We start from the raw sequence: 51,003 nt of genomic DNA, 5'->3' as shown, positions 1-51,003 counted from the left end.
AGGTTATTATAGCAAAACAACGCCATGGTCCGACAGGAATCGTCCCCCTTGCCTTTCAATCCGACTTTACATGCTTTAGTGATCTGGAAAAATAGGAGCAGAAAAATGCGTTAAAGAGAGCTTTAAAGACCCTTTGAAAGGCATTTGAAGACCCTTTGAGAACACCTTTAAAACTCTTTGAGAAAAAATAAATTGGTACAAAACCTAGTGTCAAAATATACAAAACCCGCTGGCAAGCTACAGCTACACTGCTGACAAACTAAACACACAATAAAAAAGTAATGGTAGCGGAGGAGGGATTTGAACCCCCGACACAAGGATTATGATTCCTCTGCTCTAACCTACTGAGCTACTCCGCCAAAATAAGCAATCATAATTGTCAATAATTATATCTTTTGCGGATATAAGGGGTAGAATAGTAAGATGTCAAGCATCGTTTTTAAGCTTTTCTCTTGTCATTCTATATTATCCTCGATATGTAAAAGTGTAATTTTATATGATAAAGTAAGGTAAGGCATGAAAATGGTGCCACGTGTAGCGGTTTTAGGATGCGGTCATTGGGGTGAAAATCATATACGGACACTCCACTCTCTCGGAGCTTTAGCAGCAGTTTCTGATATTGATAATGATCGTGCTGCTAGTTTTGCAACACTGTATGGTGTAGAGGTTGTTACACCAGATGATCTTTTTACTCATCGAGATATTGATGCGTTGGTATTAGCGTTGCCGCCACAATTGCATACGCAAAATGTGCTCCGTGCTGTTAAAAATGGTAAAGATGTTTTGGTGGAAAAACCAATAGCCTTGAATGTTTCTGATGCTAAACGCCAAGTTCAGGAGGCTGAGGCCTATGAGCGAGTTTTTATGGTGGGCCATATTTTACGTTTTCATCCGGCTTTTGAAAAAATGTGTGAATTGGTGAAAAACGGAGATGTGGGAGATGTGCGATATATTTATTCTCATAGATTAGGCTTTGGAAAATTTCACACACACAGTGATGCTTTATGGGATCTTGCCCCTCATGATCTCTCAATGATTTTGGCGTTGACAGGATGCGAACCTTCCGAAATTCGCGGTGAGGGGGCTGCTGTCGTTGATCAGATTTCTGATTTTTCTCATATTCATATGATTTTTCCAAATGGTGTGCGTAGTCATCTTTTTACTTCACGCTTAAGCTCTTATCGTGAGAGGCGTTTAATTGTTGTTGGAACAAAGGCTATACTCGTTTTTGATGATATGGAACCGTGGAGTCGTAAATTGGCAATGCACCATTTTGCTGTTTGGAAAGAAAATCAAGAGTGGGCTTTTAGCATGGATGAGCTGAATTATATTGATGTTTGTGAAGACTTGCCGCTTACTTGCGAATTACGGCATTTCCTTCATTGTATTGAAACGCGTCAATCACCTCGTACAAATGGTGATGATGCTATTGCTGTTTTACGGATTTTAACAGCTGCTGATGTCAATTATGATAGATAAAAGAGATAGGTAGCGCTTTTGCATTTTTGTGATGATCAATGGAGTTAATATGCAATTCATCGACCTTGGGGCGCAGCGTGCGCGTATTGAAGATAAAATTAATTCTGCAATTGCGCATGTAGTCGCTAGTGGTAAGTATATTTTGGGGCCAAAAGTAACAGAATTTGAAGAGAAATTGGCAGAATATCTTGGCGTTAAACATGTGATTGCATGTGCTAATGGAACAGATGCTTTGAAGATGCCTCTTATGGCTAAAAATATTGGTCTAGGGGATGCTGTTTTTTGTCCTAGTTTTACATTTTCAGCAACGGCTGAAGTGGTTGCTTTGGTGGGGGCTGAACCTGTTTTTGTCGATGTTTTACCTGATACATTCAATATTGATGTTGAAAAACTTTCTCACGCTATCGAAATGATAAAAAAAGAAGGACGTCTAAAGCCAAAGGCTATTATTGCTGTTGATTTATTTGGGCTTTCTGCTGACTATGTGCAAATTGCTCAAGTGGCTGCCAAGGAAAATCTTTTTGTAATTGAAGATGCTGCTCAATCTATGGGGGGGAGAAGCGGTAATACTATGTGTGGTGCTTTTGGTGATGTGGCTGCTACAAGTTTTTATCCTGCAAAACCATTAGGATGTTATGGCGATGGAGGCGCTATGATGACCAATGATGATTATTTTGCAAAACTTTTACGCTCTATTTTGTTTCATGGTAAAGGTGAAACGCAATATGACAATGTACGTATTGGTATGAATTCGCGCCTAGATAGCATTCAGGCTGCAATTTTACTAGAAAAGTTTGTGATCTTTGAAGATGAAATGGAAAAGCGTGTAGAAATTGCTCAACGCTATTCCAATGGCTTAAGAGATATTGTTACAGTTCCAGAAATAGGAGAAAATATTCGTTCTGCTTATGCACAATATACGATTAAGGTAAAAGAACGGGATAAATTAAAAGATTTTTTACAAAAAAATTCTATCCCTACAATGATTTATTATAAAACTCCTTTACATCAACAGCCAGCTTATAAACACTTCCCTTATGTAAAAGATTCCCTTTCTGTTTCAGAGTCTTTGGGAGAGTGTGTTTTAAGTTTACCAATGCATCCTTACTTGACACAAACGGATCAGGATATGATTATCAAAAAAATAAGAGATTTTTATCACTCTTGAGAGCGTGTTTTTATCCTTAAAATTATGGTCAAATCTCTATTGGTGATCCATCTTAGAAGGTATTTTTTGTTAGAGTGTGTGACCAATGTCTTTGGTATTATTTGCTTTCTAGAACCTATGAAATGTTGTTCTTTAGAGCGGTGATATGATTAGAAAGTGAATCTGCTAGACAAGAAGATATTTTTTAACAGAACGGTATGGGCTAAAAAACTTTGTTCTTTAGCTTAGCAGAAAAGTCACGTTTAATAAAAAGGATTTGGGTTATGAAAGTTACAATGAACCTTTGTTGATTTTACTCTTCATTTAAGGTGTTTTAAAAGATAACTTATTTAACAGGGCTTTTGGAGAGAAAAGTTATTTTTTTGCGAATACGTGAGGCTAGGTCATTTTTGTTTTTTGATTTTTGAATCAATGTGTTGATGGGTGATGTATTCCCCTCTTGTAGCGCTATTTGAGCTGCCAATGTTGCTGCAAGTTCTTTTGTTTCTTCACGGAGTTCTTCCAGCAATTGGTGGTTAGCAGTCGGGTCAAGCTCATGAGTTTGGATTTTTTGTAAGCGTTGCTGATAGAGTGCGATTTTTTCACGCATCATTTTTCTTTCCTTTGAAAGTGTGTAGTGTGGCGATATTTTGTTTGATTGCTATCGCTTCTTTGGTGAGAGTATCTTTTGTGGGGAGGCATAGCCGATAAAATTGTTCTGTTACTTGGCTCAGTTGTATTTTTTGTTGGGCATATTTTTTTTGCAAAAATTCATACTTTTGTTGGTTGTTTGCTAATTCTACAGCATGTTGTGCACGAAGAAAATCGTGATTTGCTTCTATTTCCGCGAGTGATAATGGCATTTTCGCACAAACATCTTTATACGCAAAATGAACGGCTTTCCGCCAAATAAAAGGAGATAAAAGCACCAGTAACCAAGAAGTGAAAGCAACTCCGAGTATAAAAAAAAGAAATGATTGAATAAGCATAATACCCCTTTTCAAATAAGAATACGTTTAAAACGGATTCCATGTCGGTTTAGGTGTTAATTTTAAATATCCTACATTGATACCAAGGCGTGCGCCGACTCCTGTGCGTATTGGGATTAACAAGGTATTATGGTATTTTAGGACATGAAAACCAACACCTGCAATTAAATAGGCCGAACCTGAAATACCACCATAGCGTCTCCATAAATTATTTATGCCATTAAGATTGTAAACTAAGATCATTAAACGGGAGCCTTGGCCGCCAAAATCCCATCCTACTGAGGGACCTTGCCAAAAAACTTTATGTTGACCATAGCTTTTGGTAAAAACCCTTCCTTCGCCATAGGTTAATCCAGCAAAAAAGGCACCAGAAGCTTCTTCTCCTAAAATATAGGCATTGGGATAACCGTATTTTGAAAAAATATTTTGAATTGCAACAGCCAAACCACTGGCTGTTTTTCCAAAAAAAATATGACCAGAATCAATAATTTCTTGGAGTGAATAATGAGGCTCGTTTTGCTCTATTGGTTTTAGTTGAGCATGTGTGGTGTTTATGGTGATGAATAAAAGGAAGATTAAAGATATAATATTTTTGTACCAGTATTTGAGCAGAGAGAGAGCCATGGAGTTTTCTCCTTTTATTAGTGATAAACAAAAAGATAATATTAGAATTTTCATGCTATTCAAATAAAAAATAAGATATAAGGTTATTTAAATTCTTGAATTTATTTCTGATTTTTTAGCATGATTGTTAATATTTCCTATTATGCATCAGATGTTAAGAGTTTTTCTTTAAAATAAAGTTTGTTTTTTTGAATCTAGGAGTTTTCAATCATTATGACGTTAGATATTTCTTTGAAGCCTATGGATCTTGCTGCTTTGCTTTGTAGTCGTATTTGCCATGATTTGATTTCACCTGTGGGGGCTATTCAAAATGCAATGGAGCTTTATGATGAAGGAGGAGCTGAAGAAGATGCTTTACAATTGGTGCGTTTATCCGTTGCAAGTGCTGCTGCACGTCTACAATTTGCGCGATTGGCTTTTGGTTTTGCTGGTGCAAGTGGAGGACAAATAGATACACGGGCTGCAGAGCAGGTTGCTCAACAATATATGAAAGAAGAAAAAGCAACTTTAAAATGGCAAGCTTCTTCTTTATTGTTAGAAAAAGATGAAGTTAAACTTTTGCTTAATTTATTATTGATTGCAAATGCAACAGTTTCTCGTGGTGGTGAAATTGTTGTTATGATTTTGCAAGAAGAAAATAAACGTTCTTTTCGATTTGAGGTTTTCGGTAGAACTCTCCGTATACCCCCTCATTTTCTTGCGTTATTCCGTGGAGAAGTTCAAGAAGAGCTTGTTGATGCACATGTCATCCAATTTTATTACACAATGTTACTTGCTCAGATGACAGAGATGAAAATAAATATTGATGAAAGTGATGGTTGTATTGTTTTAGAAAGTATAAAAAAGCTTTGAATAAGAGAGAAGCGCTTAAGCTGTGTTGGGAAAAGTGGCTTCGATTGAATTTATGAGCGATAAGGTTATATGTGTAAATTTGGTGTGGTTACTTCTTAAGCTTTAAGCGCTTTCTATATGAGATTTTTGGTGTGCGAGTTTTCTACTTTTAACAGAGAAAAGATCTCGGGAAAAAATCTCGGCCCGCTAGACTCCGAGATTTTACAATGTGCATGTTCACTGCTTAAGCGGTTTTTCGTACGTTCTCTTCAACTGGATCACGTAATACATAACCACGTCCCCAAACTGTATCAATGTAATTTACACTAGAAGAGACTGCTTCCAATTTTTTCCGCAATTTACAGATAAAAACATCGATAATCTTTAGTTCTGGTTCATCCATTCCACCATAGAGATGATTGAGAAACATTTCCTTGGTAAGGGTGGTACCTTTGCGTAAAGAGAGAAGCTCTAACATTTGGTACTCTTTACCGGTTAAATGAACAGGGCGCCCTGCAACTTCGACAGTTTTTGTGTCAAGGTTAACGGTGAGATCTCCGGTAACAATAACCGATTGTGCATGTCCTTTAGAACGACGAACAACTGCATGGATACGTGCAATGAGCTCATCTTTATGAAAAGGCTTCGTCATATAGTCGTCTGCTCCAAAGCCAAAACCACGAACCTTGTCTTCAATGGCATTCATACCAGAAAGGATTAAGACAGGAGTTTTTATTTTTGCCAATCTTAGAGTCCGCAAGACATCATACCCTGACATGTCAGGCAAATTCAGATCAAGCAAAATGATATCATAATCATAGAGTTTTCCTAAATCGATACCTTCTTCACCCAGATCAGTGATATAAACATTAAAGTTAGCCGACTTTAACATCAACTCAATGCTTTGAGTAACTGCTCTATCATCTTCAATTAATAATACGCGCATTTTAGATCCCTCACTTTGCTCCTTCACGAATCATAAGGAGCATTTCTATTTTATATCAGTTAGCAAAACCACTGTTATAAAAACAATTCATTAAATCAAACACTTATGACAAAGTGTTTATGAACATTTCAGTAGTACGCGTAACAATCACTACTAAATTCCCCACTATCCATGATAGTGGTTAACAAAATATTTTTATTTTTGAAAGAGGCTACAAAATTATTTTAGAAAAATCTCATATTTTTTAACATAATAAACAAAGAAGGGCTTTTTCTATAAACTTTAACTTAAAAAAAATTTGTAAAAGAGCGTTATAAATTACTTTTTTACAATTTCAGTGTTTATTTACTGAGCTTTAAACCTCTTCATTTATAATGGGGGGAAAAGTTAAAGAAATAGTTATTGCTCTTTAAAGCAGATTGTATTTTCAGATGCTTTAATGCAAGGCAAAAATTATTATAATTTCAAGTTAATAGACTGTTTTTGTCGGATAGACATATAACTAAAAGATATTTATTGGGTGTGAATGCGAGTTTTGAGTTGGCGCAATCAAGGAGTAGTGAGTATGAAGCCACGAGAAAATATGGTGCGATTGAGGATGTTTCAAGTGCGTGGAAAGCGCCGTGAAATTGCACAGCTTGAGATGATGATCGCAGAATTTGAACGAATGGTGTTAGAGTTGGAAGCACAGATTACTCATGAAGAACGTAAATCTGGAAACAATGATGTTCACCATTTTGCTTATTCTGCTTTTGCGCGTGCAGCGCGGCAAAGACGTGATAATCTGATCAATTCAATTCGTGATTTAGAACTTCAAAAAACAAACGCTGAAATTGCTCTCCATGAAGCTAATACAGAGCTGCAACGTGCACAGCTTTTGGAAGCACGAGAAAAGAAGATTGTTGCGGATGATAAGGATATTTTGATTCAATCTAATTCAATGGTTGGCTAATTCAATGGTTGGCTAATAAAAGCAATTATTGAAGAATCCATTCTTTCAGGTTTATCTTTTGGATATAGTATAAAACAGCCAAACTTTTATCAAGTTTGGCTGTTTTATAGATTGCTTTATGTTATCAAATCGTAATCAATGGCAACTTAATGCCTGTAGTGTTGAATCTTGGTCGTTCGTAATCCCGCTAAACCGTGTTCATCGATTAAACTTTGCCATGAAAGAAATTCTTCTACAGTCAAAGTATAACGATGGCACGCTTCGTCAAGACTTAACAATCCACCTCTGACAGCCGCAACAACTTCAGCTTTGCGACGAATCACCCAGCGCCGTGTTGTTTGCGGCGGTAGGTCGGCAATTGTAAGCGGACTTCCATCTGGCCCAATAACATATTTCATTTGTGTTTTTATCAAGTTGCTCATTCGTATCCTCTACCTTTAGTCAAGGACTTGATTCGTTTATAGAGCATGAAATTTAAAAAAGAGCTAAAAGCGCTGAAAGAAAAAATTAATTATGTAAAAAGAAGCTCAAGTTGAAGTGTGTAGAAGAGATTCTTGCAATATTTTACCGGATTTTTCAAAAGAGCAAAAAAGGATTTCTCCTAAACGATTGCCATTATGCCTTATTTCCATCATTCTTTTTTTGTTTGCAGCAGCTCTTAAGAAAATAATGCCTATGGTTGTGGAAAGGATAAAAAAATAATATAAAGACAATCAATCGTGTAAAAGTGCTGAAGAGCGTGCATCAGAATGTCAACATATGGGTAGCCATTAAACAGAGCAGTAAATAGAGAATGAATACATGTTTTTAAACAGTCTTGATTTACCAGGACAACCTGAAGATTCTCGCATTGTTGTTGCAATGTCGGGGGGGGTTGATTCATCGGTTGTTGCAGGTCTTTTGAAAAAGGAAGGATATAATGTTATTGGCATTACGTTGCAGCTTTATGATCATGGGGAAGCAACGCATCGGGTGGGGGCGTGTTGTGCAGGACAAGATATTGAGGATGCACGCCGCGTTGCAGAAACACTAGGAATTCCTCATTATGTTCTTGATTATGAAAAGCGCTTTCGCGAAGCTGTTATTGATCCTTTTGCAGAAAGTTATGCTCATGGAGAGACCCCAGTACCATGTATTGCATGTAATCAAACGGTTAAGTTTGCTGATTTATTAGCAACGGCACGCGAATTGGGGGCAGATGCTTTGGCTACGGGACATTATATTCGTTCGCGTTCCAACGGAGTGCATCGAGCACTCTTTCGTCCTCTCGATAATGATCGTGATCAGAGTTATTTTCTCTTTGCAACGACACAAGAACAGATTGATTATTTGCGTTTTCCACTTGGTGACCTTCCAAAAGCCCGCGTTCGTGAAATGGCAGCAGAAATGGGCTTTGTGGTTGCCAATAAGCATGATAGTCAGGATATTTGTTTTGTTCCACAAGGAAAATATTCAGATGTTATCGCAAAACTGCGTCCAGAAGCAGCTAATCCTGGTGTTATTGTCCATATTGATGGAAAGATTTTAGGTAAACATTCGGGAATTGTTAATTATACGGTTGGTCAACGTCGTGGTATTGGGGTGTCAACGGGTGAAGCGCTTTATGTGGTTTATCTCGATGTGGAAAATGCACGTGTTATTGTTGGACCGCGTGAAATGTTAGAAACGCATAAGCTTTTTTTACGTGATGTGAATTGGCTTGGTGATGAGTCGTTAGATAATTTCCCTTCTCAAGGTATTGAGGTGGCTGTAAAGGTGCGTTCAACGCGTCCTCCTCACCTTGCGCGCTTACATTATAAAGAAGGTATTTTTTCCGTTGATTTATTGGAATGTGAAAATGGTGTGGCACCAGGGCAAGCTTGCGTTCTTTATGATGGAAATGGTCATGAGGCGCGTATTCTTGGGGGAGGATTTGTAACACATTCAGAACGTGCAGCTGATACTGAAATGATGTTGAAGCGCGTTTTATGCAATCTCGAAACAAAAGATCCTGTTTCCTCAGAACTAAAAACAACAGCTTTATAAAGCATAGTAAATTGATTTATAATGATATTTTTTAATCTTAAACTTGAATGAGAGACTTCCGGAAGATTTTCTCATTGAAAGTTTGTTTTATTATTGAATCCATCAAAATTATATCTTCTGCACGTCATAAGTGGGGTTAGGGTGTGGAAAGTGATGATAAAGAAAATGTAAAAATGTTTTTTATCAATGCTTTCAAAGGCTAGGGAACGGCAATATTATTGGAGACTGGTAGATAACATACAACATTGGGTATGTTTTATAACTTGAAGTGTTATCATCTTTAGTGGTCAAAGTTGGTAAAATGAGCAAGTGCAATACCTGAGGCTGTGGCAACATTAAGGCTGTCAAAACCGTCAGTCATGGGAATACGTAAGGTGTTTGATTGTTGTAGTATATGGGGTGGTAAGCCATCGCCTTCTGTTCCAAAAATAAGTGCTATTCTTTTGGTTTTGTTGGCTTGCTTGAGAGTGTGTGAGGCAGAAGGGGAGAGTGCATAAAGATGAAAGTTTTCATCGTTTAGAGCAGCTATAATGTCATCTATATCAGCGTTTTGCGTATATGGTACTTTTAAAGCAGCGCCGGCAGACACTCTTATTGATTTGCGATAAAGTGGATCGCATGAGGTTTTGTCGACAATAATGCCATTACTGGCAAAGGCTGCTGCATTACGAAAAATTGATCCCATATTATCGTGATTCGAGATACCACATAAAACAAGAATCAAAGCTTTTTCTGGAAGATGTTGTAAAAAACTTTGTAAGGATGGCAGTATTTTGCGTTTACCAATACCCAGAACACCACGATGAACATGGAAGCCGGTGATATTATCCATAACTTTTTGTGGAACGCAATAAATGGGACATAGAGGCTGTGTTTTTTCTAAAAGCGGTAGAAGTCCAGAGAGACGGTTTGCTACGATGAGCAGTGAGATGGCAGAAAACTCTTTCGAATGTAGTAATGCGGACAATGTTACTTTGCCTTCAGCAATAAATTGATGTTGCCGTCCAACAAGATCTTTTTCACGGATATTATGATAGGCTTTTAGGCGTGGATCATCTGTTTCATTGATTGTTGTGATATTCAAATGCATGCGAGATTTTTAGTGCTTTTTTCTTATGATTTCCAGATGTTAGAATTTGTTTTATTTAAAAAAAAGAGATAAAAAAACATTATTTTAAAACTTATGGTAGAATTTGTATTGACAATATGCAACCATAGGTATAATATAAAAATACTGATACGGAATCATATATTTTTTCTCGTATCGGGTGCAGTGTCTTGGGTCCCCGCTATTTCCCAAGTTCTGTATGCCCTTAATTTCTAAGGGAAAAGAATCTGGGTCCCCAATGCCCAGATTCTTTTTTTTTGAGGGTAATCATTGTTCTTCTTTTTATATCTAAATTTTTTAGTAAATCATATTTTAAAATCCAGTTGACCTGTAAAGTTACCGTAGAGTGCTAAGATATTTTTTCTATGGTGCAACGATGGCTTATAGATGGGGTATAATGCACATCATAAGACTGAAAAATAATGCATGATCATGATAGATTTGAGCAAAAACAAGTTTTTCGTTTATGAGAAGTGAGATGGCTTTAAGTTATTCAGAAAACGATTAATAATGAAGGTTATGTGTTTGATTGCTCTTGGGAAAGCTCTTTTTTCTATTATTTTCTCTCTTCTTTATTTATTGATGCTGTTCGTGTAACTGAGCAGTTTTTACGATAATAATGGTGAGCTGAGGCGTTTATTGTATGATGAAGCTTCTGTAATATTGAGGAAAGATCGTCGTTATGCCAAAAGTATAATGATATGGTTGAAAATATTAATTCCCTATTTCGTGAAGAAAAGGATGAGGTTCATGGATGTAAAAATCAATATACAAAGCTTGACTTTATACTCTATTTTTATTGCGTGTATTGTTTTTGCTTTGAAATATTGGACATATCACATCACAGGTTCGGTTGCACTTTATTCTGATGCATTGGAATCAATTGTTAATATCCTTGCGTCATTGGCAGCATGGTGGGCTGTTAAAGTGAGTATGAAGCCAGCAGATCATGATCATCCCTTTGGGCATCATAAAGCGGAATATTTTTCCGCAATTCTTGAAGGGGTACTCATTATTATTGCCGCAATTGTTATTTTAAGAGAAGCATGGATAGCTCTTTCTACCGTTAAATTGTTGCAGAAACCTGGAATATGGCTTGTTATTCATCTTATTGCAACTGTCATAAATTGTATGTGGGGAATGGTTCTTATTTGGCAGGGAAAACTCCATCGCTCACCGGCTCTTAAAGCTGATGGAGTGCATTTTATAACAGATGTTTTTACTTCGCTTGCAATTTTAATTGGTTTGATTGCCGGTTTTGTCGGGGGATGGGGAGCTTTAGATCCAATTTTAGCGATAATCGTTGCCGTTAATATTCTCTTACAGGGCTGGAAGGTGATTAGAAATGCTGTTCAGGGGTTAATGGATGTTGGCGTTGAATTGAATGAAAGCATGCGGATTCGGGAGCTGATTTCTGCAAATGCATCGGGTGCGCTTGAGGTCCATGATTTGCGGACGCGTGTTGCTGGGAGGGTTACTTTTATAGAGTTTCATTTGGTTGTGCCTGCTATAATGCAGGTAGGAGAAGCACATAAAATTTGTGATAAAATCGAAGCTGTTCTTCAAAAAGAATTTGATAATGTGCGTATTTCTATTCATGTCGAGCCTGAAGATGAGGCAAAATTGCCTCCTGGTACAACGGTAATCCCTTTTATATAAAAAGTTTTTTTCAAATTACCTGTTATGTTATGAGGACTGTTTTTTATGATGGGGTGATTCATACCTCTCGAAAATACAATGATGCTCTTTTGTTGATTTAATTTTTGCATCAATCAAGTATACAAGGTTAAACAGAGTATTTAAGGCAAGATTTATTCTATTTCGTTAAAATACTGTCATTTAAGGTGTGGTGAGATAAGGCATATAAAATTTGATCTATTAAGTGTTTTTAGAGTATGGAGTAAATATTCAAAATAGGACTTGCCGGTGTATTCTTTTGTAAGTGAATCTCATGAAATGGTTAGCAGCTTAAATCCATTTAAGAAAACGGATCGTTTACAGACTGTCGGGAGTAGATGTTTCGTTTCTTAGGGCGAGGAGGAGTGAAGCCTTCGTAATAAGTTTAATGAGATTTAATTATAAATTTTGTATAAAAGTTATGAATAGGGTTTTAAAGTTTGTGATCATAGATTAATCGTCATTATTGTTGCTAATAAATGTGTTGTTTTATCGATACAATGTGTTCTGTTTAGAGTGTTCTTTATTGCATGAAGGATGGGGGACTCATTAAAAGATGAAAAAACAAAAATCATGCTCATAACTCTACTCTTTAAAGGATATTATTGTCGTTACTGTAGAAAATTGTAAAGCTGAACTAAAGAATGATGCTAAAGATAGAAACTGGTTTTTAATTGATGCCTTCATATTTTCATTCCAATCTGGCATCAAAATTTTACAAGGACTCGTACAGTACTGGTGCATCCTAATCATAATATGCTGCTATATCAGGGCTATTTTAATTTATAGATAATAACAAAAAGCAAAGACTTTATAAGGAAAAAAAAGCTATAAAGTCAAAAATTTATATGCAATAAATTAGAGAGGTAGATCGAATTTTTATAGAATACTTTATGAAACAACCACCAAACATATCTGGCTTTACTTTTACTTATTTTTACAAACGTTCGTTTGTGTCTTTTGCGTTATATTCGTAAAGATCAGATTAGCGGTAATCTAAAGATAACTCTTGGTTGAGAATATGAAAGGAAAGCGTGATACTATAATAGAGTTTTTTCTGTCTTTATCGTTCAACCAGTAAAAGTGATTACAAATCCGTAATTTCTCCAAAAATGATTTTGTCATACTTATAAACAAAGTTAGATCAAAACGACTTTTTTCTCTTAAAACTGTAAACAAATATATTGTATCCGTATAGCTTGAACGAAGTTAGATGTTTACCTGAATAACGACAGTATATATTTTAAGAATAGAGAAGATATTTCATATCGCTATGATGTTATTCAAGAGCTCTTAAAACAATGATTCCTGGTGTTTTTTCAACATAATTCATAAAAGGAGAATCAACGACTTTTTCGTTTTCTTTTCGTGAAGAAGCATTTCTTAACATTGGCCCTTTATCTGTCATGATAAAGAAGCCCACATGTGTTACATCCAATCCAGCAAGTTTCGTATAAATACCAATGAAATCACCAGACTGTAAACGACCTATAACCTCCTCATTAATAAAGTTACTTGGAATATACGTTATTGTGCGTTTCACAACTGGCAACCCAGGTAGATAGCTTCCACCATCAGCTTTTTTATTGAGATATTTTTCTATTTTTACCGCATGGGGACTTATTTCAGCGGTAATATCAGTGGCGAGTTTATATTCTCTATAAGCCCAATCCGTAAAAAAATGTTTCCGATTTAAAAAATGAACATTACCGTTAATATAACGCGTTTTTATGACGTTATTTATGAATTCTGTTTGGGATGTTGATTTGCGCAATGCTTCAACATAATCCAGATAAGTGAAGCAATCTAAGCCTCTAAAATCAATAATCAGTTTTTCTGGTGTATTTTCTGAGCCATGTAACATATTTGCTTGGTAAGGTGTCCCTAAAAAAGCTTCAGAAAGAAAGTCAATTAGTGCCCCTTTTTCCTGATAATTTGTTTCTGAACGTTTTTTGAGAAGAGCATTTAATTTATTTAGAGTATAGGGATCTAGGTTTACGTTGGTTGTTTGTGGTGTTTTTATTTTATTTTCTACAGTACTCTCTTGTGAATCAGAATCCTGAACATCACATCCTGTTACCAACATTAATATGAGAATTAATAGGGATATTTTTCGCATTTTATACACCATTTTGAATTAAAAATTCATGACGAACTATTTCTAAAAGTGCTATTTTTTAAATGCTTATCATGATCATCGTTAGATTTAATGCTAGCATACAATCATTAAGAGTATCAATGAATATAAAGATAAAATCATGGTTTTTAAGGTTACACAAATTGCAAACGATATGAATCTTTTCTAAGATTATAGAATTAAAGGATTTTTCTCTATAATATACTTATTTTTTAATCAAAATTATTGTCAAATAAATATTTTTAAAAATATGATGAGCTTTTTACGTTGTTAAGCTATTCTGGTGTTGCTGCTTTAACTTTATAGCATATTCTGAGGGTAAGAAAATTTTTTAAGAGCTTATCTTTTAAAAGGTTTCAATTACTATAGGATATCTAACGTATCCAATGGAATTGAGATTCCTGAAAACGGTGGGATGAGAGGGGAAAATGATGTCTGATAAAATTCATCGTAATGTCTCTAAAACTATTGGAAATACTCTGTGTTTCATGAAATTTTGTTCATGAGTTTGTCGCACAAATATTTTGTTCGTATAATGCAAAAAAAATTTTTATTCTTTGACAATGAGATAGCAACTAAAGATACACCAATTAAAACGTAATTTTACAGTTTTATCTTGACTCTTACTTAAATTTTTACTTTGTTATTATTTCATATGTGAAAAGTATACGGTATAGAATACTTTTAAAAGGAAAAGGGAGTTAAAAGATAGCGGGGGAGTCATTGTATGCGTAAAATAGTGTGTATGTTATGCAAGACCAAATGCTCAATCCGAAATTTGTTCAGCGTGGGCTCATTTTAGTGTTCATCACTTTATTGTTAGATATTCTTTGTATTGCGATCATTTGTCCTGTTTTGCCTGAATATTTTTCTCAATTAACTGGAAAAGAGGTTAGTACATCTTTTGTAGAAAGAGGAAAATTACTTGCAGCTTATTCAGTGATGCAGTTTTTGTTTGCTCCTGTTATTGGCAATCTCTCTGATCGTTATGGTCGTCGTCCTATTTTGCTTCTCTCTATTATCTGCTTTGCTCTTGATAATCTCATATGTGCTATAGCATGGAGCTATTCTATGTTATTTATCGGGCGTCTTTTGTCAGGGATAAGTGGCGCTAGTTTTGCAACTTGTACAGCTTATCTTGCGGATATATCTGATGATAAAACCCGTACACGCAATTTTGGTCTGTTAGGCATTGCATCCGCATTGGGGTTTATTTTAGGATCGTTTATTGGTGGTTTTTTAGGTCAGTTTGGTCCGCGTATTCCGTTTTATTTTGCTGTTGGTTTTTCACTCATTAATTTTATTTTTTCTTGGGTTATGCTTCCAGAAACCCTTTCTTTATGGAATAGGCGCTTTTTTGATATTAAGCGGGCAAATCCCTTAGGTGCTTTTTGGCACCTGAAACAATATCCGATGGTTCTTTGGGTGTTATTGGTCTTTTTTCTTTATTGGTTTGCGGAATCTGTATGGTTAAGCATTTGGGCGTTCATTGCAAAAGAACGCTATGATTGGAGTTCTTTTTCTATTGGACTCTCCTATAGTGTTTTTGGGATAGGCCAATTTATTGTAGTCGCTCTCTTTTTGCCTTATTTTTCTAAACGATGGAGTGATTGGCATATTGTTATAGTGGGGCTTTTGTTTGCCTCCGTTGCTATGCTGGGCTATACATTCGCGACGCAGGGGTGGATGGTTTATATGGTTTGTATGTGTACAATGCTTGAATATCTTGTTCATGCACCTATACGTGCGATTGCTTCAGCGCAGGTACCGACAAATGTACAAGGAGAACTGCAAGGAGCGATGACATCTGTTATTTCATTAAGTTTAACATTTGGTTCTGTTTTTTATGTGTTTCTTTTTGAATGTTTTACAGATAAAAATGCACTGTTTTATTTTTCAGGTGCTCCTTTTGTTGGAGGCTTTTTTCTTCTTGTCGTTGCGACAGTTATTTTTGCCTTGCGGGTACGTTAATTTGTTGAGAGAGGCCGGTACGTACTATTTTGCTAGAAGAATGCACAAGATAAACAAAATGTATCATTTTATAGGCAGAAAGTTTTTTGTGATATTTGTTTAACAAAGTGTTATATAAAATATCGATATATCCTTCTCATTTAGTGCAAATAATTTTTTTTATTTTGTGATATTGTTTGTATAGGGGACTCCGTATTTTTTCTATTGCTTGCAAATTAATATCCAGTGCTAATGCAGCAGCATATTGAAAACAAAAGATTAAAACGTATCTGCGTTAGATGTATCAGTATTGTATGAACAATTCCAAATTTTATATGGCAAATTGGAAGTAAATATTGCTTATATTTGTTGGCATAACTTCTGGAATCGAAAGAAAACCTCATTTTGGAAGAATATAAAGTTGTAAAATTGAAAAGATGTTTTCTGTTTTGCTATTACTTTTTTATTCGGCTTTACAGTTTTCAAAACCATCTACGGCAATATCTTTTAAAAAGTAGAGATTTGTTGCATTGTTTCACACTTTAATTTTTTTTTATTCTTTAGGAGGAGTTATGCTTCTCATGCAAAATAGAATGCTTAAAATTGTATTGTGAATCAAATGCTTATTTGAAGTTTAGACACTTTACTCTTTTTAAAAATAGTTTTTATCGATACACTTACCTTGCTTGGGGGGAGAAGCCAATGATTTTGATGGATACGACCTTAAGAGAAGAGGAAGGAGAAAAATTTAAGTTATTCAGTGCGCTCTTTTTAGTTTCAGAATGATAAATAATAATACAACTTCAATAAGTTGTAGGTATAAAAATAATATAATTGTACGTAGGAAGATGATATAATTTAAAGGAGAGAAGTTAAAAGGTGAGGCTTTTTATTTTAAGATATTTTTTTATAATTCATAATGAGATCACAAAAATGCTGAAAGAGGTAGTGGCTATCTTGTGGTCCAGGAGAAGCTTCGGGGTGATATTGAACAGAAAAAACAGGTTTTCCAATGATTCGAATACCACAGTTTGAACCATCAAAGAGAGAAATATGTGTTTCTTGAACATGTTGTGGTAAAGAGGAAGAATCTACGGTAAAACCGTGATTCATCGATACAATCTCAACTTTTCCAGTGTTAAGGTCTTTAACTGGGTGGTTGGCACCATGATGTCCTTGGTGCATTTTCACGGTTTTTGCACCAACCGTAAGAGCGAGAAGTTGATGACCAAGACATATTCCAAAAATTGGCAAATTATGATCAATTAATGTTTTAATCGTTGGAATGGCATATTGAGCTGTAGCTGCGGGGTCTCCTGGTCCATTAGAAAGAAAAACGCCATCAGGGTTCATTGCCAGAATTTCTTTTGCAGTTGTGTGGGCAGGCACAACAGTAATGCGGGCTTTTTGTGTTGCCATAAGGCGAAGAATATTGCGCTTAATACCGTAGTCAATTGCAATGATATGAAGATTGTGCACATTGTTTGTACCGTATCCTTTATTCCAACTCCATGGTTTTTCATTCCATTGCATTGATGATTGAGATGTCACGTCTTTCGTAAGGTCAAGATTGACGAGACCGTGCCATTTTTGCGCACGTTTCTTTAAAGAAGGAATATCAAAGTTTCCATTAGCATCATGTGCAATGACAGCATTTTGTGCACCTTTTTCACGAATAAGAATTGTGAGTGCACGTGTATCAATACCACAAAGTGCAATAATTTTACGCGTTTTAAGCCATTGATGAAGATTTTCATTGGATCGATAATTTGAGGGATGTGTAATATCTGCTTTGAAAATAGCGCCAACAGCACCATGACAATTGAGAGGAGAGAGATCTTCAATATCTTCGCTATTTGCCCCTACATTTCCTATATGAGGAAAAGTAAAATTAACGATTTGTTGTGTGTATGATGGGTCGGTGAGGATTTCTTCATAGCCTGTGATGGCGGTGTTAAAACACACTTCAGCTTCAGCGATACCTGTAGCACCTGCTCCTTTGCCTTCAATAACGGTTCCATCTGCTAAGACTAAGAGGGCTGTCGGTTTTTTGATACTCCAAGGGTGGCTGGGTGAAGTTGCTTGTATCATAGTATGTATCCACAATTTATTCTCTGAAAGGTATAATGACCAACTTTACACAAAAATCATACCTTTAACAGATGCTGTGTATATTATTCTGGTAACGTTTCGCTTGAAATAGGCAGTATAAGTACATTCCATGAAGAGGTAAAGTCTTGTTTTAGCTTTTCGAAGATCGAGTCCTTAATTATTTTTTTATCTTCCATTGCAAGATGGATAAAGATTGGTTAAAAGGCATATTCTTCTTGAACAAAATTGGATAAATTTATGTTGCGTAACCAGATTGATGGGGCTCTTAGGGCTGCTTTGAAAGTGCAAGATAGTGCGCGTCTTGCTACACTTCGTTTAATGAATGCTGCAGTTAGGGATCGTGATATTCTTTATTATGATGAGGGGAAGCTAGAAGTGGATGATCAGCAGATACAGTCTGTTTTCACTAAAATGCTTCAACAGCGTGAAGAATTGATGCGAGCCTATAAAGAGTCTGGTTGCTTGGAATTGGCAGAGAGAGGACAAGCAGAAATAGAAGTTATTCGTGAATTTCTTCCCTATCAACTTAAGGAGATGGAAGTAGAACAGGTTCTTTGTGAAGCTTTGGCACAAACAAAGGCTGAAAAATTACGCGATATAGGTAAGGTGATGGCATGGCTTAAGGAACGGTATGCGGGGCAAATGAATTTTTCTAAAGTGTGCAATAGTCTTCGTAAAAAATTGCAATAGATCTTGTTAATTCAATGGGATGGGAAAATATTTTTTATTGTGCGTCACCTTTATAAATCAGTAGGATGTTGATAAATATCATTTATTTTTTATATACATACTATTATCAAAAAAATATTTTTTTGAAATCAACGAAGTTTTTTTGGCTCTTATAGAGCAATAAACATTCTTTTATGTATTATATTTTTCTGTTCTTCAAAGCTGTTAGATCATTAAAAAACAAAAAGGTTATAGAGTTTTTACTTTTTAAAAAAGATCTATTATTTGCACTGTTAAAAATTTTAAAACAGGATGATTAAGTTAATTGATACAGATTTCCAATTTTGGGGAGTGTATTATTGTCTTTTTTGCTGTTTCAAAGCATTTGTTTGATAAAGAGTTACCATATTTAGAGTAGTGATTATTCGGTAAGAAATTTAAATATAGATGGTTTTATCAATATGGCGTGTATCTTTTTAATTCAAGTGCTGGTTTTAATGATAAGAAAATCAGAATTTTAGAACGTTTTTTCTAGGGAAGAGATTTTTTAAGCTGAGTTTATGAAATAAAAGGATATTTTGAAAAGAAATCTTTGTTTTTAATGTGTTCTTGAGATAATTTTGAAATTCTTTTCTCTGATTAAATCCCTTATAAGCTATATAAAATCTATAAATTATGCAGAATAAAATGAGTAACCTCTATTTGTGGGGATACAGTGGTGAATCTGTTAAAAATAGTTCAGTTAGCAACAATGGCTTACCCGTTAACCGCAAACGGGAACGGCGTGCCCATAGTGCACCTTGTTGACCAATATGAATGTAATCGCGGGTTAATTTGTCATTGTTAAATAAATAATGTCCTAGAGGTACAGTTCCCAAATGCATCAAGGCTTGATTGTGTAGGAGGGTTTCTTGTGGAATTACAGTGCGTCCAAGGAGCCAAGGTTTATTATCTCCCATTAATATGATTTCGCGTAGCCAATAACGCGCACTTTCGGGGAGATGCTCTGCTTCTTCTGTTAATTTATCTCGCGTAATAAAACATTCGCGTTGTGGTTGAACTTGGAGGCAGGTACAATATTTCTTTAATCGAAGCGTCATCGAGCCCGATTCCATGAGCCAATCGCGAACGTTTTCTGGTATTGGAGGATTTTGATCAGAGAACCACTTTAGAGGCGGTAAGATGGAATCTTCAAGATCAGACATCGTTTTACTCCACAGCTAAAGTCTTATTCCATATGTTATGTTGGGTTAAATAGATAGCTCTATTGTAATACAAGGAGTATAAAAGCAGCAAGATTTTAACAGGAAGATATCAAAGGGAAAGTCGATTGCAAAGGTCTTTAAAAGAAGATATGCGGGAAGTATATATTATAGGATTATTTTCATTAAAAAAGCAAAATAAGGTATTATGTTTTATCCAAGGCGCTTTCACAATGCGTTACGGAAATTTCTTTATCGCATGAGAGCAATGGGAAAAATGTTTCGTACTTTAAAATTCGTTTGTAACGCATATAAAGAAGAGCTAAAAATTCATCTATGCAAGATGATATAAAGAGGAAGTTTTAAGAGGAACAAAATTTTATTTTATACTTTAGAAAGTGAAGAGATATTCAAATCTTTTGAATTGAGATGTAAAGGGGATCGTATTCTTTATAATCAAGAAGTTTATATTAATGCATATATTTTTGAAAAATTTAAAATATATTATATTATTAAAATTGTTAAAAATTACTTCACATAACATAATGTGTATTAATTCTATAATAAAGTTACATTAATATTATTTCATATTTATTTTATATACTATTTTCTTTCATAGATTAGAAAAAATTCTTTATCATTTTGTTCTTACCGTCTCTCTTTATTTCTTAAGATGCAAAAAAGCTCTTCGAGTTTTCTTGGTAAAAAGGGTATTGTTGATAGAGTGTATAGGTATTAGCATTATACGGTAGAATTTTTAATCATCGTTAGTGATTTTTGTAACCTTATGAATTGTTATTACAGTGAGATATGCTGGATTTGCGCACGTGGTACAAAAATCAGTTCGTATTTCGTTAAAATAACGCAACATATCTCTCCTGATATGCGTAAGTTTATATAGGTATGAAATGGTGCGTTATAAAGTTCTTTACTGCATTTCGTTTTATAATACGGTGATGGTGTATGCCTAAAATCGCAGCTTAAGCATCTCACCATCATATCAAAATTGGTAACAACAAGTTACAAGGAAATATTTCAAACTCTGCTAGTTGTTTCCTAGTTTTGTATTGAATCCCAAAAGGTGTAAAAAATAAATACTCTATGATCGAATTTTTTGTCCTATCCATATAAGAATACAGGCTCCTATAAAACCTGAAATAAGATAGCCAAGCCAACCAGCAAAACTTACACCTAAAAGACTAAAAAGAAAGCTTGCTAGCGCAGCGCCAATAATCCCTAAGATAATATTTAACAATATTCCTGTTTGGCTTTTCATAATATACTGTGCAGCCCAACCTGCAATCCCGCCAATGACAATAGCTGCAATCCAGCCGATGTTTGCATTTTCCATGATACCCTCCTTTGCCTGAATTTAAATTGTAACTAGAGTAAACTTTGTAAAAATCAAGGTTTATTCCTTTTTTACCCAGTGGAAAGGATATTTCTTTTAGAGATTTTACTTATTACTTTCCTTTATATTAAAATAATATTCACATTTATATCATAATAATACTTAATAAGTATAAATATATAATACATTTTAATTTATAAACAAATTAATTAATTGAGAAATACGAATAAAATAAGAAAATATTAGTGAAAATGTTTTAAGAACTCATAAAGTGTATTTATAAGCTTTTTTAAGCTCTCTCTTAAATTGAAAAAAACAACTGTGATTAAAGCAATAAGTAAAATGGATATTTAAAAGTTTGGAGCTTGCCAATTGATATCAATGATGTTTGAAATTAAAACTGCTGTGTTGACACGTTATAGCGTGGCTGTATAGGTTTAACCTCTACAAATCTTGATATAAATATTGCATTTTTGTGGGGTTTTGCATTCCTTATAGAGCATTTCTGTTTTGCTGCTACTGTGAAGCGATCCCCTTTTTACAAGGCGAGTTTAGGTTGGAACTATCATACTCTTGACCTACTCTTTATGTGTTTAACAGTCTTGGCTTTGAGATGGTTAGGCATTTTTATGTCTTTCTTCAAGAGTTCTATTCTACATGCTGCTTTGTTTGTAATGTGCAAGCAAATGACTTTGAGCAATTCATCATGAATAGATTTTAAATGAAAGAAATTTACGATGAAGAAAGCTCATTTAAATTGTCAAATAATAAGATGTTTTGATTAAATCAATATCTTGACCATATTCAAAATTGAATAATCGATGTGATGTGTGTTTTATTTAAGTTATTTGAAAAGTTTAAGTTTTTTCTGTTTGTTCTTCAGCAGGGGTGCGTAGACGAGAACTTTGAAGAAGTCCCTGTTCTTCTAAAATGGGGTAGATCATTGAGGTCAAAAGAGAGTTGATTTGTTTGAGGTCGCGCACAGTGTCGAGATGAAGACTGGATGATTCTACATTTTTGAGATCCCCTTCACGCAGACGTTTAAAATGTTTTAAACTCATCTCTTTTTCTAAGTTTCGTAGTTGATCTTTTTTTTGTACCAATAGGTGTGCAGTATGTGTATCACGTGAGACGAGAACGTTAAATGCTATATGCGCGTTGGCTAGTACAATGGCGTGGAAACGAAGGAGATCACTCCAGCCCTCGCTGCTGAACTGTAAACCTTTTTGTTGTTTCTTTTTAACCAGCATCAGCATATTATGAATAATGATATCGCCTGCTTGGTCTAATTTTATACAGGCGCCTAGAAGTTCTTGCGTTTGAAGAGCTTCTTCGTCAGATAATTTTTGTCCCGCTAATCGTGCAAGATAAAGTTTGATGGCGATATGTTTTTTGTCCAATATGGTGTTGAGTTGGTTGAGTTCACGAATAATATTGGGGTCAGGATTTTCATAAAGTCCCATGATTTTTTCTAGCATGATGTCTACAAGATCACAAATATGAATGACTTCACGCATGACATTTGAGAGAGCGAGAGTTGGGCGTTCAAGAACACTGTCATCAAGAGCTGTTTGATCGGATAAATTGAGCGTTTTGTTAGCTTGCATTTTTTTTGCACTTATATTCACGATCTGAGTGGTTAATTTTAAAACCCATTTTGAAAGTGGTATTCCAGCAAGGAGAATGAAAACATTAAAAATGATATGGGCGTTGATCACTTGAGTAGGGGCGTTATTGCCAAGCCATGTGATGGGAGGGTGAAAGGAGAGAAATAAGATAAGTATAAGGATTGAACCGGCCCCACGCATGAGTAAATTTCCTAAGGGAACGAGGCGGGTATTAGGAGAGGCGTTGCGCGTTAAAAGTGGTGCTATAAGAGAAGAGCCAAAGTTAACACCAAGAACCATGACAACACAGAGTTGCGTATGAATAAGATCGTAATTGGCAAAATTGACCAGCAAAATGATTCCTGCGATGGATGAATGTAAGAGGTAGGTTAAGCCAGCAGCCAACAAAAAAGAGGAAACAGGATCGGTTGAAAGATAACGAATGATGCTAGGCAAAATTTCGCTTTCACGTAAAGGTTCTGTCGCTGTACTTATCATCTCTAAAGATAAAATCAAAAGACCAATACCGATGATAATACGTCCTATTTGACGCCATTCACGTTTTTCTGTTGTCATGAAGATACAAGTGCCAATTAAAAGACACAAGGGCACAACAAGAGTGAGGTCATAGGTGAGAATTTTTACAACGATTGCTGACCCTAATTCTCCTCCACGTACAGCCATAAGTCCTGCTACTCCAGAGACAAAACCAGATTCAACGAAAGAACCAACGAGGAGCGTTATTGCTGTAGAGCTTTGTAAAATCATTGCTGTAAAAAGTCCAAAACTTACAGCAAACAATGGTTTTGAAATGACGTGGCACATTTTATATTTAAGTCTGTCACCATAGGCGCGTTCAATTCCTGTGCGCACCATGCGTGTGGCCCAGAGAAGTAAAGAAATAGCGCCGGCAAGATGAAGGAGTACCAATGAACCATTCATGATACTTTATTCTTTCTTTGTTGTTGTGAATGTGGTTACTTCAAAATTAATAAATTGAAGTTTATTGTTTTTATTTCACTTTTGCTTTTAATACTTGATTAAAATCATAACCGCTTGGATTTTGAAAAACCTTTAGACCAAAACAGGGCAGAATAGAATAAAGGTGATCAAAAATATCGCCTTGAATTTGTTCATAGTCTATCCAAACGGTGGTGTTCGTAAAGCAATAGATTTCTAAGGGTAAACCATTTTCTGTAGGAGGTAATTGTCTTGCCATATAGGTCATATTAGGGTTGATATTTAGATGTTGTTGTAGATAAGCAAAAACATAAGCACGAAAAGTTCCAATGTTGGTTAAACGGCGCGTATTGGCTAAGACATCATGATTTTTATCTAATTGAGCATTCCATTGATCAATTTCTGCTACTTTTTGCGTGAAATAATTTTCTAATAAATTAAATCGAGAAAGATATTTTTGTTCTTCTTCTGTGAGAAAATGGATACTTGATTGATCAATAAAAAGGGAGCGTTTGATGCGTCTGCCACCTGATTCTTGCATGCCACGCCAATTTTTAAAAGGGTCGGTCACAAGTTTACGGATAGGAACTGAGGTGATGGTGTTGTCGAAATTTTGAACTTTAACAGTATGCAAGGCAATTTCAATAACATCACCATCGGCACCGAGATTGGGGATTTCAATCCAATCTCCAACGCGAACCATATCAGTGGATGAAATTTGAATACCGGCAACGAGAGAAAGGAGCGTATCTTGAAAAATTAACATGAGAACCGCGGCCATTGCACCAAGACCGGAGAAGAGAATAAGAGGGGAGCGGTCAATCAATGTAGCAACCATTAAAATTGTTGCAACAGCAAAAAGTGCAATTTTAGCAATTTGAATATAACCTTTTATTGGTTTTAGTCGTGCTGTTGGTCGTTGTTCGTAAAGGATGTTAATGACATTGAGACAGGAAGAAATTGTCAGAACAACAAAAAAGATAATGAAGGCGTTGGCAACATTACCGATGACAGTGCTAAATGCATCGGGCAATGTTGGAATAAAATTAACACCAATTGAAAGAATAAAAGCTGAAGTGATATTTGCCATGTATTGAATAGCATTATTAATATCGATCGTTGTATTTTTGGGGAGAAAAGAAGAGAGTTTTTTTGCTCCGTGAATAAGTAATTTTCGTCCTAGAAAGTTCACTAAAAGGGCAGCTATAGTAAGAATAACAAGCCAAGAAATAGCCTCTAACCACGGATATTGAGCAATAAATTCGATCACTTTTATTCTCCATTTCTAAAAATATATGCAGTTGAGGGTTTAAAATTTTACAACTGCTTAAGAGGAAGTATTGGAATTATGCTCTAAAGTCGTTAAATATGCAAAAAAGAAATTTCAAACTCTGTGAGAGATAATGCGTTTTCCGCCCGATTTCCTTAATGAACTGCGTACGAGACTCCCAATTTCAACAGTGATTGGGCAACGGGTGGATTTTGATCCTCGAAAAAGTAAGCCTTCACGGGGAGACTTTTGGTGTTGCTGTCCATTTCATGGTGAGAAAACGCCAAGTTTTCATTGTGATGATCATAAAGGGCGCTATTATTGTTTTGGTTGTGGTGTAAGTGGAGATATTTTTACCTTTTTGTGTGAGCTTGATGGACTGCACTTTTCAGAAAGTGTAGAGCGTTTGGCTGATTTTGCGGGAATGAAACTCCCTATTTTGGATTCACAAAGTCATAAACGTCAACTGGAAAAAGCTGACCTTTATGATGTGATGAAAATTGCTACAGATTTTTTCCAATATAATTTACGCGATAAAGAAGGTACGCAAGCACGTCGTTATCTGGATGCACGTGGTGTTACACCAGAGCTTGTAGAGCGTTTCCGCATTGGTTTTGCACCGGTAAGGCGTACAGCTTTGAAAGAAGCTTTGAGTGCACTGGGCATTTCAATAAAGCAAATGGAAGAATGTGGGCTTCTCTCAGTGCATGAGGAGAGCGCGGATTCTTATGACCGATTTAGAAATCGCATTATGTTTCCTATCGAAGATTTGCGTGGACGTGTGGTGGCTTTTGGAGGGCGTGCATTAGAGAAAGAGACACGAGCAAAATATCTCAATAGCCCTGAAACAGTGCTGTTTCATAAAGGAAATATACTTTATAACGCGGCAGCAGCTCGCAAAAATAGTCGCTTTGTTGGCGATGAAAAAATTCATTCACTCCTTGTTGTTGAGGGGTATATGGATGTCATTGCATTGACTAAAGCTGGTTTTGAAGGAGTTGTAGCGCCCTTAGGGACAGCATTAACGGAAGCGCAAATTGAGCTTTTATGGCAGATGGGGAAGGAGCCTATTTTGTGTTTTGATGGTGATGATGCTGGTTTAAAAGCTGCTTTTCGTGTTGCTGATCGTGTGTTGCCTCTTTTAAAGGCTGGGGTTTGTGTACGCTTTGTTTTGTTGCCACAAGGGAAAGATCCTGATGAAATTGTTTGTGCTGGTGGAGCACAGCTTTTTTCTTCTTTTTTGCAAAAGGCAATTCCTTTGAGTGAGCTTTTATGGTGGCGAGCTACCTATGGAAAGCATTTTGAAATTCCAGAGACACGAGCAGCGCTAGAAAAACAACTGAAACAACAAATTTTTACGATTAAGGATGAAGATGTCCGTCGTTATTATTTGCAAGATGTAAAAAAACGCCTTTTTGATTTTTTTCGTCCCTCTTTTTCGAAAAAAAAGGGGGGAGGGCGATATGATCAATCTTCACCAAATAGGACCTTTAAAGATCAAACCTTTTCTCTGTTAGCAAATTCTGAAATAGTACGAAATTCTTCGCAATCTATGCCTTTGCGTGAAGCAGTGATTTTACTCACTTTAGCTTACTATCCTGAGTTGTGGTATGAAAATTTTGAAATTCTTTCTGAGTTAGAATTAAAAAATACTCAATTGATAACTCTTCATCAAGCTATGTTGGAAATTCTTGGGGACCAACAGCTTCATGATAAAGAGACGATGGTTGCATTCTTAGAGAAAAGAGAACAAAAAGCTCTGTTAGAGCGTATGAAACATCTTGTGCAAAATATTGGTATGCGTATTATCCTTGGTGGAGCCCCTATAGAAGATGCACGTGCTATATTAAAACAAGCTGTCTACTTGCATCTTCAAGAACACCACCTACATAAGAGATTACAGGATATTGAAGAGCAACTTGTAGAAAATCCTAAGAGTGAGGTTTTTGATCTGCTTCGTGAGGTAAAAAATGAGCTGGAGCAGATGCAGGCAACAGAAGCGTTAATTGAAGGGTTTGGAAGTTGGTTGGATGAAAAAATAGACGGGAATACACAAGATACGATAAAATGATTCGCTTTTTTAATGCGAATCAGTCACTTAAATTTTAGATGAGGAACTTTATGTGGAGTGACATTTTTATAAAGATGACAATTAAATTTTAGAAAAAGCGGGTAAATTTTAGGAAAAGCGGGAAATTGGTTCTTACGATAGGGTACAGAGATTATCTCAGAAGGGCTGAGAGGTGTCGGGGAAACTTCTGGAGTTTTCCCGCGTTTTTGTCTGGATGTCGAGTTTGTCTGGATGTCAGGGCATATACAAAATGTATTCTTTCCAATAGTAATCTCTTAAAAGGAAGTATATATGAGTAACTATTGGTAGATTTTAGTGAGAACAAACAAACTGGTCACATGGAAACTATGGTTACATGGAAACTGTGAAGTGATCGAGTGGAGTTATGGTATGGCAACAAAGGTTAAACAGAAAGATAATGCAGAAGTAACAAGCCAAGCGAGTTTGGATAGTCCTCTTCTTGATTTTTCTGATGATGCCATCAAGAAAATGATTAAGCTTGCCAAAAAAAATGGTTACGTAACAATGGATGAACTCAATGCAGTTCTTCCTTCTGACGAGGTTACATCCGAACAAATTGAAGATATCTTGGCGATGTTCTCTGAGATGGGGGTTAATGTTGTGGATGATGAGGATGAAGTTGAGTCTGAAAATTATGAAGAAGAAGTTACGGTAGAGGGTGGTGATTTAGTAGAAGCCTCTAGCCACGCAATTGCAACGACAACGAATAAACGCGAAGTAACAGATCGTACGGATGATCCGGTGCGTATGTATTTGCGTGAGATGGGAGCTGTTGAGCTTCTTTCGCGGGAAGGCGAAATTGCCATTGCTAAGCGTATTGAAGCAGGGCGTGAGACAATGATTGCGGGACTTTGTGAGAGTCCTTTGACTTTTCAGGCTCTTATTATCTGGCGTGATGAGTTAAAAGAGCAGCGTATTCTTCTTCGTGAAATTATTGATCTTGAAACGACTTATGCTGGTCCAGAAGCAAAGCAGGCTCCTATTATTGAGCGAAGTGAAGTTGATAAGACGGTAGAAGAAAAAATGTCTTCTGGTATACGTAATATGGGGGAGAGCGCAGGAGAGAGAAATATTGAAGACGATGATGAAGAAGACGATGACGATGTTAACTTATCGCTTGCTGCAATGGAAAATGAGCTTTGTCCTCAAGTTATGGAAACATTGGATTTTATTGCTCAAACCTATGTGAAATTACGAAAATTACAAGATCAGCATGTTGAAAGCAGTTTGGCAGAGCGTAAAGAGGGGGCCCTTACTTCTTCTCAGAAGAAGAAATATATTCAATTAAAGGGTGAGTTGATTCAAGCAGTAAAATCTCTTTCTTTAAACCAAAATCGTATTGAAGCTTTGGTTGAACAGCTTTATGACATCAATAAGAGATTGATTCATAATGAAGGTAAGCTGAAACGGATTGCCAATAGCTATGGCATTGGCCATGAGGACTTTTTAAAAGAATACCAAGGGCGTGAATTGGACGCAGATTGGATGAATTATATTGCTGCTTTGCCTACACCTGGTTGGAAAGAGTTTTCGGTGCGTGAAGCAAAAGAAATCCAAAAACTGCGAAGTGAGATACAAAATCTTGCGCAAGAAACGGCTATTTCGATTGGTGAATTTCGTCGGATTGTTATGCAGGTGCAGAAAGGTGAACGCGAATCAACTATTGCGAAAAAAGAGATGGTAGAATCTAATTTGCGTCTTGTTATTTCAATTGCAAAAAAATACACTAATCGTGGTTTGCAGTTTCTTGATCTTATTCAAGAAGGCAATATCGGTTTGATGAAGGCTGTGGATAAGTTTGAATATCGGCGCGGCTACAAGTTTTCAACTTATGCAACATGGTGGATTCGTCAGGCTATTACACGTTCAATTGCTGATCAGGCACGTACAATTCGTATCCCTGTTCATATGATTGAAACAATTAATAAAATCGTTCGTACCTCGCGTCAGATTCTCCATGAAATTGGACGAGAACCAACACCAGAAGAATTATCTAGCAAGCTTTCTATGCCGTTAGAAAAAGTACGAAAAGTTCTTAAAATTGCAAAAGAACCTATTTCTCTCGAAACGCCTGTTGGTGATGAAGATGATTCCCATTTGGGTGATTTTATTGAGGATAGGAATGCGTTATTACCAATTGATGCAGCTATCCAAGCTAATCTGCGAGATACGACAACACGCGTTCTTGCTTCATTAACACCGCGGGAAGAACGTGTTTTGCGGATGCGTTTTGGAATAGGGATGAATACAGATCACACGTTGGAAGAAGTAGGACAACAATTTTCAGTTACAAGAGAGCGTATTCGTCAGATTGAAGCAAAGGCACTTCGTAAATTGAAACATCCTAGCCGTTCACGAAAATTGCGCAGTTTTCTCGATTCTTAAATAAAGGAATTCTTGTGCATTTTAATAACTTCCTCTTTCTTCTTAATGAAGGGGGGGAGGTGCGTCATGTTGTACTTGGATACTTTCTTGAGAAAAACATGGGAAGAATTTGAATAATCTAGAAAGTTTGCGATGTTTAATGTTTTTCTTAGCTTTGGGGCTTTATACTTCTCTGTCTCAAAAGAATAGATATAGGGCAAAGGGTGTTTATGGAGTAGAGAGTAGGGGGGCTTTCAAGAAATGAACGATAAAAACATTACCTTGCGTATAGCGCAGCTCGTTTTTTAAGAAATGGGATCTATTAGGAATAAACTTATATTGCAACATACGGACTTTTTGATGAAAAATGTGTATTCTTTTGCGGGATTTTTCTATCATTTTAGGTGACGCATTTTATTCTTTGTCAGTTTATAAAGAGATTTTTCAATAGGTTATGTTCATTTATATGCGCTATTTTTGAATATTCTCTTTTTATTCAGATAGATTTTAAGAACATGGTTTAAAGTATACATTGAGTTGAATCTTTTTAAGAGACAGAAATAGATGAAATTATAGAAATTAAACGTTTTATTTTTATAGATCGTCTTAATTAAAAAAGGTGTGTCTGAGTTTATGAGTGGAGAACTCCCCTTTTGGAAAGTAAAAAAATTAGAAGAGATTTCCATTTCTGAGTGGGAGAGCCTTTGTGATGGCTGTGGCCGTTGTTGTCTCCATAAAGTTGAGGACGACGATACGGGTGACCTTTATGCAACCAGTATTGCTTGTCGCCTTTTAGATGGGGAAACTTGTAGGTGTCGAGATTATGCTCATCGTAAATCAATAGTACCAGATTGTATGTCGCTAGACATTACGACAGTTAAAACAGCGCGTTGGCTTCCAGAAAGTTGTGCTTATAGATTAATTTATGAGGGAAAAGATCTTCATTGGTGGCATCCATTAGTATCAGGAGATTGTCAGACGGTACATACAGCGCGTATTTCTGCACGCGGACAAATAGAGGTTTACGAAGACGAATTATTATCTGAGGAAGAATATCTTTATCACATTACTGGTCTTCTACGTGAAGGCCAGTAATGTAATTTTTATACAACTGTTTGTGACTTAATCGATCGCAAAGACTACAGTGACGCTCACGTTATAATTTAACTCACCACCTGCAAAATTTGTATTTGCGTAGCTTACATCTGCTGCTCTACTCATGAGACGTGGTGTTGGGTGATAGTAATCATCCTTTTCATTGATTTCAATAATTTTTCCTAATTTTAAATCGGCCGCTTGCGCTATCGTTTGCGCTTTTTCAATGGCTTCAGTAATGGCTTTTTTACGTGCTTCTTGATAAAATGGCTTTGTATCTGCGTTGGTAAAAGTAATGCCGTTAACTGAATTAACACCTAGTGACATCGCTTGATCAAAGATTTTACCAGCATTGGTAAGATCACGAATGCGTACGGTTAAAGAATTTGAAACATGATAGAGTTTTTCATTATTCTTTTTTTCGTGCTGTTTATCAGAGGTTGACTGATAAATGGATAAGCCTGATGTTTGCAAATCATTTGCTTGGATACCATTGTTTTTAAAAGCTTTTATAATATCATTGATGGATTGATTATTGGAAGCTAATGCCTTTTGGGCAGTTTTATCATAGGTAACAACGGCTAGATTAATAATTGCCATATCCGGTGCGGCTTGACTTTCTCCGATTGCTGTCACTGTAATTGTTGCATTTTTCATTTTATTTTCTTCAGCATAAGCACGTACAGTCAACGATGTGGTTAAGAGTGTAAATGCTAATATAACTGTTTTAACCAGAGAACCCTTCAGTGGTTGAATTTTCTTTTCTATCATATCTATACCTTTATATTTGTCAGTTAATTATTCTCTCATTTTTAAGAGTTTTTGTAAAGAAATTAGAGCACTGAAAAAAAAACCAATAGAAAAGAGAAAAAGATGGGTTATAATCTTTGTCAGCTCTTGTATCATAGGGCATTTTAGTTTAGAGAGAAACAACCTATGTGGGGCCTGTAGCTCAATTGGTTAGAGCCAGCGGCTCATAACCGCTTGGTTGGGGGTTCGAGTCCCTCCGGGCCCACCAATAGGGAAATATCCAATAGAAAAATGGATCGCTTATATAAAAGTTTTGAGATTCTACCTTTTTCGTTTTTTTTTATTTATTTTCCTGTTTGTTCTAAAATCCTTTAGTCGTTGTTTGTTTCATTTTTTTCTCTCAGTCACTTTAATATAAAGTGAGGGTATATTTTTTTAGTCTCATCAAAGAAGTTCTCTCATTTGCAACATTGTAGCATTTTGATTAACTGATATGTGTCGCTATTTACTTGCTTAATTCATATACTGTTTTGTACTTTTCTTGTGTGATGTGCTTCATAAAATAGAAGGCTAAAAGCTTCATTGGATAAATTTATTTATACTTGTTCTGCAAATAAACAGATCTCAATAAAACCAATTTTAAAGATTGGACCTGTTCAGAACAAATGGCTCAAAAAACATTTAGTGTAAATTTGCTTTTTTCTAAGTGATGTTAATGTCTTTTAGACGTTCGAATAGCATCATCGTGATGAAAGGTTGTATATAAGAGAATGTGATCTATAGGCGTTGATATGTATCATGGGGTCAACGATGATAACATTTGTTGATATTTTCTTTTTCCCAAGAAAGGAGTTCTATTTGATTTTGAGAAATATTGTTCATAGTGACGGAGGCGTGTTCTTTGAAAAGAATTTCATCAATTGTTCTTTGAAAAATCAATTGAGTGATTGTTTCTATCGCTTTGCATCATCCCGATTTTATTGTAATAAGCATTTTATTATTCTGTAAGAAATGTTTTCTATGATATTAGAAAATTCGTTAAAATGCCATTTTCTGTCTTTGTGTATTTTTTTCTTAATGTCCAAATTATAGAGTTTTCATGTGATCCGAATTATTATTGAAGAGCAGACGTCTTTTTTAATTTTACTCTCATAAGGGATTGGCAATATTGCGGTAAACCTACCACTTTTTTGTATTGCTAACCTTTTTCTCGTATTGATCGTGTAGAGAGTTTTATCTTTGTTATGAGTTTTCTCTCTTATGAAAAAGTATTGGCAGAGAGGGGGATTTTTTTGTAAAAGTACACTTCTTCTTCAAAATCATACTTTGAAAATATAATTCTTCATTTGCATAAGGGAATTTCTCTCTTGTTGTAAATCTGCATACAATTTACGTACAAAGATTGTGCGTGGTGATTCGTTTTATTTTTTAATAGTATTATTTTTGCTCATGATAGAGACTTATATTAGTATTTACAAGGTGTGTTTAGAGGGGAGGTTACCTGTAAACGTGTTACAGAGTTTTAGGTAGTGTGGCTCTGTTTATAAGAATTTATTCCTATAACATTGTTATATTCTTGCTTTGCAATATTGTTTAAAAAACATAGATAGTGCTATGTAGAATAAAATTGTGATGTATTTTTTCAAAAAGCTTTTTCGTGTTCTCTTATATAGAGTTCAGGAGTGTCTTCAGGGATATTTTCACATTAGTTTTCATTGGTCCGAATCGCAAGATCTGCGTAACATTATTCGCGTTTTTGATAGATTATACCAATTTTCATAAGTAAGGTCTGGATCGTGTGATGCCTTTTGTTTCACCATGGTACATGACTAATAGAACTTCATCTGATTTTGTAAAATAAGTTTGTACACAATTGCTTCCATACTGCCTATTGCAAATATTTTTTTCTAAGGTATGAGATATATTTGAACGCTTTAGCGTTATATAGTTTGACTACATGGAGTATGACTATGAAGAATGATAAAAAATTTGAAACAACTTTATCTGATATTATTGTGAAATGGGAGTCTTTATCGACGTCTCAAAAGCAAGCGATATTGGATAAAGTAGAAAATTCTACAGATTCTGCTCATTCAACAGAACATTTAAGGCTTCAATCTTCTTTTTATCTCCAGACGAAATCAAAGTTATGAGTTTTAAATCTTCATCGGAGATGTTGAAACCAGTTATTACATATATGGCACTAGCATTTCCCAGTGTGTTCAAAATAGCCATGAGTTTATCTACAGAAGGCCTCTTTCCCCCATTTATCATTTGTTGGACGTAATTTTGTCCACAGCCTGCAGCTCTGCTTATTTCAATCATTGTTCGTCCGTCACTTTTTATCAATTCAACTAAGCGTTGGAACCAATCTTTTTCAGTCTTTGTCATTTTTAGACCTTTACATATTTACGCTATAGCGTTAATATTGCGTTGCGAATCCAGAATATATGATACAAGGAGCGTGAAAATATCCATGTGTAGCTCTTCGCTAAGGAAGCATATAGAGTTGTTTTTAACTAATAACAAAATGTCCCCATACACTTTCAGATTCGAATCAATAAAAATGGTTGCTTAGTTCCACGGTTGTGAAAAAGTAAATGTGTATACCAGAAAGGGCGATACACACTCGTATGTTTATGAGATTTCACTGTGATAGTATACGTAGCAGCATTATAAATCAAGATATACCCCAACATCAGAATTTGTAAAAAAATTCTGCGTTGAGGTAGTATGTGAATATAACGAAGCTTTAGAGCCTTAAGAGATAGGATAATGGCTGTAGAAAAAATGTAAATTCATAGGCAAAGAATACTGATTTCTCCTTTATTGTAATAAATTAGATCACTATCAGATGGTATATCGTATATATGCATTAAAAAATTGGGAAATATCAAAAAAGTGATCTTGGATATTTTATTAAACAGGAAGGTAATCTGATCCACAAAGGTGGTTGTTTGGTAGAATTATACATTCGATCAATGCCCTTATGGGGATGAGTGTGTTTTTATGATGCTGCGGTTTATAATGAAGTCTGTGTTTACAATGATATTGTTATTTATAACAATGCATTAACATATGGTTGTGTAGTCGTTCGTAAGAGTTTGCATGTTTATGAAAAATAAGAGCTTTATCGTTATTTGAATATGAGTGGAGATGCATATGTTTACGCTAATGCGGTCTTTTTTGATCAAGTTTTGAATGTTCAATGTATTGAATTTTATGGTGATACTCGTGATTGTAGAAAGGCTCGAGTTTATAATGATGCTTTAGTTTATGGTGATGTAAAGATTTGTGGGAAGGCAAAATTTTACAGAAATGCTGTGCTTTGTGACAGTGAAGATTTTTGTAATAATGAAAAACTTTCATATAGCCGCATTCCACATGGCGTAAAAAGGAAGATAGGAACGATTTGGGCAAGGCTTTTATGATTGCATTGCGTCGTTAGTTTTATTTGACGTTCCTTATTTTTTGTATTTTGTGTCAATAAATGTGTCGCAAATAATTGGTGTGAGTGTAGATTTAGCCGCTTTCAGAGATTTGTTTGCGCCATTGATCAATGCTTTAATGGAGAAAATAAGAATGCCGAGAGTGATTGTTCACACTTGGAACATGCAATTTATTGCATTCTTTTTTTGATTGAGGATGAAATAAATTGGTCAAGATGATCACTTGAGCGACAATTAAGGGAGATCCAAATGAGTGTAAACGAAATTTTATTGGGAGCAATGGTTGTTGTTTTGTTGTGCAGCGGGGTTATATTTCGGTTTTCTTTATATTATCGCAGTCAAGTGAAAATTTTAAAAGAGGAATCTAGAAGAATAAAGCATGAGTTTTTAAGAGATTCTATGAAGATGACTGAAGAACGAGATAGAGCTATTAGAGAGCAAAGTATGGTGATTAAAAGACGTGACCAAGCAATTGAAAAACTGAAAAAACAAATTAAGCAATATGAAAAAAATGAAAAGAAATATAAAAAAATGCTTAAATCTGAAGATGATAAAGAGTGATTGTATTCATATTTTGCATTAAAGGGTTTGAAAATGTGTTAGGAAGATTGGAATGACGAGAGAGATAAACTTTAATGAAGCCAATTATGGTGCTGATGGAGATATTGTATTAGAAGAGAATATTCAAGTTTACTCTGATTTTATGAAAACATTTAAGTTTATAAGACAGAGCGTCGTTGGTCATAAAATAAGAGTTTATGATGATAAACCAGTTTATAGGTAGGCTGGTTATTAAAAAGCGCGTCTATACAATCCAGCAATTTTATATTATTGCTGGAAACAATTTTGCACGTTCCTTTTAGATGTAAGGTATAAATGCTACGATAGTTTCAGCTAATAGGTATAAAAAGTTGCATGATAATAGGAAGAAAGAGATATTTGCTTTTTATGAAGATGAAATGGGTAAGTCAGTTATGATTATCAGATACAGAAGAGGAATATGAACGTAAAAGATATTAATATCTTGTAGAGTAATTATATCTCTCATTGATGTTTATCTTCTCTTCATGTGCGTTTATTTTTTATGAAAAATACAAGACTTAAGAGATTTTCTTTTTGATAAAGGCTATAGAGATTTGTGTGTGATTGAAAATAAACACATAATCTGTAAGAATATGACTGTTATTTGTAAGCGTCAGAAATAATACAAAAAACGCCCTCTCATTGAGGGAAAAACAATCACTGTTCATTTGTCACAAAAATAACTCAACATACCATTATACAAAATAAACGCTTGTTTTAATGGTAAAGAACGTTAGGATTGTAGTTCTCTAATAAGAGCCTTATGTGTAACTTCTTTTATTTGCTCAATATTGATTAGGATATCTTGTTTTGTTGGATAGCCTTTACTAGAAAAAGCAATTTTTTGTGCATCTCCTGAGATTAAACGCCAGTACCATTGATTGTGAACTCCTTGAAACACCTCAAAATACATGTTTCTCACCTCATAAAATAGCTGATAATTTTCAGGATAAATATTTAACTAATCCGTTTGTAAACATTAATGTATGTCTCTATAGGAAGTCGTCAATATATTCCCCTTAAATTTTCTGACTTAAAAAATAATTTCTATGAGAGCTATTATTCTTTTAACAAGAAAAAATTTCTTGTCAATAAGATATGAATGAGAATTTTATACTATAAAATTATTTTTTTAAGTTAAAGACACTATACTTTCACTTACAACGCAAATATTTTTATTGTCGTTACAGAAACAAAATTTATAAATTATACAAAATTCCACCAGCACGGATAAAGTAAAAACACTTTTCTCCATACTGGTAGAGTTTAATCATTTCTTGTTTTTTCTTTTGAAATAGACGTTTATTGATTAGCTATAACCTCTTTTTGGGATACGCTTCGAATGAGTAAATCAATGAATAAGCTAAGGGTGTAAGAATTGGCCATTTTAGCTTTCATATCGATAAGAGAGGTTGTAGTTTTAGGGTTAAAACTATTTGATAAACCTTGTCTTGACAAATATTGCTGCAATTTTTCATAAGAACTGTCGATTTTTTCTTGATTTAGTTTTTCGTTACGATCACTATCGGCAAGTGTTTCTTCCAGTCCCTCGATTTTTTTAATAAAATAATTCCAGTCAAAATCACCTTTTGTATATTCGGTGTCAAACATTTTTCCTTGTCCAGTTAAAAGCCAATTAATATTGACACCATATAACGTGCGGTATGTTTGTAAGACACTAAGATTGGGTTCTCTCTCTCCACGCTCATAAAAAGCAATGGAATTTTTTGTCATGCTAAAACTTTTAGCTAAGGTTTCACGTGATGGATCGCCTAAAGCAAGACGTACATAACGTAAACGTTTTCCAAATATGGTTTTTGATTCAGTTTCAGGACGTGCCACGAATTATCTCCCTCGGTAAATCATCATGGTATAAATCATTAAATAATAAAAGCACACTATGTATTAATATTCTATGATATAATGTCAATATTATAGCTTTAATTTCTTTTTATTTTTTTATTTTCGTGGATAGAAAGCAATCTTTCACTTATTGTATTGACAATTGATATTCACTTCAAAACAAAATTCCTTGTTTGCTACATTTGTCTCTTGCTTTTTTTGAGAGAATTTTCATGTAACTTTACCATATATATTCTATACACCTCTGCATTAATAGATGCAACTTTAAAGAGATGCAAACTTTGGATTTGTACTGGGTGTGCTTTAGATGAAGTAGAAAATAAACTTTGAGGAATGATCATGGCCCTATTACGCTATTTTGGGTTTGCTTTTTTTTTCACGATTATTGGTGTCTTTTTAGGAGGGGTTATTGGTTGGTTTGAAACGGAAAGTATTACTGGTTTTCTTAAATATTTTTTTATTTGCGTTGTTTTAGGAATTTTGGAAATTTCTTTATCTTTTGATAATTCTATTATCAATGCGCGTGTTCTTAGTAGAATGAGTCCATTGTGGCGTCGTCGTTTTCTTATATGGGGCATTTTGATAGCTGTATTTGGGATGCGAATTGTTTTTCCATTATTGGTGGTTGTCGTTGCTGTTGGGATTAATCCAATTGCGGCAGTCAAATTAGCGATATGGGAACCACATCGATATGCTGAAGTTTTAACCGATGCGCATATGGGGATTGCTGCTTTTGGAGGAACTTTCCTTATGATGGTTGGCTTAAAATATTTTTTTGATTCTGAAAAAGAGGTGCATTGGCTTAATGTTATAGAGAGACCTGCTCAAAAGTTTGGGGCGCTTGTTGGAATTGATATTGCAATTGTTTTGATTTTGATCTTATTTGTTTCAGGTCAGATTGACGCAGAAAATAAAATAACTTTTTTATTGGCAGCCCTTTATGGACTTTTGACCTTTATCGGTGTTGAAGTTGTTGGTCATCTCTTGGATACTCCTCAAAAGACTTTAACAACAGTAGCTCACGGGGGAGTAGGGTCGTTTCTTTATTTAGAAGTTCTTGATGCTAGTTTTTCTTTCGATGGCGTGGTTGGTGCTTTTGCCTTTTCACATAACCTTTTTATTATTGCGATAGGTCTTGGTATCGGTGCATTTTACGTTCGTTCTATGACAATTATGTTGGTTGAATCGGGAACATTATTGCATTATCGTTATTTAGAGCATGGTGCTTTTTATGCAATTCTAGTTCTTGCAGTGATTATGTATCTGCAAACGATTATATCGGTTCCTGAAGTTTTAACAGGACTTGTGGGAATCTGTATTATTGGAATGGCATTATATTCTTCGATTCGTTTTAAGAATCGTCAATTGTATAAACATGTTGTGTCTAAGTAATGGAGATTTTCACGCTTTTGTTTATCGCATATCTTTGAATAGAAAGAGGTCTGTCATGCAAAATAAAATACTATTTTATTGCTTATTTGCGTTTTTTAAAGTTGAGTTCATTGCATGATACTACCCATGAAGGGAATAATGTACAATCTCTAGGATACTTTTTGACCTAAATATAAGACAGAAAGCTGATGTTATACTTTTTACCAGCTTTCAATATTATGACAAGCTCTTGCATTTAATGGGTCATAAGAAGCATTCTTACTGTTTTCTTGAATGATTTATTCATACATTGATTCTCTTTGTAACGTGTAAGAGAATGTTTTTGAAACAGGTTTGAAATGAGAGAATTTACGATATTCTGGACTCTTACTTAAATATGTGTAAAATAATTTATCCTTTATAAATCAGTGTATTATAATGGTAGATTAGAGAAGGATATTTTAAGAGACCATTAAAAGTTCTATACCAGCTTCGTTCATCGTTTTAAGCATAGTGTTTAGTGATCCGTTTACATCAATACCAGCACAGGCATTTAATGAAACACTGACTTTAAAACCGCATTGCATAGCGTGAAGAGCAGAAAATCCGACACAAAAATCAGTTGCTAAGCCACACATAATGAGCTTAGTAAAACCATGTTCTTTGAGATAAACTTGTAAACCTGTTGGTGTTTTTTGATCATTTTCAAGAAAAGCAGAATAGCTATCCATTTTTTGATTATAGCCTTTTCTAAGGATAAGTTGTGCCTTTTCTACTCTAAGAGATGGATGGAATTCTGCTCCTTGTGTTCCTCGTATACAATGATCAGGCCAAAGTATTTGAGGACCATAGTCAAGAATGACTGTATCATAGGGCTTTTTTTCAGGATAGCAGGAAGCAAAGCTGCAATGGTTTTTGGGATGCCAGTCTTGGGTTAAGATAACGTGGTCAAAATGATTTATGAGATTATTGACGGCGGGTAAAATAGCATCACCTTGTGGTACGGCAAGTGCTCCACCTAGTAAGAAGTCATTTTGAACATCAATGACGATTAAGGCTTTTTTTTCCATAAATATATTCCTATACGAGATGAGCTTTTATCGTATTTTTAAAAAGCTATATATCGTCTTGAAGTTTTGAAATGATGTGCTGGATATTGATATTATTTTTATAATTATCAAGCCAAAAGAGGGGGATGGATAAGTTTTTACAATTGGTTTTATAGTTTTTTACGAATTGTAACCACGTACCAATGGGAAGTGCACTGTATTCATTTGTTGCTACGTGTTGATGCAAAGCTTTCATGATCATTGGGCTTGGGACGTCAGATCCCATAAGGCGGCGGTCGTTTTGTAAACGTAATTTAAGCCATATCAAGGCAAGGGGTGAGGTCCATTGCTTTCCGTAGCAAAAAATCGATGAAAAAAGAGAAGGATTTTTTACTGCGTAATATAAAGCCCATAAAGCGAGAAAAGAAGGCGCATAGAGAATTGCTTTTCTTTGTGGTACCATATTACATTGATAAGTTGGTTTAATACGATAAAAATACAATGTTATATCTGGTATGGAAAAGAGAGGTAATGTTTGATAACAGGTTTCAGGTACAGCTAAAAAGATTTGCTTTTTGCTTTTTAGGGAGATGTTTTTTTGCATTCAGGACCATACTGGGGCTTGTGAGATTGGAAAAAATGTACCAATATAAAGCGAAAAGCTTTTGATACGATGTAAGTGCTATTTACTGTACAGTTTCAAAAAGCAAAAGCAGTTTTTTCAAATTCCTAATCTTTAATATCGCACAATATAAAGAGAAATTTATGGCACGTCAATTTATCTATCATATGGCTGGGCTTAACAAGTCTTACGGCAATAAAAAAGTTCTAGAAAATATTCATTTGTCTTTTTATCCAGATGCAAAGATCGGTATTTTAGGGCCAAATGGTGCGGGGAAGTCAACTATTTTACGTATTATGGCTGGGCTAGATAAGGAATATACGGGAGAAGCATGGATTTCTGAAGGAGCACGCTGTGGTTATCTACCACAAGAACCTTTGCTTGATGCGAGCAAAGATGTGCGTGGCAATGTAATGGAAGGTGTTGCAGATAAACAGGAAATTCTTGAGCGTTATAACGAATTGATGATGAATTATAGCGAGGAAACGGCTGATGAAAGTGCACAGCTTCAGGACATTATTGACAGTCAGAATCTTTGGGATTTAGAAAGTCAAGTGGAAATGGCTATGGCTGCTCTTGGTTGTCCGCCAGCCGATGGGGATGTAACAAAACTTTCGGGTGGTGAGAAGCGGCGTGTTGCACTTTGTAAATTGCTTTTGTCAAAACCTGATTTATTACTTTTGGATGAACCGACAAACCATTTAGATGCTGAAACGACGGCTTGGCTTGAGAGGCATCTACGTGAATATCCAGGGGCTGTGCTTTTGATAACCCATGATCGTTATTTTCTCGACAATGTAACGGGTTGGATTTTAGAGTTAGATCGCGGTAGAGGTATTCCTTATGAGGGGAACTATTCTGCTTATTTGGGGGCTAAAGCCAAGCGTTTGGCTCAAGAAGGCCGTGAAGAGGCAGCGCGTCAACGTGCTTTATCACGTGAGCAAGAATGGATCGCTTCTAGTCCAAAGGGGCGACAAGCAAAGTCAAAAGCTCGGATTAAGGCTTATGATGAGTTGGTTCAAGCAGCACGTGAGCGCCGTCCTGGAGAGGCACAAATTATTATTCCTATTGGAGAAAGATTAGGACAGGTTGTTATTGAGGTTGATAATCTCTCTAAAGCTTATGGTGAACGTGTATTGATTGATTCTCTTTCTTTTAAACTTCCTGCTGGTGGCATTGTCGGCGTTATTGGGGCCAATGGTATGGGAAAGTCGACCTTGTTTAAAATGTTGACGGGACAGGAACAGCCCGATTCAGGTCAAATACGTATCGGTGAAACAGTTCACATGAGTTATGTGGATCAGAGTCGCGATTCCTTGGTGGGGGATAAAACTGTTTGGGAGGAAATTTCTGGTGGAAATGACATTATTAAATTAGGTAAATATGAGATGAATAGCCGCGCTTATTGCGGGGCTTTTAATTTCAAGGGGGCAGATCAGCAGCAGAAGGTGGCAAATTTATCAGGAGGGCAGCGCAATCGCGTACATTTGGCGAAACTTCTAAAAGAGGGGGGGAATGTGCTTCTTCTTGATGAACCGACAAATGATCTTGATACTGAAACATTAGGTGCATTGGAAGATGCATTGGAAAATTTTGCTGGTTGTGCAGTTATCATATCGCATGATCGTATGTTTCTTGATCGATTGGCAACACATATTTTAGCCTTTGAAGGTGATGGTCATGTAGAATGGTTTGAAGGTAATTTTGCTGAATATGAGGCTGATAAAGTTCGTCGTCTTGGGGCGGAATCTCTTAATCCTAAGCATGCAAATTATAAACCTCTTACACGCTAGAAATTTTTTTCTTATCTCAACTTTGTTGGAATAATAGTGTACTTTATTGCGTTTGTTATTTCATAAATAAAGTGTGTGTACTCTGTGTAAGTTTTTATTCATTAAACAAAGAGTAAGAGACACTTTATGAAATTATGACCTAAATAGGGTTATTCTACTCATGATATATAACCGGTTATTGCTTGTAAAATTGAAATGAAAAGGAGGGGATGAAGAGTATAGTACTATTTCTACAAATGCTCTGGTCATTGAGCATTATTATCTTTACTTAATAAAAATGCAAGCTGGCACTATCATGTTATTTATTTTTTCTCAATGGTATGCAGTTCTTGTTTTGAGGTGGGTATAAAAGATATTTTTATCCATATGTCCCCTCCGTTTATGAGCTGTAAGAGAATGATTTGGATTGATTTATCATGAATAGATTTGAAATGAGAAAAATTTACGGTATTCTGGTTTTTTATTCAAGTTAACAATGAATGAATTATTATTATAAATCAATGCATTCTCATTATAACGAGCTGCAGGGAGATAAGATCTGTTCGTTTTTTACATTAGCCTATTTTTTTCATAGTATGATAAAATAGAGAGAACAAAATAGATGAGAATATGCGTTGTATGCTTGACTTTTTTTCCTATAAACAAATGTTTAGGGGATAATTATGCAAAAAAGTGCAAGTTTAGATGCAATGATTGTGCTGCTGAAAGCGGTCGCAGAAGTAAGCCATTTACGTGTTCTTACGCTCTTGCGTCATGAAGATTTAACAATTCCTGATTTTATTTTTATTCTTGATCAGTCGCAAGCGTGTATATCACGATATTTACGTTTCTTGTACGAAGCTCGATTGATTGAGCGTTATCAGAAGGGAGATAGCCTTTATTTTAAGCTTTGTCATGATTTTTGGGGTAAAGACATTGTGATGGGTGTTCTTTCGGCTTTGCCAAAGCATGATGTGTTGTTAGCGCATGATTTAGAACGTTTGAAGGATGTCAAAAAGCAGCGTCAAAAAACGAGGAAGAAGCATTTCTTACAAAATACGTTGCAATGGGATGTATTACGGTCATCCTATATGGCAGATCAGGGTGTAGAAAACGCTTTACTTGAAATCATTGGCGATAAACCATTTCAGACGATGCTGAATATTGGAAGAGGTGGAGGCTCTATCTTAAAATTGTTTTCTAATCTTTATACGCATGCGGTTGAAGTCGTGCTTGATAGCAATGTTTTGCACTTGTCTGTTGGAGATACAACTTTTGATTTAGTTATTCTTCATTGGGTTTTACATTTTCTTGAAAATCCTGAAATATTTCTTCATGAAATATCAAGAGTTTTGCGTCCTCATGGCCGTTTATTGATTGTGGATTTTGGTTATCATGAAATTGAGCCTTCATATTCCGATCAAGCGCATATGCGTCTTGGATTTTCGGCTTTACAAATAGAACAATGGCTTAAAAATGCGGGACTTGTTCTAGAACAAACGGTTTGTCTTACTCCTATACAAAATGAAAACAGTGAGGAGGGTATGGTTACGCTTTGGCTTGCTCGTGATCCGCGTTTATTGGTTGACGATATCAAAGATAAACAAGTAGATTTTGCATAAATCGCGTTTGTTAACGTGCTTTATTCTCTGATTTTTCTCAAGGAATAGCGTAGAGATAAAACTTTATTCAATCATTGATAAGCTATTGTTTTTTACATTTGTATTATGTTTTTATATGGGAGTATTGGTGTTTTATAGCGGCGTGTAGGCTGTATAATGAAAGCACCTTCTATAGAGTTAAGCCTATGAGGATCATGATTTAAGGTGTTCTTGATATCATATTTATGTTATTAGCCAATATATTGATTTTAAAAGATCATTGATTTTTTTAGACTCAATGAGAGGTTTGAATACAGGAATATTTTTTCATTTCAAATTTCCTGTTTCAGAATCCAAAAGAGTCTGTTTGTCTGTTACAAAAGAAGGTATTTATCTTAATGATACCGTTTGTAAAAGAAAATACATCTTTGCGGCTGCAATATGATATAATGCCGCACAATATAATATAGTGATGGCTCATACCTTCATAAATGTCAAAGATGGTGTGCCCAATAGTCTTAAAATATCTCTTTAAAACAGGTTCTTAGATAAGAAATGCCTTGGAACTTTTAGTGAGGAGTGCAAAAAGATGCTCTAAAAAGACGAAAAAGTAAAAAGGTGAGACAATGCATGATTTTCATTATTTAAAATACAGCGTTATGAGCGTGTTTGAAAGTCGTAAAGGCAAATGAAAGGGATGGTAAAGATAGCAATAGTTTTTTATCTTTGGGATTTTATGTTTCTTCCAAAATGAATGATGGCTTTTTAAGATTTCTCAACCAGACGTAAATATTTTTACTCTAATTGGGCATATAAAAGCTGGGATTTTTCACATGGCTCTCATTTTCTCTAATCTTTATTTCAAACATATTGCTATGTTTAGAGCAGGTGTTGATTTACAAGTAATAGAAAAAGTAAAAGCTTGGTAGATGACGCCATAAAATTACTCATAAATTGGTAATGGATTGGAGTGATATTCTGAATTTTAAAAACATTTTGTACAACAACGGTTATAATAACGCATCTGGCTTTACGTTTATTTCTTCCTATAAGCATTCATATATGGTGTTCATCTATGTGTTTTGCATTATATTCATAAAAATAAGATCGGCGATGATCTATGGATAGTCCGTGGCTGAAAGTAGGAAAGAAAAGCGTGATATTACACTAAAGTTTCGTATCTCTTTATCATGAGAAGTTATGAAGGTTATTAAATAAGTCCATTGTTCTTGCCAAACGTATTTTCTTTCTTTTTATGTTTGCCGCTCATCTTATGACGCAGTCCGTGGGTATAGCGTAAAATTGATAGGGCACCATCGTCTTTAGTTTAAGTAAAAGTTGTAAGCCGGCATTATCGTTTTATGTTTTTTATCCATATGCTTCTTCTTGTGTGTAATGTGCGATAGTATGGCTATTCATTGATTCAATAGATGAAGATTGAAAATAAGGGAACCTTACGTTCTTGAGATCTCTCATGTAAATTGTAAATGATGAGTTATGATTGTAAATCAATGAATTGTTTACGTTAGAAGAACAGACTATACAATTTTTTATCACAGAAACTACTGTGTGTATTATTTTACGGGATCATTTAAATGATAGAGATTAAGAGAAAATGTCTGCATTGATTTCGGTTTGTTATGTTAAAATGCGTTAGAGACTGTTGGTTATTGTAAAATGATTTATCGTTATTTGGAATGACGATGGGGCATGATTCGAAACAAATACCTTCAGAGTTCTCATTTTTTCATAAGATTAAGCAGTTTAAATTCTTCATTGATTTTTACATGAGGGATGTAACAATATTTTAATGATCATTTACAGAAATTTTTTATAAAAATAGATAAGATTTTATTTCTCTAATTTATTGTTTTATATGAATAATTCATAGACTTCTTGCAAGAAGATGTTTTTCATTTTTTACGGTTATTTGTGTAAGATTTTAAAAATCTACGTTTTTCTTTTTGTGGTGATTGCTGTTGGAAAAATGATTCTACTTTTACGTAGTTTGATTTTTATAGGGTGGATACGTAGAAATTACTGTTTTTTTAATTATGATCATCAGAGTTATGAAAGAAACTATTTAAAAGTTATAATGATCGTAGATTCTAATTGGTGCTTCTAGAAATAAAATTGCTTCAAATTGGGTCATTTTGAACTTTTTTTGCCTAAATTTAAACATTTTTAAATAATTTATAATTCTTTTATGTTTTTTTGCGTAGAAGATGATAAGAATTTCTTGTTGTTTAAAGAATTTTATTCCATAGCAAGAATATTGCATCGGCTATCTTAGTGGTTGATGTAAGAGGACGATCGGGGAACCTCCTCCCCCCCCCCGCGTGGATCCCCTAGATTGTCTGGCCTGACTGAGGATTTCCTCAGTCAGGCTTTTTGTAATTATTTTAGGAAATGTAAGGTGTTATTAGGGGGGAAGTGTAAGATCTGTTATTGTTTCGCCTATAGTACCTAAATACATAGAGGGGTGGGTCTTATTGGGCGGAGAGTGTTAGCGTATTCATTTTTAATAATTTGATTTTTCTTTATTGAGGCATTGTTGAATGCTATAAGGGGAATCATAAAAGGAATCTATGTTTGTATTCTGTGATCTTTAGGTAAGAGATAATGGGATCTTTTTCGCATCGTATTATTTTTATTTTATTCGTATTTTTTATTTCTGGCGCTGTCTTTTTTGCTTCTCAAAGTAGTGTTGTTTATCAGTTTTTTTCCGGTCGTTCTTCTTTTTCTTCTCAGAAGCTTGATGTAACAGAGGAGGAGTTGTTAGAGAGATTGTCCGTGTCTTTTCCAGATATTATCAAGCATCTTTCTAAGATGGACCCTCAACAGCAAGAGTTGTTTATTGCGCAGCTGCGTCGTGATGTAATTGCGCTTGCTGCTAAAAGTGGTCAGAGTCGTGAGCAGGCTCAAAAATCTGGTGAAACTGTTGCTATGGCTCTCTCAAAAGCGATTTCTCGTCCTTCCATTGCTAATGCTTATTTTTAGCTATTTTTTAATTGCGCTTTTGGGTTTTATTTTAAGGAGAAAGAGCTTTTCGTGAAGTTTTGAAAAGTGCGAGGAGATAATCAATTTGTAAGATAATTAACAAATTTATCTTACTCAAAAGGTGTGCAGTCGGAGTATAACGGTAATGTTGCAATCATTACAGGAGAGATAGAAAATCTATCAAGGGTATTGGTCAAGTTAATTGCATTATCAATCGCTACAATGACAAAAGCAGTATTGACTATAATAAAATACGTTAATCGCATTTTATATGCCAGTTATTTTTTTATTTGATATGAGAAAATAAAATTTTTTAAAGGATTTAAGCTTTCTTTGTTCTACGGGTTTTAGGATATTTATCCACTTGTATGATTTCTGAAAATGAGGTGCAAGGCTGATAAGGTGATAGTCTGTGACAAAGAAAAAATATTTGAATGAAGATGAGAGGTCTATTTTTATTTAAAAAGGCTTTGGGGGTATTGAGTTTTCTAACATTTTTCAAAAAAACAGACACAAGTAATTGTTAAGCTTTATTGTAGAGACAAAGACGGATATAACTTTTTTAGTATATTGTTTTATAATGATAAATTATCATTTTATCTTGAATAAGAATCTTAAGAATTGTAAAATTTTCTCATTTTAAATTTATTCATGGTGAAAAAATCAAAATTAGTTTCTAGTACACTACCAGTGGGAGGACTGTGTGGATAATAGCTCTTTTAAAAAGGAATTAAAAAGCTTCTTTGAGACATCTTGAGAGCTAAAAGTCTGTTGCAATATTTTGAATTGGTAAAGAGTATGATGGTTTTAGTATATTTATGAATTTTTTATGTGCGATAATGGGGGGATTTGTTTTGTGATTTGTTGAGGTTTTATCGGATATAAAGAGTGCTGTGGGTGTTTTAACCAGAGAGAAGCGTTGATAGCGGTTTATATTTTTATGAAACTTTCTTGATATTGAGCATCTCCGGTAAAAAGATGCTCTTGTCTCTCTTACTTTGTGGGATTGATCCCAATAAAAAAATTAATAATTTTATGTAAAAAATGTTACATCTAGTTAAGATGCGATTTTTTTAATATAAAAATTAAGTGATACAATAGCGATAGCAGCAATTTATAGATTATATCATTTTATTTAATACGCTATAAGCTTAACCATAGTTTCTTTATTTTTTTATTTTATGATATAGAGAAATCTATGATTTGTGAATAAAGAGATATTCTTTTGTTACATGATTTTATCTTGAAATTGTCTTACTCTTTCCTTTTTCAAGCCGTTCTTTTGCTTTCTTTTTTTGTATAATACGTTTGCAAATTACTTGCGGCTAGAATTTGAGAATGTTTGAGTGAAGAGAAAGAAAATGCAATTTTTGAAAATCTTGTTAAATACAGCGTGTGCTGTATTTTTTGTATTTGACATAAGTTGGACTCATAGTGTCTTAAATGTTGCGGAATCAGGAGAAGCCTCAGTGATTGTTGCTCCTAAGATTCCTGATCGCCCTTATGAGTTTCTTATTCAGAAACTTGCGAATAAATATAATGTTCCCGTTAATTTAGCACATGCTGTTGTAAAAGTTGAAAGTAATTATAAGGCAGGTATAAAGGGGGCTGCTGGCGAAATAGGTTTGATGCAAATTAAACCCTCTACGGCACGAGGGTTGGGCTTTAGTGGTTCTGTACAGGATTTGTACGATCCTGCGACCAATCTTGAATATGGTATGCGTTATTTGGCACGGGCGTATAAACTCAGTGGTGGAAGTACGTGTGGTACAATCCTTAAATATAACGCAGGTCATGCTGCAAAAAAAATGAATTCCATTTCGGCGAAATATTGCGCAAAAGTGAAAACTTATCTGGCTTCATTAAAATAAAAACATCTGTTGAGAGAGGTTTGTCATAAAATATTTTAAGATGCTATTTTCATTGAGCAAAAAATATTTTATAAATCAATATGTCAGTCGGCTGGGCAGCCGCGCTTGTCTGATGCTGAAATATGGCAGGTGAGGAAAGTCCGGGCTCCATGGAAAGACGGTGCCGGGTAACACCCGGCGGGGGTGACCCTAGGGAAAGTGCCACAGAAAGTAAACCGCCTATTTTTATAGGTAAGGGTGAAAGGGTGGAGTAAGAGCCCACCGCGCATTCAGTAATGAATGTGGCAAGGTAAACCCCACCGGGAGCAAGACCAAATAGAAATGACGTGCAAAATTTAATTTGCAGCCGATTTCCGGGCGAGTCATTCGGGTAGGTTGCACGAGGCGGATGGTAACATCCGTCCCAGATGAATGGTTGCCATGTAAAGTGTAAGCTTTACTCTACAGAACCCGGCTTATAGGCCGACTGATATTTCATGATGATACGCGATATTTTATAAGATCGATTATATATGATCTTTTATGGAGTCTATGTGTTTGAAATGGACACTTGAGCAAAGTGTTTTAAAAAATTATAACATTTCTTTAAGTATAATGCGTTAGGATCTGTTTTGGGATAACTTTAGTTTTTTCGTTCATTGTGATTAATATGAAAGTTGAAGGCTAGGTTATTCTAAGATCAGTTGCCATGAGAGAGCTGTTGATTTGAGACAGCATAACTTCAAGACGGATTATTTTGATAAATCAGGATCAAAGAGCTGAACGCCATATTCCAGTGTTGTTGCAGCCAGTTTTGACTGGGCTTATGCCATTGGTTGGAGCAAAAGTAATTGATGGTACCTTTGGTGCTGGTGGTTACACGCGCGCTTTGTTAAAGGCAGGGGCACAGGTGATCGCTCTTGATCGTGATCCTCATGCTATCAGTGCAGGACAATCGCTTGTTGAAGAATTTTTTCCACGTCTTCGTTTGGTCCATATGGCATTTTCACAGCTCGATCGTGTCGTTGAAGAGAAGGTGGATGCAGTTATTTTGGATATTGGTGTCTCTTCAATGCAGCTGGATGAAGCAGAAAGAGGTTTTTCTTTTCAAAAAGATGGTCCATTGGACATGCGAATGGCTCAGACTGGTTTTACAGCCAGCGATGTTGTCAATCATTTAAAAGCAAGGGATTTGGCACGTATTTTTAAGATATTAGGAGAAGAGCGTTATGCGGGGCGAATTGCACGGATGATTGAAAAGCGTCGTGTTGTACAGCCTTTTTTGCGTACAGGTGATTTGGCGTATGCTATCGAAGCGTTGATAGGACGTAAACCGGGAGATCGTATTCATCCAGCAACACGTGTATTTCAGGCTCTTCGTATCTATGTTAATGATGAAATTGGTGAATTGGCATGTGGTTTATTTGCTGCTGAACGCGTTTTAAAAGCTGGAGGCCGTTTGGGGGTTGTCAGTTTTCATTCTCTTGAAGATCGTATGGTCAAAAGATTTTTTTCGGCTCGTTCTGGAGAATGTATGAGATCACGCTATCTGCCTGAAATGAAGGCTGCTCCAGCAACATTTTTTCCTTTGTTTAAAGGTGGGATCACGGCAACTAAAGAGGAGTTACAGAAAAATCCTCGTTCACGTTCTGCGAGGTTGCGTATTGGTGTACGGACTGAAGCAGAGGCTCTTGCAGCAGATATGAAATTATTTGGTTTAGCAGAGATTGCCAGTTTTGAAGGCAGCAAAAAATGACAGTTTTTCGTACATTTGATATGATTTTAGTGTTGATTATGATTTGTATGGCAGGTCTTACTTATAAGGTAAAATATGATGTTCAAAAACGAATGAACGAAGTTCTTCATCTTGAGCATGAAATTGCTGCAGCAAAAAATACGGTAAGTTTGCTTCATGCTGAGTGGGCTGTGATGATAAGGCCTTCACGCATGCAAAAACTTGCGAAACGTTATCAGAAAGAACTTGGGTTAGAGGTTATACAGCCGCGTCAAATCGTGGAGTTTAAAGACATTCCGGTACAGGTACATGATCAAATTGAAGAAGTGATTAAACAAAATATCTTGGAAGATAATCAGGATATTTTGACAAATAATCGAGCTTCTCAGATCAATAGTGTTGTCCAAAAAGGCGCGCAGTAATGAAATCGACTTTTTTATTCTCACAGAAGAAAAAGCGCTTAAAGAATTCGTTGAATAATCATAATGTTTCTGTTCGTCGTCCCTATTCTAGTCGTCCACGTTTGCTTTTTTCGTTGTTCTGCTTTTTAATTTTATATGGAATCATGGGGGCTTGCCTTATTTCTTATGGGTTGGAAGGTGGACAGATTGAAGAAGCAAAGGGGCCAGGAGTTCTTCAATTGATGGCACGGCCTGATATCGTTGATCGTAATGGTCGTTTATTGGCAACAGATATTAAAACTTATTCACTTTTTGCTGAGCCACGACGTATTATTGATGTGGATGAAACAATTGAATTGCTCTCAACAGTT

41 protein-coding genes, 2 tRNA genes, 1 other RNA gene and 1 pseudogene (1 of these 45 cut by a window edge) are annotated in these 51,003 nt (G+C 35.3%); 25 read left to right on the top strand and 20 right to left on the bottom strand.

Annotation, left to right across the window (positions count from 1 at the left end):
• Window positions 1-95 (top strand): annotated as a pseudogene (locus PVV63_RS04385) (DnaB-like helicase C-terminal domain-containing protein); the annotation flags it as partial.
• Between the two features lie 187 nt (window positions 96-282).
• Here the strand turns inward: PVV63_RS04385 and PVV63_RS04380 are convergent.
• Window positions 283-359 (bottom strand) — tRNA-Met (locus tag PVV63_RS04380).
• Between the two features lie 163 nt (window positions 360-522).
• On the opposite strand from PVV63_RS04380, the gene PVV63_RS04375 reads away from it, so the two are divergent.
• Window positions 523-1,479, top strand: coding sequence for a Gfo/Idh/MocA family protein (locus PVV63_RS04375; protein ID WP_273790823.1), 957 nt, complete (start codon window positions 523-525; stop codon window positions 1,477-1,479).
• A 49-nt stretch (window positions 1,480-1,528) separates the two neighbouring features.
• Window positions 1,529-2,647, top strand: coding sequence for a DegT/DnrJ/EryC1/StrS aminotransferase family protein (locus tag PVV63_RS04370; RefSeq protein ID WP_273790822.1), 1,119 nt, complete (start codon window positions 1,529-1,531; stop codon window positions 2,645-2,647).
• A gap of 325 nt (window positions 2,648-2,972) precedes the next feature.
• Here the strand turns inward: PVV63_RS04370 and PVV63_RS10485 are convergent, their stop codons facing one another.
• The 3 genes from PVV63_RS10485 to PVV63_RS04360 are packed head-to-tail and all read right to left on the bottom strand — an operon-like array spanning window position 2,973 to window position 4,239.
• A complete protein-coding gene (locus PVV63_RS10485; protein WP_375660011.1) occupies window positions 2,973-3,239 on the bottom strand; it encodes a hypothetical protein in 267 nt (88 codons plus the stop codon).
• Window positions 3,229-3,615 (bottom strand): hypothetical protein, encoded by a 387-nt coding sequence (locus PVV63_RS10480; protein ID WP_375631197.1) that lies wholly within the window; start codon window positions 3,613-3,615, stop codon window positions 3,229-3,231. Before PVV63_RS10480 ends, PVV63_RS10485 begins: the two co-directional genes overlap by 11 nt.
• Window positions 3,616-3,642: 27 nt before the next feature.
• Window positions 3,643-4,239, bottom strand: a complete 597-nt coding sequence (locus PVV63_RS04360) for a DUF1134 domain-containing protein (RefSeq protein WP_273790821.1) — start codon at window positions 4,237-4,239, stop codon at window positions 3,643-3,645.
• A gap of 213 nt (window positions 4,240-4,452) precedes the next feature.
• Between PVV63_RS04360 and chpT the strand changes: the two genes are divergently transcribed.
• On the top strand, window positions 4,453-5,091 hold the full coding sequence (gene chpT / locus PVV63_RS04355) for a histidine phosphotransferase ChpT (RefSeq protein ID WP_273790820.1): 639 nt from the start codon (window positions 4,453-4,455) through the stop codon (window positions 5,089-5,091).
• 223 nt (window positions 5,092-5,314) lie between these two features.
• On the opposite strand, the gene ctrA is transcribed toward chpT, so the two are convergent.
• The gene (gene ctrA / locus PVV63_RS04350; RefSeq protein ID WP_273790819.1) at window positions 5,315-6,016 is read right to left on the bottom strand and encodes a response regulator transcription factor CtrA; all 702 of its coding nucleotides are present in this window, start codon (window positions 6,014-6,016) and stop codon (window positions 5,315-5,317) included.
• A gap of 565 nt (window positions 6,017-6,581) precedes the next feature.
• Here ctrA and PVV63_RS04345 point away from each other — a divergent pair.
• Window positions 6,582-6,968, top strand: coding sequence for a flagellar export protein FliJ (locus PVV63_RS04345; protein ID WP_273790818.1), 387 nt, complete (start codon window positions 6,582-6,584; stop codon window positions 6,966-6,968).
• Window positions 6,969-7,114: 146 nt separating this feature from the next.
• On the opposite strand, the gene PVV63_RS04340 is transcribed toward PVV63_RS04345, so the two are convergent.
• A complete protein-coding gene (locus PVV63_RS04340) occupies window positions 7,115-7,390 on the bottom strand; it encodes a DUF1153 domain-containing protein (protein WP_273790817.1) in 276 nt (91 codons plus the stop codon).
• Window positions 7,391-7,769: 379 nt separating this feature from the next.
• On the opposite strand from PVV63_RS04340, the gene mnmA reads away from it, so the two are divergent.
• Window positions 7,770-8,993, top strand: coding sequence for a tRNA 2-thiouridine(34) synthase MnmA (mnmA, locus tag PVV63_RS04335; RefSeq protein ID WP_273790816.1), 1,224 nt, complete (start codon window positions 7,770-7,772; stop codon window positions 8,991-8,993).
• A 280-nt stretch (window positions 8,994-9,273) separates the two neighbouring features.
• On the opposite strand, the gene PVV63_RS04330 is transcribed toward mnmA, so the two are convergent.
• Window positions 9,274-10,083 carry an RNA methyltransferase gene (locus PVV63_RS04330; RefSeq protein ID WP_273790815.1) on the bottom strand — a complete coding sequence of 270 codons (810 nt, stop codon included), beginning with the start codon at window positions 10,081-10,083 and terminating at the stop codon, window positions 9,274-9,276.
• A 768-nt stretch (window positions 10,084-10,851) separates the two neighbouring features.
• On the opposite strand from PVV63_RS04330, the gene PVV63_RS04325 reads away from it, so the two are divergent.
• Window positions 10,852-11,760 (top strand): cation diffusion facilitator family transporter, encoded by a 909-nt coding sequence (locus PVV63_RS04325; RefSeq protein WP_273790814.1) that lies wholly within the window; start codon window positions 10,852-10,854, stop codon window positions 11,758-11,760.
• Between the two features lie 1,297 nt (window positions 11,761-13,057).
• On the opposite strand, the gene PVV63_RS04320 is transcribed toward PVV63_RS04325, so the two are convergent.
• Window positions 13,058-13,897, bottom strand: coding sequence for a DUF1460 domain-containing protein (locus PVV63_RS04320; RefSeq protein ID WP_273790813.1), 840 nt, complete (start codon window positions 13,895-13,897; stop codon window positions 13,058-13,060).
• A 768-nt stretch (window positions 13,898-14,665) separates the two neighbouring features.
• Between PVV63_RS04320 and PVV63_RS04315 the strand changes: the two genes are divergently transcribed.
• Window positions 14,666-15,886 (top strand): MFS transporter, encoded by a 1,221-nt coding sequence (locus PVV63_RS04315; protein ID WP_273790812.1) that lies wholly within the window; start codon window positions 14,666-14,668, stop codon window positions 15,884-15,886.
• Window positions 15,887-16,759: 873 nt separating this feature from the next.
• Here the strand turns inward: PVV63_RS04315 and carA are convergent.
• Window positions 16,760-17,956 carry a glutamine-hydrolyzing carbamoyl-phosphate synthase small subunit gene (gene carA / locus PVV63_RS04310; protein ID WP_273790811.1) on the bottom strand — a complete coding sequence of 399 codons (1,197 nt, stop codon included), beginning with the start codon at window positions 17,954-17,956 and terminating at the stop codon, window positions 16,760-16,762.
• Window positions 17,957-18,214: 258 nt separating this feature from the next.
• Between carA and PVV63_RS04305 the strand changes: the two genes are divergently transcribed.
• On the top strand, window positions 18,215-18,667 hold the full coding sequence (locus PVV63_RS04305) for a GatB/YqeY domain-containing protein (protein ID WP_273790810.1): 453 nt from the start codon (window positions 18,215-18,217) through the stop codon (window positions 18,665-18,667).
• 677 nt (window positions 18,668-19,344) lie between these two features.
• Here PVV63_RS04305 and ubiC read toward each other — a convergent pair.
• From ubiC to PVV63_RS04285, 4 genes are all read right to left on the bottom strand, one after another.
• Window positions 19,345-19,851, bottom strand: a complete 507-nt coding sequence (ubiC, locus tag PVV63_RS04300) for a chorismate lyase (protein ID WP_273790809.1) — start codon at window positions 19,849-19,851, stop codon at window positions 19,345-19,347.
• Window positions 19,852-20,947: 1,096 nt separating this feature from the next.
• Window positions 20,948-21,199 (bottom strand): GlsB/YeaQ/YmgE family stress response membrane protein, encoded by a 252-nt coding sequence (locus tag PVV63_RS04295; protein WP_273790808.1) that lies wholly within the window; start codon window positions 21,197-21,199, stop codon window positions 20,948-20,950.
• Window positions 21,200-22,056: 857 nt separating this feature from the next.
• On the bottom strand, window positions 22,057-23,748 hold the full coding sequence (locus PVV63_RS04290; RefSeq protein ID WP_273790807.1) for a Na/Pi cotransporter family protein: 1,692 nt from the start codon (window positions 23,746-23,748) through the stop codon (window positions 22,057-22,059).
• A gap of 70 nt (window positions 23,749-23,818) precedes the next feature.
• Window positions 23,819-25,036, bottom strand: coding sequence for a mechanosensitive ion channel family protein (locus PVV63_RS04285; protein WP_273790806.1), 1,218 nt, complete (start codon window positions 25,034-25,036; stop codon window positions 23,819-23,821).
• 133 nt (window positions 25,037-25,169) lie between these two features.
• On the opposite strand from PVV63_RS04285, the gene dnaG reads away from it, so the two are divergent.
• The 3 genes from dnaG (at window position 25,170) to PVV63_RS04270 (ending at window position 30,587) form a co-directional block, all read left to right on the top strand.
• Window positions 25,170-27,107 carry a DNA primase gene (gene dnaG, locus PVV63_RS04280; RefSeq protein ID WP_273790805.1) on the top strand — a complete coding sequence of 646 codons (1,938 nt, stop codon included), beginning with the start codon at window positions 25,170-25,172 and terminating at the stop codon, window positions 27,105-27,107.
• Between the two features lie 390 nt (window positions 27,108-27,497).
• Window positions 27,498-29,513 carry an RNA polymerase sigma factor RpoD gene (gene rpoD, locus PVV63_RS04275; RefSeq protein WP_273790804.1) on the top strand — a complete coding sequence of 672 codons (2,016 nt, stop codon included), beginning with the start codon at window positions 27,498-27,500 and terminating at the stop codon, window positions 29,511-29,513.
• Between the two features lie 612 nt (window positions 29,514-30,125).
• Window positions 30,126-30,587, top strand: coding sequence for a YcgN family cysteine cluster protein (locus PVV63_RS04270; RefSeq protein ID WP_273790803.1), 462 nt, complete (start codon window positions 30,126-30,128; stop codon window positions 30,585-30,587).
• A gap of 27 nt (window positions 30,588-30,614) precedes the next feature.
• On the opposite strand, the gene PVV63_RS04265 is transcribed toward PVV63_RS04270, so the two are convergent.
• On the bottom strand, window positions 30,615-31,358 hold the full coding sequence (locus PVV63_RS04265; protein WP_273790802.1) for an SIMPL domain-containing protein: 744 nt from the start codon (window positions 31,356-31,358) through the stop codon (window positions 30,615-30,617).
• A gap of 170 nt (window positions 31,359-31,528) precedes the next feature.
• Between PVV63_RS04265 and PVV63_RS04260 the strand changes: the two genes are divergently transcribed.
• Window positions 31,529-31,605 (top strand) — tRNA-Ile (locus tag PVV63_RS04260).
• A 1,702-nt stretch (window positions 31,606-33,307) separates the two neighbouring features.
• On the top strand, window positions 33,308-33,490 hold the full coding sequence (locus PVV63_RS04255) for a hypothetical protein (protein WP_273790801.1): 183 nt from the start codon (window positions 33,308-33,310) through the stop codon (window positions 33,488-33,490).
• Here the strand turns inward: PVV63_RS04255 and PVV63_RS04250 are convergent.
• Window positions 33,414-33,728, bottom strand: a complete 315-nt coding sequence (locus PVV63_RS04250; RefSeq protein WP_007347852.1) for a helix-turn-helix domain-containing protein — start codon at window positions 33,726-33,728, stop codon at window positions 33,414-33,416. The genes PVV63_RS04255 and PVV63_RS04250 overlap by 77 nt on opposite strands.
• Before the next feature lie 749 nt (window positions 33,729-34,477).
• Between PVV63_RS04250 and PVV63_RS04245 the strand changes: the two genes are divergently transcribed.
• The gene (locus PVV63_RS04245; protein WP_273790800.1) at window positions 34,478-34,768 is read left to right on the top strand and encodes a hypothetical protein; all 291 of its coding nucleotides are present in this window, start codon (window positions 34,478-34,480) and stop codon (window positions 34,766-34,768) included.
• 267 nt (window positions 34,769-35,035) lie between these two features.
• Window positions 35,036-35,347, top strand: a complete 312-nt coding sequence (locus PVV63_RS04240; RefSeq protein ID WP_273790799.1) for a hypothetical protein — start codon at window positions 35,036-35,038, stop codon at window positions 35,345-35,347.
• 754 nt (window positions 35,348-36,101) lie between these two features.
• Here PVV63_RS04240 and PVV63_RS04235 read toward each other — a convergent pair.
• Entirely contained in the window at window positions 36,102-36,281 is a 180-nt protein-coding gene (locus tag PVV63_RS04235; protein WP_273790798.1) for a DUF1508 domain-containing protein, read from the bottom strand.
• Window positions 36,282-36,670: 389 nt separating this feature from the next.
• On the bottom strand, window positions 36,671-37,210 hold the full coding sequence (locus PVV63_RS04230; protein WP_273790797.1) for a helix-turn-helix transcriptional regulator: 540 nt from the start codon (window positions 37,208-37,210) through the stop codon (window positions 36,671-36,673).
• A gap of 360 nt (window positions 37,211-37,570) precedes the next feature.
• On the opposite strand from PVV63_RS04230, the gene PVV63_RS04225 reads away from it, so the two are divergent.
• A complete protein-coding gene (locus PVV63_RS04225; protein WP_273790796.1) occupies window positions 37,571-38,623 on the top strand; it encodes a DUF475 domain-containing protein in 1,053 nt (350 codons plus the stop codon).
• 440 nt (window positions 38,624-39,063) lie between these two features.
• On the opposite strand, the gene pncA is transcribed toward PVV63_RS04225, so the two are convergent.
• Both pncA and PVV63_RS04215 read right to left on the bottom strand, forming a co-directional pair.
• A complete protein-coding gene (pncA, locus tag PVV63_RS04220) occupies window positions 39,064-39,672 on the bottom strand; it encodes a bifunctional nicotinamidase/pyrazinamidase (RefSeq protein ID WP_273790795.1) in 609 nt (202 codons plus the stop codon).
• A gap of 46 nt (window positions 39,673-39,718) precedes the next feature.
• Complete coding sequence (locus tag PVV63_RS04215) at window positions 39,719-40,255, bottom strand: hypothetical protein (RefSeq protein WP_273790794.1); 537 nt, start codon at window positions 40,253-40,255, stop codon at window positions 39,719-39,721.
• A gap of 161 nt (window positions 40,256-40,416) precedes the next feature.
• Here PVV63_RS04215 and ettA point away from each other — a divergent pair, with 161 nt between their 5' ends.
• The 3 genes from ettA (at window position 40,417) to PVV63_RS04200 (ending at window position 46,646) form a co-directional block, all read left to right on the top strand.
• The gene (gene ettA, locus PVV63_RS04210) at window positions 40,417-42,066 is read left to right on the top strand and encodes an energy-dependent translational throttle protein EttA (RefSeq protein WP_273790793.1); all 1,650 of its coding nucleotides are present in this window, start codon (window positions 40,417-40,419) and stop codon (window positions 42,064-42,066) included.
• A gap of 662 nt (window positions 42,067-42,728) precedes the next feature.
• A complete protein-coding gene (locus PVV63_RS04205; protein ID WP_273790792.1) occupies window positions 42,729-43,667 on the top strand; it encodes a methyltransferase domain-containing protein in 939 nt (312 codons plus the stop codon).
• Window positions 43,668-46,268: 2,601 nt separating this feature from the next.
• Window positions 46,269-46,646 (top strand): hypothetical protein, encoded by a 378-nt coding sequence (locus tag PVV63_RS04200; RefSeq protein WP_273790791.1) that lies wholly within the window; start codon window positions 46,269-46,271, stop codon window positions 46,644-46,646.
• 110 nt (window positions 46,647-46,756) lie between these two features.
• On the opposite strand, the gene PVV63_RS04195 is transcribed toward PVV63_RS04200, so the two are convergent.
• Window positions 46,757-46,912, bottom strand: a complete 156-nt coding sequence (locus tag PVV63_RS04195) for a hypothetical protein (RefSeq protein ID WP_273790790.1) — start codon at window positions 46,910-46,912, stop codon at window positions 46,757-46,759.
• 1,095 nt (window positions 46,913-48,007) lie between these two features.
• On the opposite strand from PVV63_RS04195, the gene PVV63_RS04190 reads away from it, so the two are divergent.
• From PVV63_RS04190 to PVV63_RS04170, 5 genes are all read left to right on the top strand, one after another.
• Window positions 48,008-48,517 (top strand): lytic transglycosylase domain-containing protein, encoded by a 510-nt coding sequence (locus PVV63_RS04190; protein ID WP_273790789.1) that lies wholly within the window; start codon window positions 48,008-48,010, stop codon window positions 48,515-48,517.
• An 83-nt stretch (window positions 48,518-48,600) separates the two neighbouring features.
• Window positions 48,601-48,991, top strand: an RNA gene (gene rnpB, locus PVV63_RS04185) — RNase P RNA component class A.
• A 262-nt stretch (window positions 48,992-49,253) separates the two neighbouring features.
• On the top strand, window positions 49,254-50,252 hold the full coding sequence (rsmH, locus tag PVV63_RS04180) for a 16S rRNA (cytosine(1402)-N(4))-methyltransferase RsmH (RefSeq protein WP_273790788.1): 999 nt from the start codon (window positions 49,254-49,256) through the stop codon (window positions 50,250-50,252).
• The gene (locus tag PVV63_RS04175) at window positions 50,249-50,653 is read left to right on the top strand and encodes a hypothetical protein (protein WP_273790787.1); all 405 of its coding nucleotides are present in this window, start codon (window positions 50,249-50,251) and stop codon (window positions 50,651-50,653) included. The genes rsmH and PVV63_RS04175 overlap by 4 nt, the downstream gene beginning before the upstream one ends.
• A protein-coding gene (locus PVV63_RS04170) for a penicillin-binding protein 2 (RefSeq protein WP_273790786.1) crosses the window boundary here: on the top strand, window positions 50,653-51,003 show its beginning. It continues 1,392 nt past the right edge of the window; only the first 351 of its 1,743 coding nucleotides appear in the window; its start codon is at window positions 50,653-50,655; its stop codon lies off the right edge, out of view. Before PVV63_RS04175 ends, PVV63_RS04170 begins: the two co-directional genes overlap by 1 nt.

The sequence above is a fragment of the Bartonella sp. CM31XJBT genome (genome assembly GCF_028618555.1).
In the GTDB taxonomy this organism is placed as follows: Bacteria; Pseudomonadota; Alphaproteobacteria; order Rhizobiales; family Rhizobiaceae; genus Bartonella.
The sequence above is the reverse complement of the archived record's forward strand: the minus strand, read 5'-3'. Positions and strand labels throughout refer to the sequence as shown.

What these genes read in the sequence shown, in the direction of transcription:
- PVV63_RS04255 (WP_273790801.1), top strand. Translation starts at nt 33,308, where the DNA reads ATGAAGAATGATAAAAAATTTGAAACAACTTTATCTGATATTATTGTG.
- PVV63_RS04295 (WP_273790808.1), bottom strand. Translation starts at nt 21,199, where the DNA reads ATGGAAAATGCAAACATCGGCTGGATTGCAGCTATTGTCATTGGCGGG.
- PVV63_RS04360 (WP_273790821.1), bottom strand. Translation starts at nt 4,239, where the DNA reads ATGGCTCTCTCTCTGCTCAAATACTGGTACAAAAATATTATATCTTTA.
- rpoD (WP_273790804.1), top strand. Translation starts at nt 27,498, where the DNA reads ATGGCAACAAAGGTTAAACAGAAAGATAATGCAGAAGTAACAAGCCAA.
- PVV63_RS04270 (WP_273790803.1), top strand. Translation starts at nt 30,126, where the DNA reads ATGAGTGGAGAACTCCCCTTTTGGAAAGTAAAAAAATTAGAAGAGATT.
- carA (WP_273790811.1), bottom strand. Translation starts at nt 17,956, where the DNA reads ATGATACAAGCAACTTCACCCAGCCACCCTTGGAGTATCAAAAAACCG.
- PVV63_RS04225 (WP_273790796.1), top strand. Translation starts at nt 37,571, where the DNA reads ATGGCCCTATTACGCTATTTTGGGTTTGCTTTTTTTTTCACGATTATT.
- PVV63_RS04305 (WP_273790810.1), top strand. Translation starts at nt 18,215, where the DNA reads ATGTTGCGTAACCAGATTGATGGGGCTCTTAGGGCTGCTTTGAAAGTG.
- PVV63_RS10485 (WP_375660011.1), bottom strand. Translation starts at nt 3,239, where the DNA reads ATGATGCGTGAAAAAATCGCACTCTATCAGCAACGCTTACAAAAAATC.
- PVV63_RS04215 (WP_273790794.1), bottom strand. Translation starts at nt 40,255, where the DNA reads ATGCAAAAAAACATCTCCCTAAAAAGCAAAAAGCAAATCTTTTTAGCT.
- PVV63_RS04235 (WP_273790798.1), bottom strand. Translation starts at nt 36,281, where the DNA reads ATGTATTTTGAGGTGTTTCAAGGAGTTCACAATCAATGGTACTGGCGT.
- mnmA (WP_273790816.1), top strand. Translation starts at nt 7,770, where the DNA reads ATGTTTTTAAACAGTCTTGATTTACCAGGACAACCTGAAGATTCTCGC.
- chpT (WP_273790820.1), top strand. Translation starts at nt 4,453, where the DNA reads ATGACGTTAGATATTTCTTTGAAGCCTATGGATCTTGCTGCTTTGCTT.
- PVV63_RS04195 (WP_273790790.1), bottom strand. Translation starts at nt 46,912, where the DNA reads ATGCGATTAACGTATTTTATTATAGTCAATACTGCTTTTGTCATTGTA.
- PVV63_RS04205 (WP_273790792.1), top strand. Translation starts at nt 42,729, where the DNA reads ATGCAAAAAAGTGCAAGTTTAGATGCAATGATTGTGCTGCTGAAAGCG.
- PVV63_RS10480 (WP_375631197.1), bottom strand. Translation starts at nt 3,615, where the DNA reads ATGCTTATTCAATCATTTCTTTTTTTTATACTCGGAGTTGCTTTCACT.
- ctrA (WP_273790819.1), bottom strand. Translation starts at nt 6,016, where the DNA reads ATGCGCGTATTATTAATTGAAGATGATAGAGCAGTTACTCAAAGCATT.
- PVV63_RS04315 (WP_273790812.1), top strand. Translation starts at nt 14,666, where the DNA reads ATGCAAGACCAAATGCTCAATCCGAAATTTGTTCAGCGTGGGCTCATT.
- ettA (WP_273790793.1), top strand. Translation starts at nt 40,417, where the DNA reads ATGGCACGTCAATTTATCTATCATATGGCTGGGCTTAACAAGTCTTAC.
- ubiC (WP_273790809.1), bottom strand. Translation starts at nt 19,851, where the DNA reads ATGTCTGATCTTGAAGATTCCATCTTACCGCCTCTAAAGTGGTTCTCT.
- PVV63_RS04175 (WP_273790787.1), top strand. Translation starts at nt 50,249, where the DNA reads ATGACAGTTTTTCGTACATTTGATATGATTTTAGTGTTGATTATGATT.
- PVV63_RS04345 (WP_273790818.1), top strand. Translation starts at nt 6,582, where the DNA reads ATGAAGCCACGAGAAAATATGGTGCGATTGAGGATGTTTCAAGTGCGT.
- pncA (WP_273790795.1), bottom strand. Translation starts at nt 39,672, where the DNA reads ATGGAAAAAAAAGCCTTAATCGTCATTGATGTTCAAAATGACTTCTTA.
- PVV63_RS04375 (WP_273790823.1), top strand. Translation starts at nt 523, where the DNA reads ATGGTGCCACGTGTAGCGGTTTTAGGATGCGGTCATTGGGGTGAAAAT.
- PVV63_RS04330 (WP_273790815.1), bottom strand. Translation starts at nt 10,083, where the DNA reads ATGCATTTGAATATCACAACAATCAATGAAACAGATGATCCACGCCTA.
- PVV63_RS04370 (WP_273790822.1), top strand. Translation starts at nt 1,529, where the DNA reads ATGCAATTCATCGACCTTGGGGCGCAGCGTGCGCGTATTGAAGATAAA.
- dnaG (WP_273790805.1), top strand. Translation starts at nt 25,170, where the DNA reads ATGCGTTTTCCGCCCGATTTCCTTAATGAACTGCGTACGAGACTCCCA.
- PVV63_RS04340 (WP_273790817.1), bottom strand. Translation starts at nt 7,390, where the DNA reads ATGAGCAACTTGATAAAAACACAAATGAAATATGTTATTGGGCCAGAT.
- PVV63_RS04325 (WP_273790814.1), top strand. Translation starts at nt 10,852, where the DNA reads ATGGATGTAAAAATCAATATACAAAGCTTGACTTTATACTCTATTTTT.
- PVV63_RS04200 (WP_273790791.1), top strand. Translation starts at nt 46,269, where the DNA reads ATGGGATCTTTTTCGCATCGTATTATTTTTATTTTATTCGTATTTTTT.
- PVV63_RS04240 (WP_273790799.1), top strand. Translation starts at nt 35,036, where the DNA reads ATGAGTGTAAACGAAATTTTATTGGGAGCAATGGTTGTTGTTTTGTTG.
- PVV63_RS04250 (WP_007347852.1), bottom strand. Translation starts at nt 33,728, where the DNA reads ATGACAAAGACTGAAAAAGATTGGTTCCAACGCTTAGTTGAATTGATA.
- PVV63_RS04190 (WP_273790789.1), top strand. Translation starts at nt 48,008, where the DNA reads ATGCAATTTTTGAAAATCTTGTTAAATACAGCGTGTGCTGTATTTTTT.
- PVV63_RS04320 (WP_273790813.1), bottom strand. Translation starts at nt 13,897, where the DNA reads ATGCGAAAAATATCCCTATTAATTCTCATATTAATGTTGGTAACAGGA.
- PVV63_RS04265 (WP_273790802.1), bottom strand. Translation starts at nt 31,358, where the DNA reads ATGATAGAAAAGAAAATTCAACCACTGAAGGGTTCTCTGGTTAAAACA.
- PVV63_RS04290 (WP_273790807.1), bottom strand. Translation starts at nt 23,748, where the DNA reads ATGAATGGTTCATTGGTACTCCTTCATCTTGCCGGCGCTATTTCTTTA.